This window comes from Chryseobacterium indologenes (assembly GCF_001295265.1).
GTDB lineage: Bacteria > Bacteroidota > Bacteroidia > Flavobacteriales > Weeksellaceae > Chryseobacterium > Chryseobacterium indologenes_A.
The window spans coordinates 230687-288357 of the sequence record NZ_LJOD01000003.1 but is presented as its reverse complement, the minus strand read 5'-3'; the positions used below and the strand labels follow the sequence as shown (position 1 = coordinate 288357).

At 37.9% G+C, this 57671-nt stretch carries 56 protein-coding genes and 1 tRNA gene (1 of these 57 cut by a window edge); 38 read left to right on the top strand and 19 right to left on the bottom strand.

Going from position 1 to position 57671, the window contains the following annotated elements; translation table 11 throughout:
- Positions 1-41 precede the first annotated feature (41 nt).
- Positions 42-1760, bottom strand: coding sequence for a T9SS type A sorting domain-containing protein (locus AOB46_RS07390; RefSeq protein WP_062697833.1), 1719 nt, complete (start codon positions 1758-1760; stop codon positions 42-44).
- 240 nt (positions 1761-2000) lie between these two features.
- Between AOB46_RS07390 and rpmB the strand changes: the two genes are divergently transcribed.
- The 6 genes from rpmB (at position 2001) to AOB46_RS07365 (ending at position 4454) form a co-directional block, all read left to right on the top strand.
- On the top strand, positions 2001-2240 hold the full coding sequence (gene rpmB / locus AOB46_RS07385; RefSeq protein WP_007841810.1) for a 50S ribosomal protein L28: 240 nt from the start codon (positions 2001-2003) through the stop codon (positions 2238-2240).
- Positions 2241-2247: 7 nt separating this feature from the next.
- The gene (gene rpmG, locus AOB46_RS07380) at positions 2248-2430 is read left to right on the top strand and encodes a 50S ribosomal protein L33 (protein WP_062697831.1); all 183 of its coding nucleotides are present in this window, start codon (positions 2248-2250) and stop codon (positions 2428-2430) included.
- Positions 2431-2450: 20 nt separating this feature from the next.
- Positions 2451-2603 (top strand): DUF4295 domain-containing protein, encoded by a 153-nt coding sequence (locus tag AOB46_RS22880; RefSeq protein ID WP_002976755.1) that lies wholly within the window; start codon positions 2451-2453, stop codon positions 2601-2603.
- Positions 2604-2844: 241 nt separating this feature from the next.
- Positions 2845-3048 (top strand): RidA family protein, encoded by a 204-nt coding sequence (locus tag AOB46_RS23815; protein WP_062697828.1) that lies wholly within the window; start codon positions 2845-2847, stop codon positions 3046-3048.
- 120 nt (positions 3049-3168) lie between these two features.
- On the top strand, positions 3169-4122 hold the full coding sequence (ftsY, locus tag AOB46_RS07370) for a signal recognition particle-docking protein FtsY (RefSeq protein WP_062697826.1): 954 nt from the start codon (positions 3169-3171) through the stop codon (positions 4120-4122).
- A 71-nt stretch (positions 4123-4193) separates the two neighbouring features.
- Positions 4194-4454, top strand: a complete 261-nt coding sequence (locus AOB46_RS07365; RefSeq protein WP_062697824.1) for a GlsB/YeaQ/YmgE family stress response membrane protein — start codon at positions 4194-4196, stop codon at positions 4452-4454.
- A 70-nt stretch (positions 4455-4524) separates the two neighbouring features.
- Here AOB46_RS07365 and sppA read toward each other — a convergent pair whose 3' ends face one another.
- Positions 4525-6279 (bottom strand): signal peptide peptidase SppA, encoded by a 1755-nt coding sequence (gene sppA / locus AOB46_RS07360; RefSeq protein WP_062697822.1) that lies wholly within the window; start codon positions 6277-6279, stop codon positions 4525-4527.
- Between the two features lie 20 nt (positions 6280-6299).
- Here sppA and folK point away from each other — a divergent pair, with 20 nt between their 5' ends.
- The 5 genes from folK to fmt all read left to right on the top strand — a co-directional run bounded on the left by folK (position 6300) and on the right by fmt (position 12461).
- On the top strand, positions 6300-6716 hold the full coding sequence (gene folK, locus AOB46_RS07355) for a 2-amino-4-hydroxy-6-hydroxymethyldihydropteridine diphosphokinase (RefSeq protein WP_062697820.1): 417 nt from the start codon (positions 6300-6302) through the stop codon (positions 6714-6716).
- A gap of 22 nt (positions 6717-6738) precedes the next feature.
- Positions 6739-7851 (top strand): outer membrane beta-barrel protein, encoded by a 1113-nt coding sequence (locus AOB46_RS07350; protein WP_062697818.1) that lies wholly within the window; start codon positions 6739-6741, stop codon positions 7849-7851.
- Between the two features lie 54 nt (positions 7852-7905).
- Positions 7906-9351: an OmpA family protein gene (locus tag AOB46_RS07345; protein WP_062697816.1), complete on the top strand. Its 1446-nt coding sequence runs from the start codon at positions 7906-7908 to the stop codon at positions 9349-9351.
- Positions 9352-9427: 76 nt separating this feature from the next.
- Positions 9428-11335, top strand: coding sequence for an ATP-dependent DNA helicase RecQ (locus AOB46_RS07340; RefSeq protein WP_062697814.1), 1908 nt, complete (start codon positions 9428-9430; stop codon positions 11333-11335).
- Positions 11336-11516: 181 nt separating this feature from the next.
- Positions 11517-12461 carry a methionyl-tRNA formyltransferase gene (gene fmt / locus AOB46_RS07335; protein WP_062697812.1) on the top strand — a complete coding sequence of 315 codons (945 nt, stop codon included), beginning with the start codon at positions 11517-11519 and terminating at the stop codon, positions 12459-12461.
- Between the two features lie 185 nt (positions 12462-12646).
- Here the strand turns inward: fmt and AOB46_RS07330 are convergent, their stop codons facing one another.
- The 3 genes from AOB46_RS07330 to AOB46_RS07320 form a co-directional block, all read right to left on the bottom strand.
- Positions 12647-13228, bottom strand: coding sequence for a Crp/Fnr family transcriptional regulator (locus tag AOB46_RS07330; RefSeq protein WP_062697810.1), 582 nt, complete (start codon positions 13226-13228; stop codon positions 12647-12649).
- Positions 13229-13334: 106 nt separating this feature from the next.
- Complete coding sequence (gene ribB, locus AOB46_RS07325; RefSeq protein WP_062697808.1) at positions 13335-14456, bottom strand: 3,4-dihydroxy-2-butanone-4-phosphate synthase; 1122 nt, start codon at positions 14454-14456, stop codon at positions 13335-13337.
- Positions 14457-14523: 67 nt separating this feature from the next.
- A complete protein-coding gene (locus AOB46_RS07320; RefSeq protein ID WP_062697806.1) occupies positions 14524-15528 on the bottom strand; it encodes an LLM class flavin-dependent oxidoreductase in 1005 nt (334 codons plus the stop codon).
- A 345-nt stretch (positions 15529-15873) separates the two neighbouring features.
- Between AOB46_RS07320 and AOB46_RS07315 the strand changes: the two genes are divergently transcribed.
- Positions 15874-16713, top strand: coding sequence for a M12 family metallopeptidase (locus AOB46_RS07315; protein ID WP_062697804.1), 840 nt, complete (start codon positions 15874-15876; stop codon positions 16711-16713).
- 41 nt (positions 16714-16754) lie between these two features.
- Here the strand turns inward: AOB46_RS07315 and AOB46_RS07310 are convergent, their stop codons facing one another.
- Entirely contained in the window at positions 16755-18881 is a 2127-nt protein-coding gene (locus AOB46_RS07310; protein ID WP_062697802.1) for a helix-turn-helix domain-containing protein, read from the bottom strand.
- 82 nt (positions 18882-18963) lie between these two features.
- On the opposite strand from AOB46_RS07310, the gene AOB46_RS07305 reads away from it, so the two are divergent.
- Positions 18964-19410, top strand: a complete 447-nt coding sequence (locus AOB46_RS07305; RefSeq protein ID WP_062697800.1) for a hypothetical protein — start codon at positions 18964-18966, stop codon at positions 19408-19410.
- 154 nt (positions 19411-19564) lie between these two features.
- Here the strand turns inward: AOB46_RS07305 and AOB46_RS07300 are convergent, their stop codons facing one another.
- Positions 19565-20101, bottom strand: coding sequence for a gamma carbonic anhydrase family protein (locus tag AOB46_RS07300; RefSeq protein ID WP_062697798.1), 537 nt, complete (start codon positions 20099-20101; stop codon positions 19565-19567).
- Positions 20102-20311: 210 nt separating this feature from the next.
- Here AOB46_RS07300 and AOB46_RS07295 point away from each other — a divergent pair, with 210 nt between their 5' ends.
- Both AOB46_RS07295 and hemH read left to right on the top strand, forming a co-directional pair.
- Positions 20312-21190, top strand: coding sequence for a NifU family protein (locus AOB46_RS07295; RefSeq protein ID WP_062697796.1), 879 nt, complete (start codon positions 20312-20314; stop codon positions 21188-21190).
- A gap of 72 nt (positions 21191-21262) precedes the next feature.
- On the top strand, positions 21263-22315 hold the full coding sequence (gene hemH, locus AOB46_RS07290) for a ferrochelatase (RefSeq protein WP_062697795.1): 1053 nt from the start codon (positions 21263-21265) through the stop codon (positions 22313-22315).
- Between the two features lie 120 nt (positions 22316-22435).
- Here the strand turns inward: hemH and AOB46_RS07285 are convergent, their stop codons facing one another.
- Complete coding sequence (locus AOB46_RS07285; protein ID WP_062697793.1) at positions 22436-23653, bottom strand: type IX secretion system plug protein domain-containing protein; 1218 nt, start codon at positions 23651-23653, stop codon at positions 22436-22438.
- Positions 23654-23722: 69 nt separating this feature from the next.
- Between AOB46_RS07285 and AOB46_RS07280 the strand changes: the two genes are divergently transcribed.
- Together AOB46_RS07280 and AOB46_RS07275 are read left to right on the top strand one after the other, a co-directional pair.
- Complete coding sequence (locus AOB46_RS07280; protein WP_062697791.1) at positions 23723-24361, top strand: MBL fold metallo-hydrolase; 639 nt, start codon at positions 23723-23725, stop codon at positions 24359-24361.
- 114 nt (positions 24362-24475) lie between these two features.
- On the top strand, positions 24476-25057 hold the full coding sequence (locus AOB46_RS07275; protein WP_062697788.1) for a hypothetical protein: 582 nt from the start codon (positions 24476-24478) through the stop codon (positions 25055-25057).
- Between the two features lie 71 nt (positions 25058-25128).
- Here the strand turns inward: AOB46_RS07275 and AOB46_RS07270 are convergent, their stop codons facing one another.
- Genes AOB46_RS07270 through AOB46_RS07260 form a run of 3 tightly spaced genes read right to left on the bottom strand, consistent with a single transcriptional unit; the run spans position 25129 to position 30300 of the window.
- Complete coding sequence (locus tag AOB46_RS07270) at positions 25129-27567, bottom strand: TonB-dependent receptor (protein ID WP_062697785.1); 2439 nt, start codon at positions 27565-27567, stop codon at positions 25129-25131.
- Positions 27568-27587: 20 nt separating this feature from the next.
- Positions 27588-29069 (bottom strand): trehalase family glycosidase, encoded by a 1482-nt coding sequence (locus tag AOB46_RS07265; protein ID WP_062697783.1) that lies wholly within the window; start codon positions 29067-29069, stop codon positions 27588-27590.
- Position 29070: 1 nt separating this feature from the next.
- Entirely contained in the window at positions 29071-30300 is a 1230-nt protein-coding gene (locus tag AOB46_RS07260; RefSeq protein ID WP_062697780.1) for an MFS transporter, read from the bottom strand.
- Between the two features lie 123 nt (positions 30301-30423).
- Here AOB46_RS07260 and AOB46_RS07255 point away from each other — a divergent pair, with 123 nt between their 5' ends.
- Both AOB46_RS07255 and AOB46_RS07250 read left to right on the top strand, forming a co-directional pair.
- Positions 30424-31287 carry an AraC family transcriptional regulator gene (locus tag AOB46_RS07255; RefSeq protein ID WP_062697778.1) on the top strand — a complete coding sequence of 288 codons (864 nt, stop codon included), beginning with the start codon at positions 30424-30426 and terminating at the stop codon, positions 31285-31287.
- A 53-nt stretch (positions 31288-31340) separates the two neighbouring features.
- A complete protein-coding gene (locus AOB46_RS07250; RefSeq protein ID WP_062697776.1) occupies positions 31341-31865 on the top strand; it encodes a hypothetical protein in 525 nt (174 codons plus the stop codon).
- A gap of 231 nt (positions 31866-32096) precedes the next feature.
- Here AOB46_RS07250 and AOB46_RS07245 read toward each other — a convergent pair whose 3' ends face one another.
- Positions 32097-32651, bottom strand: a complete 555-nt coding sequence (locus AOB46_RS07245; protein WP_062697774.1) for a thioredoxin family protein — start codon at positions 32649-32651, stop codon at positions 32097-32099.
- Between the two features lie 155 nt (positions 32652-32806).
- On the opposite strand from AOB46_RS07245, the gene AOB46_RS07240 reads away from it, so the two are divergent.
- The 4 genes from AOB46_RS07240 to AOB46_RS07225 all read left to right on the top strand — a co-directional run bounded on the left by AOB46_RS07240 (position 32807) and on the right by AOB46_RS07225 (position 39767).
- Positions 32807-33403, top strand: coding sequence for a TetR/AcrR family transcriptional regulator (locus tag AOB46_RS07240; RefSeq protein ID WP_062697772.1), 597 nt, complete (start codon positions 32807-32809; stop codon positions 33401-33403).
- A 351-nt stretch (positions 33404-33754) separates the two neighbouring features.
- Complete coding sequence (locus tag AOB46_RS07235) at positions 33755-34915, top strand: efflux RND transporter periplasmic adaptor subunit (protein WP_062697770.1); 1161 nt, start codon at positions 33755-33757, stop codon at positions 34913-34915.
- A 32-nt stretch (positions 34916-34947) separates the two neighbouring features.
- A complete protein-coding gene (locus AOB46_RS07230) occupies positions 34948-38130 on the top strand; it encodes an efflux RND transporter permease subunit (protein ID WP_062697768.1) in 3183 nt (1060 codons plus the stop codon).
- A gap of 224 nt (positions 38131-38354) precedes the next feature.
- The gene (locus AOB46_RS07225) at positions 38355-39767 is read left to right on the top strand and encodes an efflux transporter outer membrane subunit (protein ID WP_062697766.1); all 1413 of its coding nucleotides are present in this window, start codon (positions 38355-38357) and stop codon (positions 39765-39767) included.
- A 47-nt stretch (positions 39768-39814) separates the two neighbouring features.
- Here AOB46_RS07225 and AOB46_RS07220 read toward each other — a convergent pair whose 3' ends face one another.
- On the bottom strand, positions 39815-40546 hold the full coding sequence (locus tag AOB46_RS07220) for a LytR/AlgR family response regulator transcription factor (RefSeq protein WP_062697764.1): 732 nt from the start codon (positions 40544-40546) through the stop codon (positions 39815-39817).
- A gap of 2 nt (positions 40547-40548) precedes the next feature.
- The gene (locus AOB46_RS07215) at positions 40549-41595 is read right to left on the bottom strand and encodes a sensor histidine kinase (RefSeq protein WP_082377036.1); all 1047 of its coding nucleotides are present in this window, start codon (positions 41593-41595) and stop codon (positions 40549-40551) included.
- Positions 41596-41792: 197 nt separating this feature from the next.
- Here AOB46_RS07215 and AOB46_RS07210 point away from each other — a divergent pair, with 197 nt between their 5' ends.
- Positions 41793-43136: a serine hydrolase domain-containing protein gene (locus AOB46_RS07210; protein WP_062697760.1), complete on the top strand. Its 1344-nt coding sequence runs from the start codon at positions 41793-41795 to the stop codon at positions 43134-43136.
- A gap of 225 nt (positions 43137-43361) precedes the next feature.
- Here AOB46_RS07210 and miaA read toward each other — a convergent pair whose 3' ends face one another.
- Complete coding sequence (gene miaA / locus AOB46_RS07205; protein ID WP_062697758.1) at positions 43362-44273, bottom strand: tRNA (adenosine(37)-N6)-dimethylallyltransferase MiaA; 912 nt, start codon at positions 44271-44273, stop codon at positions 43362-43364.
- A gap of 94 nt (positions 44274-44367) precedes the next feature.
- Between miaA and AOB46_RS07200 the strand changes: the two genes are divergently transcribed.
- The 4 genes from AOB46_RS07200 (at position 44368) to AOB46_RS07185 (ending at position 47475) form a co-directional block, all read left to right on the top strand.
- Complete coding sequence (locus AOB46_RS07200; RefSeq protein ID WP_062697756.1) at positions 44368-45225, top strand: YicC/YloC family endoribonuclease; 858 nt, start codon at positions 44368-44370, stop codon at positions 45223-45225.
- Between the two features lie 64 nt (positions 45226-45289).
- Entirely contained in the window at positions 45290-45853 is a 564-nt protein-coding gene (gene gmk, locus AOB46_RS07195) for a guanylate kinase (protein ID WP_062697754.1), read from the top strand.
- A gap of 102 nt (positions 45854-45955) precedes the next feature.
- The gene (nadA, locus tag AOB46_RS07190) at positions 45956-46975 is read left to right on the top strand and encodes a quinolinate synthase NadA (RefSeq protein ID WP_062697752.1); all 1020 of its coding nucleotides are present in this window, start codon (positions 45956-45958) and stop codon (positions 46973-46975) included.
- The gene (locus AOB46_RS07185; protein WP_062697750.1) at positions 46975-47475 is read left to right on the top strand and encodes a hypothetical protein; all 501 of its coding nucleotides are present in this window, start codon (positions 46975-46977) and stop codon (positions 47473-47475) included. The genes nadA and AOB46_RS07185 overlap by 1 nt, the downstream gene beginning before the upstream one ends.
- Positions 47476-47634: 159 nt before the next feature.
- On the opposite strand, the gene AOB46_RS23335 is transcribed toward AOB46_RS07185, so the two are convergent.
- The 3 genes from AOB46_RS23335 to AOB46_RS23190 form a co-directional block, all read right to left on the bottom strand.
- Positions 47635-47805: a bacteriocin-like protein gene (locus AOB46_RS23335; protein WP_157845045.1), complete on the bottom strand. Its 171-nt coding sequence runs from the start codon at positions 47803-47805 to the stop codon at positions 47635-47637.
- A 184-nt stretch (positions 47806-47989) separates the two neighbouring features.
- On the bottom strand, positions 47990-48175 hold the full coding sequence (locus AOB46_RS07180) for a bacteriocin-like protein (RefSeq protein ID WP_062697748.1): 186 nt from the start codon (positions 48173-48175) through the stop codon (positions 47990-47992).
- A gap of 123 nt (positions 48176-48298) precedes the next feature.
- Positions 48299-48484, bottom strand: a complete 186-nt coding sequence (locus AOB46_RS23190) for a hypothetical protein (protein ID WP_131724333.1) — start codon at positions 48482-48484, stop codon at positions 48299-48301.
- A 93-nt stretch (positions 48485-48577) separates the two neighbouring features.
- On the opposite strand from AOB46_RS23190, the gene folB reads away from it, so the two are divergent.
- The 7 genes from folB (at position 48578) to AOB46_RS07145 (ending at position 54114) form a co-directional block, all read left to right on the top strand.
- Positions 48578-48949: a dihydroneopterin aldolase gene (gene folB / locus AOB46_RS07175; protein ID WP_062697747.1), complete on the top strand. Its 372-nt coding sequence runs from the start codon at positions 48578-48580 to the stop codon at positions 48947-48949.
- Between the two features lie 36 nt (positions 48950-48985).
- Positions 48986-50350, top strand: coding sequence for a DUF4403 family protein (locus AOB46_RS07170; protein WP_062697745.1), 1365 nt, complete (start codon positions 48986-48988; stop codon positions 50348-50350).
- Positions 50351-50379: 29 nt separating this feature from the next.
- The gene (locus AOB46_RS07165) at positions 50380-50889 is read left to right on the top strand and encodes an RDD family protein (protein WP_062697743.1); all 510 of its coding nucleotides are present in this window, start codon (positions 50380-50382) and stop codon (positions 50887-50889) included.
- A gap of 60 nt (positions 50890-50949) precedes the next feature.
- Positions 50950-51020 (top strand) — tRNA-Cys (locus AOB46_RS07160).
- 797 nt (positions 51021-51817) lie between these two features.
- Positions 51818-52165 (top strand): hypothetical protein, encoded by a 348-nt coding sequence (locus tag AOB46_RS07155; RefSeq protein WP_131724332.1) that lies wholly within the window; start codon positions 51818-51820, stop codon positions 52163-52165.
- A 336-nt stretch (positions 52166-52501) separates the two neighbouring features.
- Positions 52502-52726 carry a hypothetical protein gene (locus tag AOB46_RS07150; RefSeq protein ID WP_062697740.1) on the top strand — a complete coding sequence of 75 codons (225 nt, stop codon included), beginning with the start codon at positions 52502-52504 and terminating at the stop codon, positions 52724-52726.
- 557 nt (positions 52727-53283) lie between these two features.
- On the top strand, positions 53284-54114 hold the full coding sequence (locus AOB46_RS07145) for a glycosyltransferase family 2 protein (RefSeq protein WP_062697738.1): 831 nt from the start codon (positions 53284-53286) through the stop codon (positions 54112-54114).
- Between the two features lie 297 nt (positions 54115-54411).
- On the opposite strand, the gene AOB46_RS07140 is transcribed toward AOB46_RS07145, so the two are convergent.
- A complete protein-coding gene (locus AOB46_RS07140; RefSeq protein WP_062697736.1) occupies positions 54412-54867 on the bottom strand; it encodes a hypothetical protein in 456 nt (151 codons plus the stop codon).
- 290 nt (positions 54868-55157) lie between these two features.
- On the opposite strand from AOB46_RS07140, the gene AOB46_RS07135 reads away from it, so the two are divergent.
- The 3 genes in view from AOB46_RS07135 to aroC are tightly spaced (at most 52 nt apart) and all read left to right on the top strand, a layout consistent with a single transcriptional unit that may run on beyond the window.
- Complete coding sequence (locus AOB46_RS07135; RefSeq protein ID WP_062697734.1) at positions 55158-55709, top strand: YMGG-like glycine zipper-containing protein; 552 nt, start codon at positions 55158-55160, stop codon at positions 55707-55709.
- Between the two features lie 52 nt (positions 55710-55761).
- Positions 55762-57402: an LIC_10190 family membrane protein gene (locus AOB46_RS07130; protein WP_082377035.1), complete on the top strand. Its 1641-nt coding sequence runs from the start codon at positions 55762-55764 to the stop codon at positions 57400-57402.
- 44 nt (positions 57403-57446) lie between these two features.
- Positions 57447-57671, top strand: partial view of a chorismate synthase gene (gene aroC / locus AOB46_RS07125; protein WP_062697730.1) — the 5' end (the start) only. It continues 846 nt past the right edge of the window; only the first 225 of its 1071 coding nucleotides appear in the window; its start codon is at positions 57447-57449; its stop codon lies off the right edge, out of view.

Genomic DNA, 57671 nt, shown 5'->3' with positions numbered 1-57671 from the left:
CAGCTGGACGTCTGGCTTTTCTCATGATAGAATGATTTAGGTTACTTAATAATAAGTTTCTGAGTGGTTATCTCGTTTTTAATTTTCAACTGTAAAAGATAAGTACCTTTCGGAAGATGTGAAATATTAATGGTCTGGTCCTGTTCCAGAGTAATATTCAGTTTTTTTCCATCTATTGAATACATTCCAATCTCTGAAACTTTTTCTCCCCTGATGAATACCTTATCTGATGCCGGATTAGGATAAACAGAAATCTGATTTCCGGTTTTCACTTCCCGGGTCGCCAGCGTTAGTGTTCCCTGAACCGAAGGATCTGAATATGCTTTTGAAGCATCAATAGACCGTACACTCCAGTAGACATCCTGAACAGAAGGGTCAAGATCCAGAAACCAGGAAGGTGTTGTTACAGTATATTTAGCAACATCTGAGGTTCCCGGTGCAGAGCCTACTTTAATTTCATACCGCAATGCATTTACAGGAGTTTTATCATCTGTTGCTCCGTTCCATGAAAAATGAAAACGGTTGCCGTTTTTTGTAAGATTAAGGTTTGCAGGAGGTGTAGGTTTCTGGTTCACTTCCGGAGAAGTGCTTCTGAAGATTTTAGTAAGTGAAGGATAGCCCGAATCTGCCCAATCAAATCCGGCCAATAAAACATCCAGACGGTTGTCATTGTCAAAGTCAAGTAGATTAATAAAACCTGTACCTCCTAAATAGTGCAAACCTGTAGGTATATTTTCAATAAATCCCTGGTTGGAAGGATTGAATAAAAAAGTTTTAACAACAGCATTGGTATCTTCATCATTTCCTGAAATGATAAAATCATAATAACCGTCATTGTTGAGATCACCAACGCTTATGGATGCATCTGCAATTTCCGGCGTATTGATCAATTGTTCAGTAAGATATCCTGTTCCGTCATTCATCAGAACGGCAAAATAAGGAGCATCATTCTGATCAGTTCCGGAAACTATTATGTCCTGATAACCGTCTGCATTGAAATCGGCAAAATCAAGCTTCCCACTGGACAGCGCATTGAAATCCTGGGAAAGTTCCAGGATTCCGCCTTCATTTAAATAGACTTTAAATAATGGAGCACTACCCGTATTCGTTCCTAAAATGACAAGATCCAGAAGATTGTCGTTATTCAGGTCAACCATTTTAAAGCTGCCGTTTTGTGTTCCTTCCATCCAGCCTTTTGTCAGTTCAAAACCGGTTCCCGTATTCCGGTAGTAATCCAGCTCGTTGATAAATCCGGTTCCTTCCACATATTGCGTTCCGTTGATCAAATAATCCTGTTTACCGTCATGATCAAAATCAATGACTTCCATAGAACCGTAGATTTTCCCGGGAAGTACGGTTTCTTTCACCAGTCCGTTTCCTGTATTTTTAAACCGGTAATGTTTGTAGTTCACGACATCCGTATAGCTTAAGCCCGTAGAAATAATATCCAGCAGTCCGTCATTATCAAAATCAATGAATTGAATATCTCCTAAATGGTTGGCATCATTTCCAACGTTTGCGTAAGGCACCAATGATATCCCGTTATTTTTATACATTTCATTATAAGAAACATCAGCCTGCCCATCACCATCTGTATCTACAGCTCCGTTGATTACTACATCCGGCTTACCATCATTATCCATATCTGCCACATCCGCAGATCCATAATAAAAGTTCTTCATACTCGTCTGAATTTCAGCATAATTCTGAGCTACAGCCCCTACCGGAAGCATCAATAAAAGAATACAAATCCTCGTCATATTATTTTTATTTAGATTAATTAAAAACAAAGATAAAACATTTGTTTCTCCGTCCCAGAGCAGGGTTACATGAAATATATCACCCTTATTGGGCTGAATATCTCAGAATTTCGGGTATTTTAAAATTCAATATTATTAATCAGCCAGTTATTTGCAAATATTTTCCAAAAGATTTGTCTATCTAAAAAATTCTTCGTTATTTTGCACTCTCAAATATTATACAAATAAGAACATCGAGATATGTCAAGAATTTGCCAAATAACAGGAAAGCGTGCAATGGTTGGTAACAACGTTTCTCACGCTAATAACAAAACGAAGCGTCGTTTTGAAATTAACTTATTAGAGAAGAAGTTTTACCTTCCGGAGCAGGATAAGCACGTTACACTGAAAGTATCAGCTCATGGATTGAGAGTGATTAACAAGATTGGAATCGAAGAGGCTTTAGAAAGAGCTGTAAGAAACGGATTGATTAAAAAGTAATTGAATCATGGCAAAAAAAGGAAACAGAGTTCAAGTAATCCTTGAATGTACAGAGCACAAAGAAAGCGGTATGGCAGGAATGTCCAGATACATTTCTACTAAAAACAAAAAGAACACAACAGAAAGATTGGAGCTTAAAAAGTACAATCCGGTTCTTAAGAAATATACTGTTCACAAAGAAATCAAGTAATTTATAAATAATAATTTACCATGGCAAAGAAAGTAGTAGCAACCCTACAAAGTGGTCAGTCTAAGAAAATGACCAAAGTGGTGAAGATGGTTAAGTCTTCTAAGTCAGGAGCTTACGTTTTCGAAGAAAAAGTAATGAATGCAGACGAAGTGGATGGTTATTTGAAAAAATAATCCACACTTTATTTACAATATAAAAAACTACTCATATTTTGGGTAGTTTTTTTGTTATCTTTGTTCACCGGATTATTAATCAGTAAACTATGAAAAGGATTCTTGTTCTGGTGTTCACAGCGGTTTCTCTATTTTCATTCAGTAGAAAACAACGACTCAGACAAAATCTAAAAGTTCGTCAAAAGTTTTCAGCATAAAAGGAGTATCACAGGCAGTAAGCATAGACTGCTGAAATTCCAGAATGATTCTTTTATCCGGGCAGGTTCCACTGGATGCAGAAGGCAATCTGGCGGGAGACAATGTAGAAAAGCACACAGAACAGGTTTTCAAAAATACAGAGAACATTCTGAAAGAGTACGGAGGGATACGAAAAGATATTATAAAGCCGGGGATCTTCATTAAAGATATATCCAAAGCACCAGACTTCAGAAAAGTCAGAGATTGATATATCAATCCTAAGAATCCTCCGGTAATCAGCCTTGTGAAAGTAAGCCGGCTATTCAGAGATGAAATCCTGACAGAAACAGAAGTCACAGCTGTTGTTAAAAACAAATAAGAATAAACTATGAGTTGGTTTAAAAATATATTCAAGAAAGAAGAAAAAGAAACACTTGACAAAGGATTGGAAAAATCCAGCCAGGGCTTCTTTGAAAAAATGACGAAGGCCGTAGTCGGTAAAAGCAAAGTAGATGATGAAGTACTGGATGACCTGGAGGAGGTACTGATTGCATCCGATGTAGGCGCCTCCACTACCATTAAAATCATAGAACGAATTGAAGAACGTGTAGCCCGCGATAAATACGTTGGGGTAAACGAACTTGATAAGATCCTTCGTGAAGAGATCTCAGGGCTTCTTCTTGAAAACCCTCATGCCGGAACCGGAAATATAGACACCTCCAAAAAACCTTATGTCATTATGGTGGTAGGGGTAAACGGAGTAGGAAAAACAACAACCATTGGTAAACTTGCCCATCAGTTCAAATCTGAAGGCAAAAAAGTGGTTCTTGGAGCGGCAGATACCTTCAGAGCTGCTGCTGTTGACCAGCTCACAATCTGGAGCGAAAGGGTCGGAGTTCCGATTGTAAAACAGAATATGGGATCTGATCCGGCTTCTGTAGCTTTCGATACAGTACAGAGTGCTGTTGCCCAGGATGCAGATGTTGTGATTATTGATACAGCAGGAAGGCTTCATAATAAGATCAACCTTATGAATGAACTTTCCAAGATAAAAAGAGTGATGCAGAAAGTCATTCCTGATGCTCCTCATGAAATCCTGCTTGTTCTTGACGGTTCTACCGGACAGAATGCTTTTGAGCAAGCTAAACAGTTTACAGCAGCCACTGAAGTGAATGCCTTAGCCGTTACAAAATTGGATGGCACAGCAAAAGGCGGTGTTGTTATCGGAATATCAGATCAGTTCCAGATCCCTGTAAAGTATATTGGTGTAGGCGAAAAAATGCAGGACCTGCAGCTTTTCAATGGTACGGAATTTGTTGATTCATTTTTCAAGAAAAGATGATTTTTATCATGTTTTCCCTTAACTTAGCAAAACAGATCAATTAAATATTAACAATTAAAAAATTTGCAACTATGGGAATTTTAACATGGATCTTATTCGGTCTTATTGCAGGAGCAATCGCTAAAATGATTATGCCCGGAACACAGGGAGGCGGATGGCTTATCACTATTATTTTAGGAATTCTGGGAGCATTCGTTGGTGGTGCTATAGGAGTTTATGTTCTACACTGGGGAGACGTTACTTCTTTCTGGAATCCACGCAGCTGGATCCTTTCCATCGGAGGTGCTTTGATCATTCTCTGGATATACGGAATGGCCACTAAGAAAAGCTAGCTCATTCTATAAAAAATAAAATCCCGGATCTGAAATTCAGGTCCGGGATTTTTTGTACAATATAATTTAGTTAGTTGATTTTGATCTGATAAGGCATTTCCATCTTCACCTCAGACTGCAGTTTTTTATCCGTGATCTGCTGAAGAATTTCATAATTGGCTTTTCCAATCTTATTTTTAATGATTCTTGCTGAAACTTCATCTTCATTCAGATCCTTGAAGATCTGCTCAAACGGAGACATCTTTTTAGGATAGGAAGCAATGTGGTAAGACTTCAGACCTGCTTTCTGTGCTGCAAATTTTACGGCATCATTTAATGTTCCAAGATCATCCACCAGACCAATCTGCTTGGCACGGGTTCCGCTCCATACTCTTCCACCTCCCACACTGTCGATCTGCTCGAAAGTCTGCTTTCTGTTTTGAGTCACAAAGTGAACAAATCTTTTATACGTTCCTTCCACACTTCTGGTAATCAGGCTTACTCCGTATGGAGAAACTCCGTTCAATGCCGAATAATACTGTGAATTGGCATTAGTCGCGACAATATCTGAACGAATTCCGTTTTTATTGGCAATATCCTTATAATAAGGAATCACTCCGAAAACTCCAATAGACCCAGTAAGCGTGTTAGGCTCAGAATAAATCTTATCAGCAGCCATTGCAATATAATACCCCCCTGACGCAGCATAGTCGCCGAAAGAAACTACCAAAGGCTTTTTCTTTTTTAGCTGCTGAAGCTCAAACAGGATCTCATCTGAAGCATTAGCGCTTCCGCCTGGTGAATTAATTCTGAAAACAACTGCTTTCACTTTATCATCATTCTGAAGATCTTTGATATATTTAACATATTTCTCAGAGAAGATCTCGTTATATCCGTCACCATTATTGATAGATCCTGAAGCATACAGTACAGCAACTTTTTCCCCGGATTTATTTTCATCGGCATAAGAACTGATATAATTAGCTACAGAAATCTTGTTCAGCTTTTCTTTCTCTTTTAGACTCAGCTTAGTTTTAATCATTTCATCATATTCTGTTTTCTGAATCAGTTTATCAGCAAGCTTATATTTCAATCCTAATTCAGGAATCATTCCATATAAGCTGTCAACCACCATTCTGAACTGGGCGGTATCAATTTTTCTTGAAACGGCAATTTTAGCTGATGTATTCTTCCAGATATCATTCAACAATGTACTCAGCTGTTCTTTATTCTCAGGAGAAATATCATTTCTCAGGAAAGGCTCTACCGCAGATTTGAATTTACCATGACGGATCACTTCAATGCCAATCCCGTACTTTTCTGCAAAATCCTTGAAGAATGTAACCTCAGTGGCCAGACCCTTCAATTCTATCATTCCGGATGGATTAAGGTAATACTGATCAGCAACGGATCCCAGATAATAAGAAGATTGTGAAACAGCATTTCCGTAAGCATAAACAAATTTTCCGCTCTTTTTAAAATCTTCAATGGCATTCCGGATATCATCAAGCTGGGTAATTCCTGCGTTGAGATGATCTGCCTCAATACTTATACCTTTAATATTATCATCAGTTTTTGCCTTATTTATCGCTTCCAGTACATCATACAGCAGAATACTTTTGTTTTTATCACTGATATTGAATAGACTCATATCTTCCTCAGTAGGGCTATCAATAATATCGGTCTTCAGGTTAATCGTAAGTACAGAATTCTTCTTTACCACAACCGATTTTTCACTACCCATAGAGCCGAATACAAGCATCATGATGAAAAAAACGAAAAACACAGCAAATAATAGGACAATTGCCACTATATTTGCTAAGACATTTTTAAAGAAACTTCTCATAAATCAATCAATTTTCCAATATGTCGCAGCATAAGGTCATTTTGTTACTCGGGAGTAACCTTGGAGATCCAAAAAAAAATATAGAGTTTGCTCTGGAAAAAATAAGGGAGGGAGGAAACGAGATTTCACAGTTGAGCGAATTTCTGACATCCGAACCTGTAGAATTTGTCAGTTCCAATATTTTTTGTAATATTGCATCAATAATATTCACACGTCTTTCGCCTATTCAACTGCTTGATTTTGTTAAGAATATTGAAGCTGGAATGGGTAGAATTAATGATTCAAAATCATCAGGAGGCTATAGTGATAGAATTATAGATATTGACATCATTAAGTATAATGAATTGAATTTCAGATCAGAAAGATTAGAAATTCCCCATAAAAAACATCTTTTTGAAAGGGATTTTTCTAAAATATTATTGAAGGATTTTATCTAAAATAAAACATAAAACATATAGTATGAAATTAGGTTTATTATTATTGGCCACACTTCCTATCGCAGCTTTTGCTCAGGAAGGTACTACAGTAAGCTCGTCTACCGAGTATCCTAATACTTTTTCCTCAGGTTCCGCTAATGTAAAACCATTTGATAATAAGTCCAGACGTTTCAACGACTGGTCTGTTTCTGTTGGTGGAGGTGCTGCATTTATGGTTCATTCCGATCTCAGATCTTTTTACGATAAAAAGACAAACTGGGGTTATAATGCCTATGTAAGTGTGGATAAGCAAATTACCCATGTGTTTGGAGTAAGCCTTATTTACCAAAGAGGTGAAACCAAGCAGAAAGCCATGTTGGATGGTGCAGCAGGTGTTGCAGCAGGCGTAGCGACTGCAACAACAAAGTATGATCAGGTAGCCTTAATGGGAGATGTCAACTTATCCAATTTATTGAGAAGAGTAGACAATCATTCTCCTTACAGATGGGCTTTCCATGGATACGCAGGACTTGGATTCCAGGGATACAAAACATCCCTTCATGACAATGACGAGTTCAGATGGAGCAATACCCCAAAAAGATTTCCTTTATTCATTAAACAGGATTTCGACATCAACTCGCTATTCTACCAGTTCGGGTTAGGACTGAAGTATAAAGTTTCCAAGCTTATCGATATTGAAGCCAGAACCATGTACATCATCAGTGGAGATGATGAATTTGATGGCGGCGGATGGGCTGACCCGGCTAATTATGACACATCTAAACCAGGAGCGAAGTATAATATGATCAGTGATTCAAGATCAGATAATGCATGGACTGTGAATTTAGGAGTTTCTTTCAAAATCGGAAAACACACTTCTCATTTAGCATGGCATGATCCGCTTCAGGAAGCCTATTACAGAGTTAACGTTCTGGAAAATGCAACGACCGATTTTGTAGTATGCGAAAAAGGAGATGCTGATAATGATGGTGTTTGCGACGATTGGGACAGACAGCTGGATACTCCTGCAGGAGCAAGAGTAGACGGTGCCGGTGTAGCTCTCGATATGGATCTGGACGGTGTAATTGACCTTTACGACAAGTGCGTAACAGTTCCGGGACCTGTTGAAAACAATGGATGCCCAACCAATAAGTAAGCCCGCTTACTTTGTATAATGAAATCATTTAATTAACTAAATAAAAAATACACTATGAAATTAAGTTTAGCAGTTGTTGCATTAGCACTGGCAGTTCCTACCGCCAGTTATGCACAAGACTCAACAGCAGTTTCAACCGGACAGTATCCAAATACTTTTTCTTCCGGCTCTGCTAACGTTTCCCCATTTACCAATCAGTCTAAAAGATTCAATGACTGGTCTATTTCGGCTGGTGCTGGGGTGCCATTAATTCAATCAGCAGATTTAACGTCTATCAAAAACGGTAACGGTAAAAATCTTTTTGGATACTCAGCATATGTAAGTATTGACAAAGCTATTACTCATGCTTTCGGTTTAAAATTACAATATGACAGAGGAGAAACAAGACAGGGATGGTTCAACACCAAAGATGCTGCCCCGGATGCTACAGCAGTAGGAGCAAGAACTCAATATGATGCAATTTCCTTATTAGGAGATATTAACTTCTCTAATCTTTTAAGAAGAGTAGATAATCATTCTCCATTCAGATGGGCATTACACGGATATGCAGGTATCGGTACTATTGCGTACAGAGCCTATCAGAAAGATATAAAAGGACAAAGACTTGCTACAGAAGTTAAGCCTTTCAAACTGGGATCTATGTTTATGCAGGCTGGTGCCGGTTTAAAATTCAAAGTGAACAGAAGAATTGATATTGAAGGTAGACTAATGTATGTAGTAACCGGAGATGATGAATTCGATGGTGGAGGTGACAAATACAGCACCATCAATAAACGTGAGGAGCAGGTATCTGATAACTTCTTCAACGCAACTTTAGGGCTTTCATTGAAATTAGGGAAACACGAATCTCACGTAATGTGGCATGATCCGCTTCAGGAAATCTATTACAAGCTTGATGTTCTGGCTAACAAAGATCAGGATATTGAAGTATGTAAAAAAGGTGATGCTGATAACGACGGTGTTTGCGACGATTGGGACAGACAGCTTGACACTCCTGCAGGAGCAAGAGTGGACGGTGCCGGTGTAGCTCTTGATACTGATCTTGACGGTGTAATTGACCTTTACGATAAGTGTGTAACAGTTCCGGGACCTGTTGAAAACAACGGATGCCCTACAACTCCAGCTCCGACAACAGGACCTGTAGTAGAAACAGAAACTAAACTGGAAGGAATTGAATTTGATCTGAATTCTGACCGAATTCTGCCGTCAAATACTCCAATCCTGAATAATGCGGTTAACTACATCAACTCTTCAACCGGTTCTTACAATGTAGTAGGAGCTACCGATACAAGAGGTACAGATGCTTATAACCAGAAACTTTCTGAAAGAAGAGCTAACAACGTTAAGAATTATCTGATCAAAAACGGTGTTCAGTCTGGTAAGATCAACGCAGTTGGTAAAGGTGAAAAAGACCTTAAATACCCGGAATGTGAACCTGCTACGAAGTGCCCTGAATGGAAAAACAGAGCCAACAGAAGAGTTTACTTTGAAGCTAAATAATAAACTTTTAGTAAATATATCAAAGCCGTGCCATGCACGGCTTTTTTTGTTGTAATACTTTCCTTAATTTTACCCTATGATTTCTCAGCAGGATTTTCAAAAATTAAAGTATGATACCCTAAAATATTTTTGGGGTTATGACGATTTCAGAGATTCACAGGAAGACATCATCGATTCGGTCATCAGTGAGAAAGACAATCTTGTATTACTGCCTACAGGTGCCGGAAAATCACTTTGTTATCAGCTTCCCGCTTTATTAAAAGAAGGGACATGCCTGGTCATTTCACCTTTGCTTGCCCTGATGAAAGATCAGGTTCATCAGCTTAAATCCCGGGGAATTGAAGCAGAATATCTTTCTTCCGAACTTGATGAATATGATGCTGAAACAATCTATGACCGCTGTAGGGAAGGTCTTACAAAGCTTCTTTACATATCCCCTGAGAGAATTACTAACAGTCAGTTTCTTCAGAATATTGAAGATATCCAGCTTTCCTTTATTGCAGTGGATGAAGCCCACTGTATTTCAGAATGGGGGCAGGATTTCAGACCCAGCTATCAGAATATAAAAGAGTTCAGAAAAAATCATCCGGAAATTCCATGTCTGGCTTTAACGGCTACCGCTACTCCCAAAGTTCTTGAAGAGATTAAAATTAAACTTGAGCTTAGAAAACTGGCAATTTTTCAGAAAAGTTTTAAGAGAGATAATATCAGAATCCTTACAGAAGAGGTTGCCGATAAATTCCAGCGGGTATTTGATATTTTAAAATATACTCAGGATTCAGGGATTGTTTATGTAAGAACCAGAAAAGAAGCAGAACTGCTCACAGAGTTCCTGAAGAAAAATCAGCTGAAAAATGTAGATTTTTTCCATGCAGGCTTAACCACAAAAGAAAAAAACACCCGTCAGGCCACCTGGAATAAAAGCGACAACTATGTTCTGATTTCTACCAATGCTTTCGGGATGGGAATAGATAAAGACAATGTCCGCTTTGTCATTCACTACTCCCCAGCCCCTTCTCTTGAAAATTATTATCAGGAGATCGGAAGAGCAGGAAGAGATGGTAAGGAAAGCTTTGCCTTTATGCTTTGGAATCAGCAGGAACTTATGAATTTTGATGAAATTTTAAAAAATCAGATTCCTAATAAAGCCGAGTTCCTGAAAATCATCAGCTACCTCTACTCTATTTTCCAGGTTGCAGAATATGAGCTTCCGGAAAAAGTTTTCCAGCTTAATATTCAGGGAATACAAAATTTCACCCGACTTTCCAGAGCAAAGATCAGTAATGTACTCAACTTTCTGCATAATCAGGAAATCATTTATCATAACGACAATAAAAGCCTTTCTTCTCTGGAACTTCTCATCAAACCCGATGAGATTGATCAGCTGGTACAAAAAGATGCTTATTTCATTGAACTGATGCTGCGTACAATTTCAGGGATCACCACCCATAAAGTAATGTTCAGCGAACAGCAGGTAAGCAATAAAATAGGGACAGCTGTTCCGCTTATCAAGGAACGTCTGAAAGAACTTCAGCAGAAAAATTACCTGGAATATGTGGATGGAGCCCTGTCAAGCATAAAATTCCTTAAACCCCGTGATGAAAGAGCTGTAAATGGGACCTACTGGAAACTTTTTGAGCATATTCAAAAAAACAAGATCCAGAAATGGGAAGAAATGAAATTCTATATTCAAAACAGCAGCCACTGTAAAATGAAGCTTATCCTTACTTATTTTGGGGAAAAGAATACAAAAAACTGTGGCCAGTGCTCTGTTTGTGAGAAAAATAAACAGTCGATCTTCGGAAAAAATATTTCCCAGCAGATCATCAGCATTCTGGCTAAAAATCCGGCAACCATTGAAGAGCTTTCCATCCAGCTGAGCTATCACTCTAAAAATAATATTCTGGAAAACCTCATCTTTCTTCTGGATTCCGGAAAGGTAAGAATGTTGAATTTCAGGACATACGCTCTGAATCATGAGTAATGAGTAATGAATGGCAAATAACGTTGTCATTGAAGATGGATAAGCATTCTTTAAACTATCAGCGTAACCCTAAGCTTTGAACATAACAGTCTCAACCTCGAATCCTGAAATTTCATTCATCATTCCCGATCTGTGCCATACAGGACCTGTAACTTTCGCCCCAAACTCTTATCTTTGCACTATGAAATCATTGAAAGTTGTTTTTTTAGGAACTCCTGAGTTTGCTAAAGCATCGCTGGAAGCTATCCATTTATCGAATCATAAAGTGGTAGGTGTTGTAACGGTGGCAGACAAAGCAAGTGGCCGTGGACAGAAAATAAACCAGTCCCCGGTAAAAGTATATGCTGTAGAAAATAATATTCCCGTTTTCCAGCCTGAAAAGCTGAGAAATCCTGAATTTCTGGAAGAACTGAGAAAGCTGGATGCTGATGTTTTTGTAGTCGTGGCTTTCAGAATGATGCCAAAAGTTCTTTTTGAAATGCCTAAAATGGGAACATTCAATCTTCACGCTTCCCTTCTTCCTGATTACAGAGGCGCAGCACCGATTAATTATGCCGTGATTAATGGTGAAGAGAAAACCGGGGCAACCACCTTCTTCATCAATGAAAAAATAGACGAAGGAAATATCCTTCTTCAGGAGGAGCTTGAAATTCTGCCGGATGAAAATGCAGGAAGCCTCCATGATCGTTTAATGGTAATGGGTTCGGCACTTGTTGTAAAAACATTGGACGGTCTTGCTGAAAATGCGATAACAGAAAAGCCACAACCCAATACAGAACAGCCCAAAAATGCATATAAAATCTTTAAAGAAGATACCCGCATCAACTGGAATGCCCCGTCCGGAGCAGTTCATCAGTTTATTCTTGGAATGTCTCCTTATCCTGCGGCATTTACCATTTTAAAAATTGGAGAAGAAGAAAAAGGATTAAAAATATTTGCCGGAAAATTTGAAATTACAGATCACGGAAGGCCGGCAGGAACTCTTGATATTTCAAAAAATGAATTTAAAATCTACACACAGGATGGTCTTTATTTTCCACAGGAATTACAGCTTGAAGGTAAAAAGAGAATGACTGTGAAAGATTTTCTTAATGGTTTCAGAAACTTTGAAGAGATAAGTTTGTAAATAAAAAGGAAGATGGAATTAACGTTCTGTCTTATATAAAACAAGGCCGGTTCTTTTTTAAGTTCCGGCTTTTTCGATGAATAGTAGAACTCCTTATAATGGGTCTTAACCCGGATTAACTTTTTCCTTCTAAAATAACTTCCGCCTTTTTATACTACACTCTTTTCTCAGGTTTTAAACAAACTTTACGTTTTATTGACAATTTTTCTACGGATTCTGCTGATGAATTCAGGGGTTACTCCCAGATAGGCAGCAATCTGAATGTTGGTCAGACGATGAGCAATCTGAGGATAATCTCTAAGAAAATCCTGATAGCGTTCATCCGAAGGCTTGTTCAGATTATCGATAATCCGGCGCTGGAGTGCAATAATAGACATCTGAAATTTAAGCCTCATCAATCTTTCAATTTCGGGAAGTTCAAGATAAAGCCTTTCCTTGTCTTCTTTGGAAATCAGAAGAATTTCGCTGTCTTCAATCGCCTGAATATTAAGCTGTGAAGGAATCTGATTGATAAAGCTGTCCATATCCGAAAGCCACCAGTCTTCTATACCGAAGTACAGGACCTGCTCATCTGCACTTTCGTTGGTACGGAATACTTTGAAACATCCTTTCAGAACGAACCCTTCATACATGCAGACCTCCCCTTCCTTTAAAAGAAATTCCTTTTTATTGATCTTCCTCAGAATAAAAGCGCTGCAATATTTTTCCAGTTTTTCGTCTGAAATCTCTATGTATTTTCTGATATGTTCTTTTAAAGGCCCGGTCATGGTTTAAAAATAAAAAAAGGTTTAGAAAAATCCTAAACCTTTTTACAATTTATAGTCTCAATAGCTTTACAGCAGGCAGGTTCACTATTGTCCTTTCGTTTATTTATTACAGCTGAACCAGCTCAGTCACTTCTACATCATATCCTCCAACCTGAGGCTTGATATTCGGATTCTGAGTGATTACTTTGAATTTATTGATTCCCAGATTTTTCAGAATCTGTGTTCCGATTCCGTAATCTCTGTAGTTGTACGCTAAAGTAGGGTGCTGCTCCTGCCCGTCCTGATAGTTCAGGAACTGTTGAAGCTTTCTCAGCGTATTTTCAGAGTTGGAGACGTTGTTGATGAAGATAATAGCTCCTTTTCCGGCTTCATTCACCATGTTGGTCACTTTTTCCAATAAAGGTTTTTCTCCGTTATTCAGTCTGGTCAGAACGTCAAAATAAGAATCAGAAGACTGTACTCTCACCAGAACAGGCTCGTCAACCGTCCACGTTCCTTTTGTCAAAGCAAAATGAATCTGGTCGTTTGAAGTTTCCCTGAAAGCAAAGAAATCATAATCACCGTAAGCTGTTTTCACTTTTCTTTCCTCTATTCTTTCGATCAGGTTACCCTTTTTAAGCTGATAATGAATCAGGTCTTCAATGGAAACAATCTTCATATCATGTTTCTGTGCAAAAGCATAGAGATCCGGTAACCGTGACATGGTTCCGTCCTCATTCATAATTTCGCAAATCACTCCTCCTTCTTTCAGTCCGGCAAGATGGGTTAAATCAATCGCAGCTTCTGTGTGTCCTGCTCTTTTTAAAACCCCTCCTTTTCGGGCACGTAGCGGGAAGATATGCCCTGGTCTCATAAAGTCTGTAGGTTTAGACTTTTCGTCCATCAGAGCTAAAATGGTTTTGGCTCTGTCACCAGCAGAAATTCCGGTAGAAGTCCCGTTTCCAAGGAGATCAACCGATACGGTAAAAGCAGTTTCTTTAGGATCACTGCTTCTGCTTACCATTACTTCAAGGCCTAATTCATCACATCTTTTTTCAGGAAGCGGCATACAGATCAGCCCTCTTCCGTGAAATGCCATAAAATTGATAATTTCCGGCGTTGTCAGTTCCGCTGCGCAAAGAAAATCTCCTTCATTTTCTCTGTCTTCATCATCTACTACTATGATTATTTTACCATTTTTAAGGTCTTCAATAGCCTCTGGAATAGTATTTAATTTAATCTCAGACATGTTTACTTTTTATTTGTGCAAAGATACTCATAAAAATAAGCATCTGCCAATTAATATAAAGGGTTTGTTACGCTTTGGATAATGAGTTTGCCGCCTCTCTGAAAATCTCATAAGACCGCAGCCTTTTATGATGATCATAAATATGGGAATTGATGATCAGTTCATCCACATTGAATTTTTCCTGAAAATCCCTGAGTTTTTGTTCAATTTCAGATGGATCTCCGATAAAAGTATACCTCAGCTTCTGAAGCACCATTGATTTTTCCATTGGGGACCAGATCTCATCCATATCATCTACCGGCGGAGCAAAAGGTTTCCTGTCATTTCTTACAATGTTGATAAATGCCTGGAATAAGGTGGTTGATATTTTATGGGCTTCTTCGGAAGTTTCTGCAGCCACACCATTTACACATGCCATGATATAGGGCGCATCCAGTTGTTTTGAAGGCTGAAAATGTTCTCTGTAAATTTTAAATGCCATTTCCATCTGCTCCGGAGCAAAATGCCCCGCAAAGGCATAAGGCAGTCCTAATTCTGCGGCCAGCCATGCACTGTCTGTACTTGATCCAAGGATATAGAGCGGAATATCAAGCCCTTCCCCCGGAATGGCACGAACCATCGCATCTGAATTTCCTTCAGAAAAATACCGTTGTAACTCCAGGATCTGTCTTGGAAACTGTTCGTTAATGATGGCAGGATTTCTGCCTAATGCCTGAGCGGTAAGCCCGTCAGTTCCCGGGGCTCTTCCCAGTCCCAGGTCTATTCTTCCCGGAAAAAGAGATTCCAAAGTTCCGAACTGTTCGGCAATGACCAGTGAGCTGTGATTGGGAAGCATAATTCCTCCTGATCCTACTCTTATTGTTTTTGTTCCGTTGGCAATAAATCCAATCAGGACGGAAGTAGCCGAACTGGCAATACTTTCCATATTATGATGTTCTGCGAGCCAGAACCTTTTATAATGTAAACTTTCAGTATGATTGGCTAAAGACAAGCTGTCCTGAAAGGTATCATGAATGCTTTTCCCCTGCTTTACCGGTGCAAGATCCAAAACAGAAATTTCAAAATTCTTCATATTTTAAATTTTAGGTTTAAAACCAAACAAATTTAAAGCTTAAAAACTGTATTAGTTACTTTTTGTAATTAATAAAACCGATTGGTCAGTTCATGGAAAAACTATTGGAAAAGTTTTAAACATTATCTATAGTTTTTATAAATGAATTTTAATAAAAATTTAAAACAATGAAAAATATTCTAGATTACTTTTTAACACACACATTTTATACATTTTACAAAATATCAATTAACAACAAAATATAAATATAAAATATCATTATTTCATTAAAAATCAAAAATAAATATTAAATTCACACAATAATACACATTTAAATAAATTATCAAAACCATTAAAAATATTATTATGAACAAAAGCTATCAAAAGTTTTCAGCAAAAAAAACAATCTTTACAGGTTTTATGATTGCTGCAATTTTAACATCCTGCAGTGGAAACAACGAAGAACCTGTAACGGAGGTACAGACAAACACCTCTAATATTGAAAATATTAAAAAAGGAAAATTGAATGGCCAGACCATTACTTATGAAAGAAAAAACGGAATGAACTTTTTCCAGGGAGACATTGTACTATCTGACAAGCAGCTATCAGAGGGCAATTCAGAAAAAAAAGGAGGAGCCACCTTGTCAAGATGGCCGGGAGGTGTGGTTTATTATACTGTTGTCAACAATATGGGTACTATTAACGCAGATAAAATTGATATTGCAGTGAATGAATATAATAACCTAACCAATGTTCAATGGGTCCCACGTACCAATCAGCCCGATTATGTTGAATTCATCTTTGGAAGCCCTTTTGGATCGGATGGATGGGCCGCTATTGGGTATCAAGGAGGAAGACAATATATTTCACTGGATCAGCATATTTCTATAGAATCCATCATACATGAAATGGGACACGCTATAGGACTTTATCACGAACATGCCCGCCAGGACAGAGATGATCATATTACTATTCTATGGGAAAATATTAGGGAAAGTGAATACCATAATTTTGAGATTTATGATTCAGGCATAGATATAGGCCCATTCAATATTAATTCAATGATGATGTATTGGCCACATTCCTATTCAAAAAATGGGCTCCCTACTATCATAAGAGCTGACAATACTACTTTTACCTACAACAGAGTTGGTTTTACAGAGGGAGACATCCTTACGATCAATGCAATGTATCCTAATTTTTAAATCCGGACAGAGAAAATATAATTCAGGCAGGAAAAGAATTTTTATGAATTCTTTTCCTTTTTATAATTATAATGATTGATCAGAATCCTGATCTCATTGAATTCAAAATGGCTTGGCAGTGCATTTTTCCACTCGGACAGTGTTTCATGGGGATTTCTATAGAATTCTGTTTCAAAAGTTTTAATTTTATCTGAGGTAATTACCCTCGCAATATCCAGCAGGCCCTGCTCGGCAAACTTCGCCAGATGGCCCATAACGGTTTCTTTCACCAGTCCTCTTTCCAAAGCAATTTCACCGATAGTCTTTCCCTGCTCAAATAACTGGAAAGTAAGAACCTGGGAAGGAACCTTGGCAATTTTCATGCTTACCTCCTTATCATTTTTTTCATCTAAAAGTTTAGTTTCCAGCAGATAGGCTTCTTTCAGGCTATTCAGGTACTCTTCAATATCTTCCAGCCAGTTCCTGAACTCCTCATTATACTGCTTCAGTCCTTTTGCTCCTTTAATCTCGGCATAAAATTCTTTCAGCGGATTAAAGACCTTATCACGGATCTCAACGAAAAAGAAGTTAACGGCTCCTTTGGTTTTATTTTCAATCTCAGACCATTCTTCTTTCTGTTCAATAAAATTGCTGACCTTCTGGGAGATGACTCTTTCCAGCTTTTCAAAAATTTTTCCGAGATTCACAATTTCATGTTTCAACTGAACATACAGCTGATTGGTTTTAACATGATCTATATTTTTTGTGACCACAGACAGCTGGTTCCAGTCTTCCACTTCTTTCAGAAACCATAAGCAGTTTACCGTACGAAGCACTTTTCGGATGCTGTAATCATATTTTTCTTTATTCAGGATGGCTTCTACATTATCATTGGCAAGCGTATTACCCTGAAACTGAAGAATCCTGTTATCCTTAAAAATAACATCCGGAGTAATCCTGGATTTTAAAACAATGCCTTCCAGTGTACGGCATCTCGATAAAGCAACATATACCTGCCCTGCCGTAAAACTTTTTCCGGCATCAATAATCACTTTATCAAAAGTAAGTCCCTGACTTTTATGAATGGTAACCGCCCAGGCCAGCTTGATCGGGAACTGCTCAAAGCTTCCCAGTACTTCTTCCTGGATGTTTTTTTCAGTATCGAGGAAGTATTTTTTTTGTTCCCAGACTTCTCTTTTTACCGTAATTTCTCTTTCGCTGCCGTCCAGAATTACTTTAATTTCGTTTTCATCCAGTGCTGAAATTTCACCCAGTTTTCCGTTAAAATATTTTTTTTCTCCGGAAATATCATTCCTGATGAACATCACCTGAGCACCGATCTTTAATTCTAAAAACTGCTCATTCGGAAACTGGTTTTCTTTAAAATCACCAAAGAGTTTAGCTTCATAAGTGCTTGGCGTTACTTTAATTTCAGCAAGCTTTTCATGGTTAATCTCATCCGCCATTTTATTGTGAGAACACAGGTAAACGTAAGACTCGTTTCCCATTTCAAAATCGGGATCATACCTTTCATTGAGAAGATCAAAGTCTATGTTCGCAGTATCTCCGTCACGGATGGCATTCAGAATTTCAAGGAATTCCTCGTCAGATTGTCTGTACACTTTTGTTAATTCAATCGTCAGAAGAGGAATATCTTTTACTGCCAGGCTATCGAAAAAGAAAGGAGAATCATAGCACATCTTTAAAATATGCTCATCCCTTACCACTGGCGGAAGCTGGTAAAGGTCCCCGATGAACAGCATCTGAACCCCGCCAAAGCGCTGGTTATTTCTTCTTATAAACCGCAGTGAGAAATCCATCATATCCAGAACATCGGCTCTGAGCATGGAAACCTCATCAATAATAAGAACCTCAATTTCTCTTAAAAGCTTAAGCTTATCTTTTCTGTACTTGAAATGAGGCATCAGATCGGCAATATTATTCGCCAGGCTTCCGTCAATACGGTCTGTAGTGGGTAAAAAAGTTCTCAAAGGCAGCCCAAACATGGAATGAATGGTTACTCCTCCTGCATTAATAGCGGCAATTCCCGTAGGAGCCACTACGATATACTTCTTCTTCGTCCTTTTTACAAAATCATTGAGAAAGGTCGTTTTGCCGGTTCCTGCTTTCCCCGTAAGAAAAACACTTCTGTTGGTATGCTCTATTAAATCAAAAAAATGATTGTTCATCGCTTCAAAAATACGGAAAATGAATTTGATTTTCTTACCTTGGCATAAGTTTTGGAAATTCTCAGACAGAACGTATTTTTTTATGAAAAAAGTTATCAGCCATATCCCGATATTATTATTTTGTGCTACAATTACACTAGTTTCCTGTAATACATCTAAAAATGCGGGGACCGATCTTCCTAAAGATATCGCACAAAGACCTGCTGATGAAGACAGTCAGAGATATGATCAGGCCCAGCTGGATAAATTAAAAGCATCCATAGAATCTGAAGCATCCGCAAAATGCTCCAATGCCTCTGAATGGACTTTTGCCCCGATGGGAGCAAAAGCCTGCGGCGGACCAATGCTGTATATTGCCTATCCTAAAAAAACAGAGACTTCCATTCTTCCGAGAATCAATGCCTATACAGAAAAGGTAAAAGCATTTAATGAAAAATACAACATCACTTCCGATTGTATGATGGTAATGCCTCCCACTGCTGTTAAATGTTCCGGCGGAAAGGCAATTCTCGTCACCGAACAGCAATAAAAAAGAAAAAATCAAAGCAAAGGTTATATATCCCGTTGAATCATTCAACAACAAACTCGCTCAGGAGTTTATACTAAGGATTAAAACGAAAGCTCCGTCAATTGACAGAGCTTTTACTTTTTTATATAGGTGCTGTAAGGTTTATACTTCAGTACTATCCTTCCACTTCTTTTACATTCTCCTTATACCATGAAGAATATTTTACATAATTATCTGCAATCCTGTTCACTTCTCCTTCAAGCAGCTGCGCAGAGATATCTTTAATTTTTTTTGCAGGTACTCCTCCCCAGACTTCTCCGGATTTAATATGGGTTCCCTGGGTAACTACAGAACCGGCTCCTACAATAGAATTTTCTTCTACCAGACAGTCATCCATCACAATAGCTCCCATTCCAATCAGAACGTTGTCTTTTACTGTGCAGCCATGAACAATGGCATTGTGGCCAATGGAAACATTATTCCCGATATTCAATGGATGCTTCTGATAAGTACAGTGCAGCATAGCATTATCCTGTACATTCACCTTATTCCCCATTTTAATGTAGTGAACATCCCCTCTGATCACGGCATTATACCAGATACTGCAGTTTTCACCCATTGTCACATCTCCGATAATGGTTGCTGTTTCCGCCAAAAAAGTTCCCTCACCAATCTGAGGCGTTTTTCCTAAAAGTTCTTTTATGATTGCCATAATTTTAATTTGATCATTTAAATATCTATCAATTTGAAAATACAATTCTTCTGATCCCGGATTATTATTTGAAATGCGATGAATTAAAAAATGGCATCCTTTCCATTCCTGCTTCTTATTTTAAATAACTGTGATAGCAAAAATCTAAATTCAAATCTCTAAGTTCTAAATTCTAATTGCGTATTTTTGTATCTCAAATTTAACGAAAAAATGCGTACAATACTTATAGAACCAACCGAAAACCCGAAAGTGATGAAATTTGTTGCAGATTACAATCTGATTCCGGGATCTTTAGAGTTGGACAGAAGTTCAGATATCTCAGAAATTCCATTGGCACAGGAACTTTTCAATTATCCTTTTGTGGAAAGAGTTTTCATTACCGCTAATTTTGTAGCGGTAGCCAAACAGGATACTGTTGAATGGGAACATGTGGCAGAAAGTCTGAAAAATGTTATTGAGGATGAATTACTGGCCAATCCTAGAATTTATCTTCAGAAGAAAAAAGAAATGTACCAGATTTATGCTGAAATGACTCCTAATCCGAATGTGATGAAATTCGTTTCCAGCAAACTACTGATGGATGGTTTCGTAGAGGTTAAGTCCAGAGATGCAGCGGCAGATGTTCCTTTGGCTCAGGCTGTATTTAATGAGTTTAATTTTGCTAAAGAAGTTTTTATCTCCGATAATTTTGTAGCTGTAACCAGAGATAATTCTGTGGAATGGCATGAAGTGATGATGGCAGTCCGTGCTTTGATTGCTGAATATCTTCAGAACGGCGGGAAAATCTCAAATCTTGAGCCGCAGAAACATGAAAATCCTGTTGAAAAAATCATCAACAGAGACTATACTGAAGATGAGCAGAAAATTTCCGATATTTTAAATGAATATGTAGCCCCTGCTGTAGAAAACGACGGTGGAAAAATTTCACTGATGGAATATGATCAGGAAAATAAAACAGCCAAGATGCTTCTACAGGGAGCGTGCTCCGGATGTCCGAGCTCAACGGCTACTCTGAAGAACGGAATTGAAAATATTCTGAAACAGTTTGTTCCTGATCTGGTAGAAAGAGTGGAAGCCGTGAATGGATAAGCATTCTGCGCTTAAGCTAAAAAACCGTCAATTCAATATTAACTGAAATATACACCATTAAAAATAGAAGTTTTGCAGAAAGAATCCCGAAATTCAAAAAAAGGAATTTTATTGGTCAATTTAGGATCGCCAAGATCTACGGCAGTAAACGATGTAAAGGAGTATCTTGATGAATTTTTAATGGATGAAAGGGTGATTGATTACCGCTGGATTTTCCGTGCACTTCTTGTTCAGGGGATCATCCTGAAAACAAGACCTGCCAAATCTGCCGAAGCCTACAAAACCGTCTGGACGGATGAAGGCTCACCGTTGATCTTTATTACGGAAAAAATCCGGAAAAAGCTTCAAAAGCTGGTAGATGTTCCTGTGGAAATCGGTATGCGATATGCACAGCCAAGCATTGAAGCAGGAATTCAGAAGTTGGCGGATCAGGGAGTTTCTGAAATTGTTCTTTTTCCTCTGTACCCACAATATGCGATGAGTACAACGGAAACGGTTATTGAAAAAGCAGAAGAAGTACGGAAAAAGAAGTTTCCTGCCGTAAAAATCAATTATATACAGCCTTTCTATAACAGGGATATTTATATTAACTGCCTGGCAGAAAGTATTAAGGAAAAACTCCCTGAACATTTTGACGCCCTTCAGTTTTCTTATCACGGAGTTCCTGAAAGGCATATTTATAAAACAGATCCGTCAAAGACGTGTAAAATTGATGATGCCAACTGTATCAACAGCCAGGTAGATACTCATAATGCTTATTGCTACAGGCATCAGTGTTATAAAACTACTGAAGCTGTAATTGCTAAAATGGGACTTCCAAAAGAAAAAACCATCGTTTCATTTCAGTCAAGGCTTGGTAAAGACAAGTGGATTGAGCCCTATACCGATGAAACTTTAGAAACGATTCCTAAGAAAGGGATTAAGAATCTTGCGGTTGTCTGCCCGGCTTTCGTTTCAGACTGTCTGGAAACGCTGGAAGAAATCTCAGTGGAAGGAAAAGAACAGTTTCAGCATGCAGGCGGCGAAAACTTCCATTACATTCCATGTCTGAATGATGAGGACCGCTGGATAGAAGTCGTAAAAACCCTTTGTGAAGAGAAATTAAATGATTTTTATCTGGTTTAAAATACAAGGAACTGTCAAATAGTACAGTTCCTTTTTTTATTTCCAGGCTATATTTTCTGAAGTTATTGGTGAAAATATTTTTGATTATTCAGCTGTTTTCAGGACTAGTCAATCAAAGTTCTATTTAATCCCGACAGGCGTTCTGAATTCCCCGTACCCCATCAGCCCGTCATAGCTTCTTCCGAAAGGTGCATAATATAAAAATGCCTGATAGAGGTTTTCTGTCTGCCAGAAGTTTCCGTTAATCTCACCAAAATTAAGGCTTCCGTTACTTTCTTTAGTGGCCAGAATGTAATTATAGAACCCTTGTTTCAGGAATATTTTAGCCACATATTTTTTGCTGGCGGCATCGTACTGCATCTGGTTTTCTTTGGAGGGAGTGAAATTATTGAAACCACCCAAAACATAGATCTCTTTATCTACAGGATCAGAATCCAGAGAGAAATAAACCCACGAGTAATCTGCTTCCCGGTCAGCATTTCTTTCCAGTCCAAGATCATTTCGTCTGTAGTACCAGGCACCGTTTACATCCGGCTGGTACTGGTAATTAAGAGGAAAAGCCCAGACGGAATGCAGATAGGTCTGGTTGACTCCGTCTTTTAATTCCGTGGCACGAACCATGTCCGCTGCCATATTCATATTTTTATTATCGAAATAATAGAATTCATTGTTACCAGGGAAAGTAAGGCTCATCTGCTGGAAAAGCAGCTGGTTTCCTAATGTAGTACTTGGCTTCAGATTATTGACCGTTACATTCGGATTGTTATTCTGCATCACATTGAGAGACATAGAATTTACATTGGAGGAAAGATCTCCTCCTTTTGAAACAACTTTTGCTTCTACCCGCTGGTTGATATTCGGATTTTTCGCATCAGCAATTCTTGAAATATTCAGTGCTATGGTAGCCGCATCTTCCACCACATAAAATCTTCTTTTAAAAAGAGGTCTTTCAGCAGAATCTTTATAAACAATCAGCTCAAAATTTCCGGAGATTTTCGGCTGCATCTTATCATTCGGAAATGTCAACTTATAATGGGTATAAGGCTGAATGGTATTGAAGGAATACTGGAACTGATCCAGCAGCCCGTTCAGGCTTCCGGTTGCAAATTCCGTAAAGAAAAGATTATCGTCATTCCAGTTCCGGTCATAATGCTTGATGGTATACCGGTAAATTTCGCTTGCATTGGTAAGGTCGTCAAATCTGAGAACCAGCTGTTCGCCGAATTTTATAACCGGAGTTTCATCATTAGTCTGAGGGTTAAACAGCTGGATGCTCTGGATGTTCTGCCCAAAAGCCAGCCCGCTCAAAGAAAGTAAAAGTATGCGCAAAGTTTTCATTATGACGAAGATAACGAAAAATCGGGATTTTCTTAATAATATCGTACTTTTGAATAAAAAATATCCAATATGCTTCAGATTCAAGGTTTCGTATTCAATTTTGCAAGCGAAAACACTTATATCCTATACAACGAAAACAAAAATGCATGGTTAATTGATCCCGGAAATATGAGTCCACAGGAAACCCAGGCCATTGATCATTTCATCACAGAAAACGGGCTGCATATCCAGAAAATTCTTCTGACCCATGCTCATATCGACCACGTTTTGGGACTTCAGTGGGCTTTTGATAAATTTAAAGTTCCGGTTTATCTGCATCAGGAAGATCAGGAAGTACTGGATATGCTTCAGGCAAGCGGAATGAGATTCGGGATGAATATTGATCCTGTAAAAGTAGAAACCCAATATATTACTGAAGGTGAGGAACTTGATCTGGACGGAGAAAAATTTAAAATCTATCATGTTCCGGGGCATTCTCCGGGAAGTGTGGTCTATCACAACGAAAACCAGAAATTCATCATCTCCGGTGACGTCCTTTTTGAAGGCAGCATAGGAAGAACAGATCTTTATAAAGGCAATTACGAACAGCTGATTGACGGCATCAAAACAAAACTTTTCATACTGGATCCTGAAACACAGGTTTTCTCAGGCCATGGAAATCCTACGTCAATTGGTTTTGAAAAGCAGTATAATCCATTTTTTAAGTAAAAAACTGAGTCCGGGTTAAGGAATTTAGAAATAAAAAGGCTTAAGGAGCGGATCAGATTACAGAGAAATTAAAAAACTTAAGAAAACCCGCTAAGGGGAAAAGTATTTAAAGAAATGGAAAATTCAATAAAAATAGGGAGTCATTATTACGATCTGAACATCAAACATTTCTGTTTTGAACGGGAACAGTCACTCAGTTATATCAATGATCTGCCTCTTCTGAACCAGTTTCCTAATCTGACATCTGCCAGTTTTTCCTGTTCAAATCTCAATGACGAAGGGTTAGCTCATATATCCGATTGCTATAAAATTGAATATTTGGATGTACAGGACACTGAAATTACCAACGAAGGGATAAAGCATCTCAAAAACCTGAACAATTTACAATACCTCAGGTTAAAAGAAAATTCACAGCTTACCAATGACTGTATTCCGGATCTGGCAGCATTAGATTTTTTACACGACTTGCAAATTCATGAAACATCAATTAATGAAGAAGGGCTTAAAAAATTTGTTGCCCTGAAAAATTTAGAATTTTACTGCTTCCTGGAAAATATCTGCATTGACGTATGGAATAACAATTATACATTTGAAGGACTTTTAGATATATCAAAAAAAATTCCTGACTGCGCTATTTTAGCAAAGGGTAACGGAGAATTCCTTAACGGTACATTTGATGGAGAGTGGCGTCGTTAGAAGATGGAGTAAAAAGATAAAACCGTCAGCACCTGGGTGCTGACGGTTCCTGTTATAAAGAAATAGAAGTATTAAAAATCTAAAGTAATAGAAGCTCTCGCAGCAGCCCCCAGAATAGGTCTGGCCATTCTGATATTGGTTCCTGTTATGGTCTGGGATCTCGGATCTCCTTCTGTAATTCCAATGGTATTAAAGATATTGGTTCCGTCTACCGCAAAGCGTATATTTCCAAGCTGGTAAGACATTCCGGCCCCGAATTCTGTGAAAGAGGGCAGAATATTATCAGCTGTATTGCCTTCATTCTGGAAACGTTTTCCATAATAGTTCATGCTTACATAGGTCCTCCACTGCTTGGTAATATTCACCGCCGGAGAGATGTTGAAATAGAATTTAGGCATTCTTCTTACGGTGTTTCCGTCATAGTCAAATGTAGTTCCGTCTGCATTTCTTCCTGTAAAATCCTTGTATTTCGGGTTCTGAATAGTTCCGTTGAAGGTCACCTCAAGAATATTATTGAAGAGTCTTGTATATCCTTCAATCTCTACTCCAAGGTTGGTGGTATTGGCAAATTTATTTTCAGAAGTTCCGTCTGAGAATACATCGGTGAATGAAAGATCTTTAAGGGTAGAGTAGAAAGGAATAACTCCGATGTCAAAATTTCTGGAATAATATTTATATCCTATTTCAAGCTGATTGGTACGAACGGGCTTGATCTGATCCAGATTTGCCATATTGTTATAGTACGCTTCTTCATTCGGAGATCTGAAACCATGGGAGAAACGGGCATATACCGCATTTTCTCTGTTGATCTTATAATTCGCGGCCATAGTATAGGATACCTTGCTGATGTCATAATACCAGTATGTATATTTATTCCCCAGAACGGCCATATTATCATCGGCAGTTGTAGTTGCAAAGCTGTGGGTTCCGTCTGTGGTCAGGCCTGAATTATTCAGATTGGCTGTTGTGGTATTTACACCGTATCCTTTATAGAAATCACGGCTGTAACGGATTCCTCCGTTGAAGCTTAATGCGTCCGTAAAATTGTAATCCAGGTTTAAATAAAGGTCATTCAGACTTCCCTGAATCTGTGAATCCCTGATCAGGAATGACATATCTTTAACCCCGTTATAGGTTTGGGAATATCCGACATCTGAAGGATTGAGTGAAGGATTAACAAGGTTAAGCAGCTGAGGCCTGTCCGTAACCGTCGTTAAAATATTACTCCAGTTCCAGTACTGATGAGATTTCCAGTTTGATTTATAGAACCCCGCAGTCACATTACCTTTATCGAATTTATAATTAAACTGAAGATCATTCACAAAATTATTCATCTGTTTGTCAATCGCCCAGAATCCCAGCTTCTGAATATATTCCGGATTAACGATAGCACCGGTGCTTACGAATGAATACTGATAGCTGCTCATACCCAGTCCGCCTGCATATCCGGATGCCAGCTGAGGTGCTCCTGCCGGAAACATCCCCGTATATTCCATATTGATGTTGGTGTATCTGGTTTTATTCAGAACGCTGAAATTATTTCCAAGATCATATTTAAACTCGGCTCCTACGACGTCAACTTTCGGATGGATTCCGTTTTCAAGATCTCTTTTAAAGAATCCGCCTCCCGCCTGAGGAATGCTCAGCTGACCGATTGCTCTGTAGCTGTAAGTACCGTAATTGGCATCAAATCCGGGATATTCTTTCAGTTTATCACCATCCTGGGTTAAAGGAATCGGAAGATAGAACGTATTTCTGTCATCCAGCTTTTTATAATATATTTTTGCATATCCTTTATCAAATACGTATTTCAGGTTCATTCTGATCTGTCCCCCGTTATTGGCCTTAAATCCTGTTTTCCTGATTCCGTCATCTGTTCTGTAGAAGCCTCCTACATTAAAGAACAGCTTATCCTGGATCAGGGCTCCTCCTACATTCAGGTCGGTACGCATCAGGCCATAAGTTCCTGTTTCCAGCTTAGCAGTTCCTTTAAAATTATTGGTTCCTTCTTTGGTAATAAAATTGATCAGACCACCCGGGGAGTTGTTGGCATAAATAGATCCGGAAACTCCTCTCAGTGCTTCCAGGCGGTTCACCGTATTATCTACACGGAAGAAATTATCTGCATTGGCAAACTGAAGGGCCCCATCTTCAAACACCGGAAGCCCGTCTTCCTGTACCTGAACAAATTCATAGGCTCCCGCAGAAGGAATTCCTCTTGCAAAAAGGTTGTTTCCCACTTCACCACCCGATGTTTCCACAGCAAACCCCGGAACTCTCTGCAGTAAAGCTGCGGCACTGATCGGGTTCTGCTTCTGGATCTCTTTGGCTGTAAAAGTTGAAATAGCCGTACTGGATTCTATTTTCTTTTTTGGGCCGGAGTTCCCGGTAATAACGATCTGGTCTATCGAAGAGGTTTTGATGGAATCCTGCTGGGTTTCCTGAGCATACACATTATTAAAATAAAGTGAAGCGGTGGCCACCATTAAAAATATCGATCTTTTTTTCATAGCACATGATTTTTATAGAGTTAGTTTTGTTTTAATGTAAGATAGACTCCATTGGTCCATCCGAATCCGTCCTGATTTGGGTATTCTCCTCCTCCTGCAATCGTTTCCGTGTCTAATGCATTGTATTTCTCCATCAGTTTTCCGGTGTTTTTGTAAACCCTTTCTACATTGGAACACCAATTGTGTTTAATTTTTTCTGCCAGCTCATCAAAACCATAATTTTTCATGGCTTTAAAACCAAGCCATTGATAAGGGGCCCAGGCATTGGGGAAATCCCATTGCTGACCTGAATTTTTGGTAGTTGTCACCAGACCGCCCTGGTAAAGAAATTTCTCAGCAACCGCATTGGCAACACCTTCAGCCTGTTCCTGATCTGCAATTCCTAGGAACAAAGGGTAAAGAGCAGCAATATGTTCAGACGGTGTTTTTGTGTTTTTTTTAATGTGATAATCTTTGTAAATCCTAGTGTTCTCATCCCAGAAATATTTGTTGATCATCTGTCTGCGCTTTGCTGCTCTTTCAGTAAAATAATTTTCTTTTTCTCTCATGTCCTGAAGTGCTGATGATTTTGCCAGGGTATTTTCCAAATGCCATAAAAGACAGTTCAGATCCACTTCTGCAATGTTCAGGATTTCTATGGACTGTATATGTTCTCCGTCTGCAAACCATCTGCTGGAAAAATCCCAGCCGGATTCGCAGGCGCTTCTTATATTTCTGTAAAACTCTTCATTCCCTGCACTCTCACGGTCTTCAATATCAATCAGATAACTTTCCGGACGCGGTGCGTTTTCTGCATCATAATAACGGTTCAGCAGATCTCCGTCCGTTGTTTTAGTGATTCTTTTTACACTGGAACCATGATCCAGCCATTCTTCACCATTCATCCAGAAAGCATATTCTTTTTCAAGCGTATCATGATATCTGGTATATATTGTTTCATCGCCAGCTGTGTCAAAAAGCAGTTCCAGCATCAGCGAAAAATAAGGAGGCTGTGAACGGCTCAGGAAGTGGGTACGGCTTGCATTCGGCACAAAACCTACATTCTGAATCAGATAAGAACAGTTTTCCACAATATTTTCCATCATTTCTGTTCTTCCAGAAACCTGCAACCCAAGCATAATGAAATAACTGTCCCAATAAAAAAACTCATTGAAACGGCCGCCCGGAACAATATAAGGTTTCGGGAGCTTCAGCAGGGTTCCTTTTTCTTCGTAAGCATCCCGCGTCAGTTCATCCCAGAGTTTCTCAATATGTTCCCCGATCGGGAGGCGGTCTTCTCTTTGAACAGAAACTTTCGCCCCTAAAAAATCGAAATGAGTCATCACAAAATCTCTAAGATCAAACCCTTCAGTTCCTTTTCTTTTTTCATACTCATCATTGATTTCAGCAACAGGGAATACCGGAACTGCATCAGTCATCATTTTCTGATCTTCAAAAATCCTCGATCTCTGTACATCATCAAAAAGGGCTTGAATTTCTTTTATATAAAGCTGTTTGTTCATTTTATTTCTTGGGATTTATTTTTAACTTATTCATGAAAATAGCCGAAATAATCAGCAGAGAAAGCGGGATCAGTGAAAGATAGAACGCCTGCTGCCCGCTGAATTCCTGGAAGACAAAACCGGTGATCACAGAACCGATTGTTCCCCCGACAGCCGAAAAAACAACAATCAGCCCGGACATTGCACTGTGCAGATATTTCGGAATGGATGCCAGAATAACAGAATTGATACTCGGATAGATAGGTGCCAGCAAGCCACCCATCAAAGGGAATAAATACACAACCAGCGGAGCATTCAGCCAGTTGGTTCCGGCACTAATGTGAATAGTATGAGTCAGCGGTAAAACCAGCAGAATGCTTATCCCGAAACCAATCACACAGAAAGAAACTACATAGATCCAGCTGAACTTTTTGGAAAAGAAACCTGACAGAAATCTTCCCAACGCAAATGCTCCTGCTAAGACGGCTCCTGCCTGAATACTCATAGAGGTAGGAACTTTTAAAATATCTTTATAAAAAGTGGGAGTCCAGGTCTGGAAACTTTGCTCTACCAGCACAAAAAGAAAAGCACACAACAGGAAAAAAAGGACTTTTTTATAACTGAAAAGACTCATACTGTTCTTCAGATCTCCCCACAGATCGGTTTTCTCATCTTTTGCTTCCTTTTCATCCAGCTTTGAGAAGAACAGAAATAAAAAGGATAAAGAAGAAACTGCGCCCAGCACCCAATATACATTCAGCCAGTGGGTAGATTTAGGATTATGGTCATCAATAAATAAACTGAAAAGAACATTTCCCATCAAAACACCAATCATGAAAAATCCTTCCAGATAGCCCATAAAGCTTGAATGCTCTTTATCCGTATCCGTCACAAGGCCGATTGAGGTAAACACTGAGATCTTAATCAGAGCAAAGGAAACTCCTACTACTGCAAATAGCAGTTTAAAAAACCAGAAGTCATTGGAAAACGGCATTATAAAACACATACAGCTCACCATAAAAAGGGCTGCCAGCATAGAGTTCTTAATTCCTATTTTCGGAAGAAACGATGCCAGGATAAATGAGCATATGGCAATCGGCAGGTCTTTGAAACCTTCCAGAATGCTTGCAGAAGATTTGGAAATTCCAAAGTTCTGCTGCACCTGCAAAATTACTGTTCCCACAGAATTCAGGAGAATTGCGAAAACGAAGTAATTCAGAAAAAGTACGGCTTTAATGTTGAAATTTTTCATGGAGATCATTTCTTGCCGGCTAAGATAGAAGCATTTGGGTTAACATTAATTTAACACAATAAACCACTATTTGAACTATATTAATATAATTAGTATTTTTATTGAATAATTACCATTAATCAAATGAAAGTCAGTTTTGAGAGAATCGTTCCGAATGAAAAAAGCTCTTTCCGTACGCTTCATAACAATTCCCCGATCTGCGAGTTCAAATGGGAGTATCATTATCATCCGGAAATAGAGCTTGTCTGCGTAATTTCAGGTACCGGAACCCGGCATGTAGGATATCATAAAAGCAACTATACTAACGGCGATCTGGTCCTGATTGGCTCCAATATTCCTCATTCGGGATTTGGACTGAATTCTACAGATCCGCATGAAGAGATTGTCTTACAATTCAAGGAAGAGATCCTGCAGTTCCCGCCACAGGAAGTTGATGCCGTATCGATTAAAAATCTGCTTGAACTATCCAAATATGGTATTCATTTTCATCATAAAATCAAAAAAGCAATGCTTCCGAAGCTTAAAACACTGCTGGAATCGGAAGGTTATAAGAGGTATCTGCTGCTGCTTGAAATTCTTTTTGAACTTTCAAAATGTAAAGATTACGATCTTCTGAATAAAGAGATTATGCCCTATACCATCATTTCAAAAAATAAAGCAAGGCTGGAAAACATTTTTACTTTTGTTGAAAACAATTATGATAAAGAGATAAGAATAGAAGATGCAGCCCAACTTGCCAGCCTGACGCTTCCGGCTTTCTGCAATTTCTTTAAAAAAGCAACCCAGATCACTTTTACAGAATTTGTGAACCGATATAGAATCCATAAAGCCTGCCTGCTGATGACCCAGGATATGAGTATTTCGGAATGCAGCTACAGCTGCGGTTTTAATAATGTAACCTATTTCAACCGGATGTTTAAAAAATATACTGAAAAGACACCTTCAGAATTTATAAAGAGTTATTCATCCAATAAGGTCAATGTATAGTTTTTTTTCTAATTTAAACACCATAAAAATATCAGATAAACCACATTGTTCTCATGAGAAAAATTGAAATTTTACCCCTTGACGGAATTGTTATTGAAAATATCGGAAAACTTTCACTGGGAGAATCCGGACCAGCGATTGAAAAACTGCTTGGTTCTCCATCAAAAGGGTCAGACAGCCACCGCTTATATTATGATGACTATGAATTCAGGGTTGATCTTGACAACAACGGGAATGCTGAATTCATTGAATTTATCAGCGGACCTTATCCTGAAAAAGCAGAGATTTCTGTGTATGGAATTAATCCGTTTCAAATCGGGGCCAGCCAACTTCTTGAAATTCTTTCAGAAAAAAACAATGGAAAGATTGATGACAGTGAAGCTGAATACTGCTATACTTTTTTAAATATTTCGGTGGGAGTATGGAGACAGATTACGGTACGTGATGTGGAAGAGGATATCGCCGATTTGAAAGCTAATAATGAGTATGAAGAAAACAAGGAATGGCTTGAAGAAGACCTGGAAAAAGCAAGAAATTTCTGGACTATCGGAATCGGTGTAGAAAATTATTATAAATAAAGCTTTTTAACCTAATCCATAAATTTCAGCACTGAAACTCAAAGATTTTTTAGGAAACAATCTATTGTTCTGCTTTTAAAAAAGCAAGATTTTCAGTAAACATTACTTTATTTTTTTGTCGCAGATGTACCAATCCCTTTATTTGTGTGCCCGTAGTAATTATAAAAAGCTGTCCTCAAAAAGAACAGCTTTATAGATTATTTAAGAGCAGGTTGAATAATTACATTTCCATTATTTCCATTTGATATTGCATCCCATGCTTGGTTTCTGAATTTCTTCCTGAGGCTCACCAGCCAGAAGATTTTCAAATGCAATAATCAGATCTTCTCCTGTTACATCCTTACTGTTGCCCGGTCTGGAATCATCCATCTGCCCTCTGTACACAAGATCCAGTTTCTCGTCAAAGAAATAAAAATCCGGAGTACAGGCAGCATCGTAGGCTTTAGCGATAGCCTGGCTTTCGTCATACAGATAAGGGAAATCAAATTTTCTTTCGATCTGGAATTCGATCATTTTTTCGGGAGCATCAGCCGGATATTTTTCAATATCATTAGCATTGATCGCGATGAATTCTATTCCTTTATCATTATAATCTTCATACAGTTCGTTGATTTTATCGATTACATGAAGAACAAACGGACAATGGTTGCACATAAAGATCACCAGTGTTCCTTTTTCTCCTTTCAGTTCATCCAGAGATTGAATTTCATTGGTTTTTGACGGGTTCGGAAGCTCAAAAAACGGTGCTTTTGTTCCTAGAGCCAGCATATTGGAGGGCGTATTCATATCCTTTATTTTCTTTATTCACAAAGATAAAATTTCTTTTGATACAAAGCGAATCTGCTGATTTATAAACTTTCGTTAAATGTTAAAAGTAAAATATCATTTGGAAGTTATATTCAAAAGTTTGTAGTTTTGCTAACACTGTTAGTAATAATATCATGGGATTGCATGAACGTCGTCAGCGAGAGAAAGAATCTATCCGTGCAAATATTTTGCAGGCTGCTTTCGGTTTGGCCAAAACTGAAGGCTGGGCTTCCCTTTCCATGCGGAAAATTGCAGATGCCATTGAATACAGTGCTCCGGTAGTGTATGATTATTTTGAAAATAAAGAGGCTATTCTGTATGAAATTTCCCTGAATGGTTTTCATTCTCTTCATATAGAACTCCTTAAAGCTCAGAGAAAACATGACACTCCTGAAGAACAGCTTACAGCCATTGTAGATGCGTATTGGAACTTTGCATTCAAAAACCCGGAATACTATCAGCTGATGTTTGGACTGGGAATGCAGTGCTGTGGTAAAGGACAGATGAAGGAAGAATTTTCTTCATTCCAGGATCTCATTTATGAATGTACCTATAATATCATTAAGAAGAACGGATCTAACCCTGAAAATGCATGCCATATGTCGCATGCCTTGTTTTCTGCAGTACACGGACTGATTTCTATTATGATGATGCGTAATGCTGATATCCCGTCTACCATGAATAAAACAACTCTGGACGAAACCGTTTCGGCTTTTATTAAGTCTTTATAAATTTTTTTTGAATTAAAAATTAACACCGTTAGGAAAAATAACATTCAGTAGAATCTGTAATAGCAATAAAAAAACTTACCGTTATGAAACTTTTACCCCAAATGACAGATTGGTTTTTTGTCAATACACTTAACACTGTTAGGAAAATTAACATATAATTCATATACCCTGCTTTATCTCTATCAACATTAAAAACCACTATTAATACTTATGAAAATAACTATTTGACTCCTTTATCAGAAATTCTGTTTTTTTACCTCAATATTAACACTGTTAGGTAAAATAACAGGATTTACAAAAAGAACACCATTACTTAAATCTAACACTTTATTAAAAAAATTAAACCAACAAATGAAAATACCTGGAAAAATAAGGTTCATCGTACTTATATCAAGTATTATCCTTTTACAGAACTGCACTAAAGCAGCAGAAGGTTCCAACACAGCACCACCAGCTCCGGAACTGCCGGTTTATACCGTAATCTCCTCCCCTGCGACCACCTATCAGGAATTTCCTACCGCATTGGAAGGTAAAAATAATGTAGAAATCAGATCTCAGGTAGACGGATATCTGGACAGAATTTATGTGGAGGAAGGTTCTTACGTAAGAGCCGGACAGCCACTTTTCAAAATAGACTCCAGAAGCTACGGCGAGCAGATGAATATGGCACAGGCCAACCTTCAGGCAGCGAACGCCAATATTGAAAAAGCACGAGTGGAAGTAGACAGACTTCAGCCGTTAGTAGCCGCTAAAGTTGTTTCTGATGTTCAGCTTAAAACAGCAAAAGCCAATTATGCTGCTGCCGTTGCTGCTGCTTCACAGGCCAAAGCCTCTGTAGGAAGCGCCAGAATTAATGTAGGATTCACAACTATTACCGCACCGGTAAGCGGATATATCGGAAGAATCCCTTATAAAAAAGGAAGTCTGATCTCCAGAACAGATCCTAATCCTTTGACACTGCTTTCTGACATCAGCGAAATTTATGCTTACTTCTCACTAAGTGAACTGGATTTTATCGCTTTTCAGAACAAATATCCGGGAGCATCTCTTGAAGAAAAGCTGAAAAATATGCCGATGGTTGAACTGGTCATTGCAGATAACAGCATCTACCCGGAAAAAGGAAAAATGAGCATCGTAGACGGCCAATTTGATAAAACAACCGGAGCCATCAGTGTACGCGCAGTTTTTCCTAACGCCGGAGGAACTTTAAGAACCGGAAATACAGGAAGAGTGCGCATGCCTCAGCTGATTTCCAATGCAGTGGTTATCCCTCAGGAATCTACTTTTGAAATTCAGGATAAAACGTATGTATATGTTTTAGGAAAAGATAAAAAAGTAACCAGCAAACCGGTAAAAATCTCAGGAAAAACCGAAAGCTATTATTTTATCTCTGAAGGACTTACTCCGGGAGAGAAGATTGTATACACAGGAATCGGGAATCTAAAAGACGGAGCTTCAATCCATCCGAAACCTATTTCGTCTGACAGTTTACTGAAAGCCAAACCTTTGTAATCTGCTACAGAGACTAAAAAAATAAACTTCTTATGTTAAAACAATTTATAGAAAGACCGGTCCTTTCAACGGTCATCTCCATTATACTCTTATTATTGGGGGCGCTGTCTCTCTTTAATTTACCCATTGCACTCTTCCCGGATATTGCTCCGCCGAGTGTTCAGGTAACGGCTTTTTACCCGGGAGCGAATGCTGAAGTTGTTGCCCGCTCGGTAGCAACACCTATTGAAGAAGCTGTAAACGGGGTGGAAAATATGACTTATATGACTTCCAACTCCAGTAATGACGGAACCATGACCCTGAGTGTTTTCTTCAAACAGGGCGCTGATCCAGACAATGCTGCCGTAAACGTACAGAACCGTGTATCCAAAGCGATGAGCCAGCTTCCTCAGGAAGTGGTACAGGCCGGAATCTCTACCCAAAAGGTTCAGAACAGTATGATTATGTTCATGGGACTGACCAGCGAAGATGCCAAACAGTATGATGAACTTTTCCTGCAAAATTACCTGAAGATTAATGTTATTCCTCAGATACAGCGTATTCCGGGGGTAGCACAGGCACAGGTATTCGGTACAAGAGATTATTCCATGAGAATCTGGCTGAAACCGGACAGACTGGCCGCCAACAGCCTTTCTCCACAGGAAGTTCTTGCCGCCATCAAAGATCATAACCTTGAAGCTGCTCCGGGACGTCTGGGTCAGGGAAGCAAGGAAACCTACGAGTATATCCTTAAATATAAAGGTAAACTCAATAAGAATGAAGATTACGAAAATATAGCCATCAAGGCCAATAATGACGGATCATTCTTAAGATTAAAAGATGTGGCCAGAGTAGAGTTTGGTTCCTATACTTATACCGCGACCAACAGGGTGGACGGAAAACCGGTAGCCGGTTTCGCTATCCTGCAGACTGCCGGCTCCAATGCCAACGAAATCCTGACGGAAATAGAAAAACAGGTAAAAGTAATGGAAACCACCCTTCCTAAAGGAGTGAAGCCTATCATTATGTACAATTCCAAAGACTTTCTGGATGCTTCTATTCATCAGGTGGTGGAAACTCTTGTTATTGCTTTTGTACTTGTATTTATTGTAGTATTTATCTTCCTTCAGGATTTCAGATCTACATTGATTCCGGCTATTGCAGTACCGGTTGCCATTATCGGTACCTTCTTCTTCCTGCAGCTGTTCGGATTCAGCATCAATATGCTTACCCTGTTTGCATTGGTTCTGGCCATCGGTATTGTAGTGGATGACGCCATTGTTGTAGTAGAAGCAGTACATTCTAAAATGGAACAGACAGGTATGCCTGTAGAAAATGCTACCATGAATTCCATGAGTGAAATTTCCGGAGCCATCATCTCAATTACCCTGGTTATGTGTGCCGTGTTTATTCCGGTAGGCTTTATGCAGGGCCCGGCAGGCGTTTTCTACAGACAATTCGCTTTCACTTTGGCTATTGCGATTCTGATCTCCGCAGTAAATGCATTAACATTAAGTCCGGCCTTATGTGCTATTTTCTTAAATGATCCTCAGGGAGAACATGGTGAACACGGTCATAAAAAAGGTTTTGGAGCCAGATTTTTCAACGCTTTCAATGCAAGCTTCAACAGCATGACCAAAAAGTACATTTACAGCGTTAAATTTTTAATCAAAAATAAATGGATGGCTGTTGGCGGGCTGGTTCTTATTACAGCAATAAGTGTCTTTCTGATTAAAAAAGCGCCATCCGGATTTATTCCTACAGAAGATCAGGGATTCGTTCTGTATGCAGTAAATACTCCTCCGGGAAGCTCACTGGAAAGGACCAGCAGAGCTACTGAGCAGATCGATAAGATCATTAATGGGGAAAAAGCAACCAATCACCTCTGGGTGGCAGACGGAATGAACTTCATCAGCAACGCCAACGCTTCTCCTTATTCCGCGGGCTTTATCAAGCTTAAAGATTATGACAAACGTGGTGACATGAAAGACCCTGACCAGATTGCCGCAACATTGACAGGAAAGGTAAGCCAGGTGAAAGATGCCAATGCTTTCTTCTTCAATTTCCCTACTGTACAGGGGTTTGGTAACGTATCCGGTTTTGAGTTTATGCTTCAGGATAAAACCAACGGTTCTTTTGAACAGCTGGGAACAACCACCCAGGCATTTATCGGAGAGCTGATGAAACGTCCGGAAATTGCCTTTGCCTTTACCACTTATGCAGCAGGAAATCCTCAGTATACTATTGAAGTAGATTCTGATAAGGCCAACCAGTTGGGCGTTTCTGTAACTGAACTGATGCAGACTATGCAGATTTACTACGGAAGCAGCTTTGTTTCGGACTTCAACAGATTCGGAAAATATTACAGGGTAATGGCCCAGGCGGATATTCCGTACCGAACTGATATTAATTCCCTGGAAGGAATTTATGTAAAGAATAAATCAGGAGAAATGGTTCCTGCCAAAACGCTGGTTACTTTAAAAAGATCTTTCGGGCCTGAAACGGTAACAAGAAACAATCTTTTCAACGCGGTAACCATCAACGGAACGCCTAAGCCTGGTTACAGTACCGGAGATGCCATCAAAGCTGTGGAGGAAGTAGCCCAACAGTCCCTTCCGAGAGGTTACGGATACGAATGGACAGGAATTACCCGTGAAGAGATCAAAACAGGCGGACAGACTGTATTTATTTTCCTTTTAAGTATCCTGTTTGTCTACTTCCTGCTGGCAGCACAATACGAAAGCTACATCCTGCCGTTTGCCATTATCCTTACTATTCCGACAGGGATTTTCGGGGTATTTGCCTTCACAGGACTGGCTGGTATTGATAATAATATTTATGTACAGGTAGGATTGATTATGTTGGTTGGATTACTGGCGAAAAATGCCATTCTGATCGTGGAATTTGCCGTACAGAGGAGAAAAGCAGGTAAAACCCTGATAGAATCTGCGCTTCAGGCTTCAAGATTACGTCTGAGACCTATCCTGATGACCTCTTTTGCCTTTATCGTAGGGATGCTTCCTTTAGTCTGGACCCAGGGTGCTTCTGCGAAAGGAAATCATTCCATCGGTTACAGTACTGTGGGGGGAATGCTTACCGGAGTGCTGTTCGGGATTTTCATTATTCCGGTAATGTATGTGATCTTCCAGTACCTGCATGAAAAAATGCCGAGCAGAAAGAAGAAAAGACTTCAGAAAAAGCTACAGCAGGAACAGGCTTTAACAGCTGCTCATTAAGACTATTGATAAACTTTGGGGAAATATTAAACCACAAAAGTCACAAAAGACTTTAACCATATTAAGTATTTTAAGTCGAAAGCTTTATTATAAAAAGTGCACATAAGTTTTTGAAAATCTCTGATTTTCTTTACCCACAATCATTTGTGAAATCTGTGCAGCCTATGGGAAATAACACTAAACCTCAAAGTTTGTATTCAATTAACGTTTATTAAACAACAACTATGAAACGAATAAAGAATATTTTTCTGACTTTTATATTGGCTGTGGCCTCGGTTTCGTGTGTGTCTAAGCTGGCATACGCGGAGCCGGACCTTCAGCTTCCGGAAAAATTCCAGTACACGGCTACTGCCGATACAGCCAGTATTGCCAATCTGGAATGGAAACAGTTTTTCAGTGATCCTATGCTTCAGGAACTCATTGAAAAAGGAATAAAAAATAATTATGATCTTCAGATCGCTTTAAAGCAGGTTGCCGCATCTCAGGAGAAACTGAAGCAGGCAAAGTATCTGCAGTATCCTGATGTTGGCTTCGGAGTTTCGGGACAGATATCAAAACCCTCAAAGAACAGTATGAACGGGCAGAGTCTTAATCTGTTTTTAGGACAAAGCCATGTGGAAGATTACAATGCAGCGTTCAATCTTTCCTGGGAGGCTGACATCTGGGGAAAAATCAAAAATCGGCAGGAGGTTTCAAGAATGCAGTATCTGCATACTTATGAAGGCTCAAAAGCAGTACAGACCCAGGTGGTAGCAGCTATTGCCCAGGGATATTACAATTTACTGATGCTTGACCGGCAGCTGCAGATTGCAAAATCCAATTTAGAATTAAGTACAAGCACCCTGAGTATCACTCAGAAAATGTGGGAAAGTGGTGATACGACTTCTTTAGGTGTTCAGCAGGCAACCGCCCAGAAACAGTCTACAGAGCTTCTGATCACTCAGCTGGAACAGAATATTGCCATTCAGGAAAATGCACTGAGCATTCTTGTTGGTGAGCTTCCCAACAGGATAAGCAGGACGATTGAAATGTCAGACACTTCACTTCCGCAGAATATTTCAGCCGGATTACCGGCAGCAATGGTAAGCCGCAGACCTGATGTGCGCCAGCAGGAACTGGTTTTACTGGAATCCAATGCTATCGTGGGAATTGCGCAGGCTAATATGTATCCTTCTTTAAAGATTACGGCTAACGGTGGAGTGAATTCTTTCAAGTTTGACAATTGGTTTCAGATCCCGGCTTCCTTATTCGGTTCTGTACTGGGAGGAATCACCCAGCCTATTTTCCAGAAAAGACAGCTGAAGACAGATCTGGAAGTCGCCAAAATACAAAGAGAAAAAAATGTACTGGCTTTCCGTCAGTCGGTTTTAAACGCGATGGGAGAAGTATCTGATGCACTGGTTTCCAATGAAAGTTTAAAAATTCAGGAACAAAAAGCAACAGAACAGTCCGCAACCCTGAAAGAAGGAATCAAAAGTGCCCAGATGCTATACAAAGGGGGAATGGCCAATTATCTCGAAGTGATAACAGCACAGGGAAATTCTCTTCAGGCCGAACTGAATCTGGCTTCTGTAAAAAGACAGCGTCTAAGCAGTATTGTAGACCTCTATAGAGCGTTAGGCGGCGGCTGGAAGTAGTAAATTTTAATTATATTGTTTGGAGTGCGGTCTTTAGGGGCCGCATTTTATTTATTAGTCTGCCATATCTTTAATTTTTCATAAACCTGATCACGATAGCTTAATCCAATAGGAATATTTTTTTTATTGATCAATGAAATGACATGCTGCTCCAAATAACTGATTTTATTCAGGTTGACAAAAAATGATTTGTGTACTCTACAAATATAATTCAGATATTTTAAGCTTTCTTCAGTGGAGCTCAATGTTCCGTGAATCATCACTTTATCGTTTCCGGTATACAGACAGATATAATTTCCCATACCTTCAATATAAATAAGTTCTTTAGGATCAATCTTCACCAGCCGCTTATCACTTTTCACATAAAAACAATCGTTATCTTCTTCCATTGTTGCAGGAACAAATTTTTGTCCTGCCTCCAGAATCTGAGCTGCTTTTTGTACACTTTTAGAAAAGCGATCCAAGGAAATGGGTTTTAACAAATAATCTATCGCATTCTGATCGAAAGCTTCCAGAGCATATTGATTGTACGCTGTGGTATAAATAATAGCAGGAGGATGATTAAACATGGTAACAAAATCATTCCCGTTGATCTCGGGCATTTTAATATCCAGAAAAATCAAATCGATATTTCGGTCTCTGTTTAAAAAAGCGATCAGCTCAAAAACATTATTACAAACTCCTTCCAGCTGTAACACATCAAACCTTGAAATATGATGTATTAAAACCTCCTGGGCCAGTTTTTCATCGTCTACTATTAAACATCTTATTTTATTCATTTTTATAATTTTATTTCAAGGGTAACGTTAAAAATATCTTTGTGCTTTTTTATTTCTAACCGATGATTTGCAGGGTATAATAATTCTAAACGCTTACGAATGTTTTCAATACCAATTCCTCCGATTTCTTTCTTTTGTACTTCTTTAAAACTATTCTCACAAACAAATATAAGTTTATTATGACTGCAGGTTAATGCTGCCTTGATATAAGAAGCTTCAACGGTAGAATCAATGCCGTGTTTGAAAGCATTTTCTATGAAAGGTAATAAAAGCATCGGTGCAATTTTAACGGGATCTTTTACCGAATGCCGGAAAGAAATACTTGCATTTTCCGGCATTCTTAACTTTTCTATATCCATATACATATTCAGGATATGTATTTCGTGGCTAATGGCAATTTCTTTTTCTTGTGTCTCATATAATGAATATCGTAAAATATCAGACATTTTTAAAATGACATCAGGTGTTTCTTCAGACTTTTTAAGAGATAAAGCGTACAGGCTGTTAAGTACATTAAAAAGGTAGTGAGGGCTTATCTGTGATTTTAACAAACTAAGCTCTGCTATGCTTTGCTGATTTTTTACCTGTTCTTCTTTTTTAATTTTCAATAAAAAGGTCTGTATAGAATAACCGGTCGCCATCATAAGCATCACAATAACAATTCCCGGAAAAACATCAAAATAATATTGATATTTCTCTGCTATTTCAGGAGCCGATGCGGTAGCTGCAATGGGTGTAAAATCAACAAGTCCGGAGGAATTAAAATGATCATACAGATACTTTAGATATTGTCCCAGTATAATGACGGAAACTCCAAAAAGTATAACAACAGCGGCTAAATATCTTCTTATATTTTTGTCGCGGTTCAGCTTAGGGAGAAACCAGAAATTATTGATCCATGCAGGTACAAAAAGGAGTATATTATACAGAAAAATATAGCTGAAAGGATAATTTTTATGATTATTGTTTGCCGGAATAAATACTATTAAAACAATAAATACTATGTTTAACAGCAACCTAAAAAATTGATCCCCTTTTAATATCTTCATTACGTATTTTTATAAAACCTTAAATTTAAATATTTTTAATAGCGTTCTATTTATTTTTTACACCATCGTTTATTTTTTATGGACAAACCATATTACTTTAAACATTAAAACCGTACGTCACAATTTTAGCCCCATTGGTCAAAAAACTGCTGAAATAAATAAGGAATGTTATTTTATTTGTTTCAAAATAATTAACAATGAAGAAAGTATATCTGATACTTATTTTGAATTTTTTTGGAATTCTGTCAGCACAAAACCCCGATTACAAAAAACCAATTGATAGTTTATTGAGTTACCTGCAGGAAAAAGATGCTTTTTCAGGAAGTGTTTTACTTCAAAAAAACGGAGAAACGATCTACTCCGGAAATTTCAACAAATTTCCAAACAGCTCCAATGAATACCGAATTGGTTCAGTAACTAAAATTTTCACAGCAATTATCACATTTCAATTAATAGAAGAAGGGAAGTTTTCTTTAAATTCTAAGCTGAATCAATATTTTCCTGACATTAAAAATTCGGAAAAAATTACCATCGGCAATATGCTTAACCATACAAGCGGAATTTACGATTATCTGCAGTGGGAAGATTATTACAGCAAAAAAAACAATGTTTTTTCAAAGGATGAAATACTGAAGCTTATTAATCTCGGCAAACCCGATTTCAAACCGGGAGAGGATATTTCCTACAGCAATTCCAATTATATATTGTTAGGCTATATTATCGAAAACGTAACCGGAAAATCTTTCGAAGAAAATTTAAAGCAAAGAATTATTAACCAATTAAATTTGAAAAATACCTATTATGAAACTTCCGAAAGTGAATATAGCAAAAGGAACATTTCATATCTGTACAATGGAGAAAAATGGTTGAAAGAAACCGATACCCATCCCAGCTTCACTCTTTCAGCAGGTGCGGTTGTTTCCACAGCTGAAGATATTACCAACCTAATGGATGCCCTCTTCAATGGTAAGCTGGTTTCCAAAAATTCTCTTGCCCAAATGGAGACCGTCAATACAAAAGCATTCGGCTATGGGCTACAGATTGCTCCATTCTATAAAAAAACAGGCTATGGACATACAGGCAGAATAGATGAATTTCATTCAACCGTAAGTTATTTTCCTGATGATAAACTCTCACTGGTTATTTTGTCTAATGGAAATACGGTGAAGCTCAATACAATTGCCATCGGAATACTTTCTAAATATTATGGAAAGAAATATAATTATCCGGATTTCAGATATGAAAGTAAAACGTCATTATCTACCGACAGGTTTACAGGTGTTTATCATGCAAAATTGGCCGGAATCATCACCGTTGCTAAATTTCAGATTTCAAAAGCCGGAAAAAATCATTTATTCTTAAGCATGTATAATAATGGAAAAGAAGGAGAAAAAAGATTATTAATCCCTAAAAATGAAAATACTTTTTACTCTCCTGAAAATGATGCAGAATTTGATTTTACATTTAATAAAAAAGGAAACGTAACCGGAGCTAAATTAACACAGGGCAAACAATCCATCAACTGTAAAAAAACGATATAAAATTTGAGATTTTACTATTTAGTCTGAATCCGGGGTAAAGAGTTTAAGTACAAAAGCTGGAAGAAAGAGACTGGAAATTATTTTCAAATCTTTTATGTTTTAAATAAAATTTTAAGATCATAAAAGAGTAAAAGAGATTAACACTTATTGTATTGATAATCTTCACAGCTTCCCTCTTCCAGCTCTCAGCTTCAAACCTTATCTTTAAATCAAAATAAAAACTTTTTACAGTATTCTCTTAGTAATATACTCAATTAATCCATCAAAGTCCTTCTGCGAATATCCCAATTGTAAATAATGAATATCATCTGCTTTTCTGTACCAGGTAAGCTGCCGTTTGGCATATCTCCTGCTGTTCTTTTTGATCTCTGAAACGGCAAACTCCAGATCCCATTCTCCGTTAAAATATTTGAAAAGTTCCGAATATCCTACTGTATTTAAGGCGGTTAAATTTTTAAATTTCTCCAGACTTTCCGCTTCAGCCAGTAAGCCTTTCTCCATCATAATATCTACCCTCCTGTTGATTCTGTCATAGAGTTCTTCTCTGGGAGCTTCAATACCGATTCTGATCACATTAAAATCTCTTGAATCCTGGGAAACGGCAATCTGCTCCGAATATTTTTTATCCGTCTGCCAGATCACATCAATCGCTCTTAAAAGTCTTCGGTGATTGTGAATATCAACCACGGAAAAATATTCCGGGTCCAGCTCTTTCAGAAGGTCCTGAAGTTTTTCTATCCCTTCATTTTCCAGAATTTCCTGAAGCCTTTTCTGATTGTCTTCATCAGCTTCCGGCAGATCGTTCAGCCCTTCAATGACTGCCTTTTCATACATCATACTTCCACCGACAAGGATAACAGTATCATAGGCCTCAAAAAGTTCGTTGAGTTTTTTCAGTGCATCTTCCTCATACTGCCCGATAGAATAATATTCCTGAACCGAAAGGTTACCGATAAAATGATGAGGTGCCTCCGCAAGCTCGTCCTCCGAAGGAGCAGCAGTTCCTATTTTCATTTCTTTAAAAAACTGCCGTGAATCACAGGAAACGATTTCTGTATTGAAATGTTTTGCCAGATCAATGGCCAGTCTTGTTTTGCCGATTCCGGTGGGGCCTACAACAGAAATCAAATTTTTCATCAGTTCAAGCTCATTATTTTATAGGTCAGATAGAATCTTTACAGATTTCACAGTGCTAATTTAAATGTTTATCTTTGTAGAACAATAAAAAACTATGATTTTATCAATGACCGGATTCGGCAGAGCCGAAGATGTTTTTGAAGGAAAAAAGATTACAATAGATATTAAATCACTGAACAGCAAAAGCTTTGATTTGAATATTAAAGTTCCTTTACGCTATAAAGAAAAAGAATTCGATATCAGAAAAATCCTGAATGACAGAATTATCCGCGGAAAGGTAGACTGCTACATCAATCTGGAGAATCTTGAGGAATCGAATGATGTGAAAATCAACAAGAGTTTAATTGATTCTTACATCAGTGAACTTCGTAACATCGCATCAGACGGCCCTGATTTTGAATATCTGAAAATGGCAGTAAGGCTTCCTGATGCTATTACTTCCAGACCGGACGAACTTACAGAAGGTGAATGGGAAGCCCTGGCAAAGATTGTAAATGCTGCTGTTGACCGTTTCGAAGAGTTCAGAAGAACTGAAGGTAAAATCCTTCATGAAGAGCTGGAGAGAAATGTCCAGAATATTGATAAATATCTATCGCAGGTTATTCCTTATGAAGAAGAAAGGATTGTAAGCGTGAAGGAACGTTATCAGAAAACATTAAAAGAGTTTGAAAATGTTGATGAAACACGTTTCTATCAGGAAATGGCTTACTTTACTGAAAAGCTTGATATTTCAGAAGAAAAGGTAAGACTTGCCCAGCATCTGAAATATTACAAGGAAGTCATGGATAATGAAGACTTCAACGGAAAGAAACTTGGTTTTATTTCCCAGGAGATCGGAAGAGAAATCAACACTTTAGGATCAAAAGCAAACCATGCTGAGATCCAGAAACTGGTCGTTAAAATGAAGGATGACCTGGAAAAAATCAAAGAACAGACGTTAAACGTATTATAGACAACAGGCCTTGAACATGAGATTTCACGCTCTTGTTTCTGATCTGAAAATCTTAAAAATATAAATGGATAAAGTAATCATATTTTCAGCGCCTTCGGGAAGCGGAAAAACTACACTGGTAAAACATTCCCTGGAAACTTTTCCGGAACTGGAATTTTCAATTTCATGCACTACACGGCAGCCAAGAGGCAGCGAAGTACACGCCGTGGATTATCACTTTTTAAGCCCTGATGAATTCAGACAGAAAATTTCGGAAGATGCTTTTGTAGAATATGAAGAGGTATATACTGATAAATATTACGGTACTTTAAAATCTGAAGTGGAAAAGATCTGGAATCAGGGGAAAGTAGTTATCTTTGATGTAGATGTAAAAGGAGGAATCTCCCTGAAAAAGTATTTCGGAGACAAAGCCCTGTCGATCTTCATTGAACCACCTTCCATTGAAGAATTGGAACGAAGATTGATCTCCAGAAACACTGATGATGCAGAAACCATCAGAATTCGTGTAGCCAAAGCAGAGGAAGAGATGGCTTATGCTGCAGAATTTGACAGGATCGTGATTAATACCGATCTTGATGAAGCAAAAAAAGAAATAGAAAGTTTAATAAAAAATTTTATCAGAAATTAAAAGATGAAAGCCGGAAACCGGAAGATGGAAATATCCATCAGAAAAACCGGATGTCTGATTTCTTAACCTCCGATTTCTGTAATTAACAAAATTGAGGCTGATATGAGTACCGAAACATTAGAAAAAGCCAAAGCAGCTATCCCTGTAAGGGGATATCTGGATATTAAAGATATTATGATCCCTCAGGGTGAAGAATTGGTAAAAGCCATTCTTAAACTTAAGGAAGAAAAAAATGCAGTAATCCTCGCCCATTACTACCAGCCGGGAGAAATTCAGGATATTGCTGACTTTTTGGGAGATTCTTTACAACTCGCAAGACAGGCTAAAGACACCAACGCTGATATGATTGTATTCTGCGGAGTACATTTTATGGCGGAAGCCGCTAAAATCTTAAACCCGACTAAAAAAGTAGTTCTTCCGGACACTATGGCAGGATGCTCACTGGCAGACGGATGTTCTGGTGAAGGCTTAAGAAAAATGCGCGAACAGCATCCGAATGCTTTAGTAGCCACCTATATCAACTGTAATGCGGAAACTAAAGCAGAAAGTGATATTATCGTAACCAGTTCCAATGCTGAAACCATTATCCAGGCCCTTCCGAAAGATCGCCCTATCATTTTTGCTCCGGATAAAAACCTGGGAAGATATTTATCCCAGAAAACCGGCCGTGATATGATTCTTTGGGACGGAAGCTGTATCGTTCATGAAGCATTTTCCATGGAAAGAATTGCGAAGCAGCTGGCAGACAATCCTGATGCAAAATTAATAGCACACCCGGAAAGTGAAGAAGCCGTTTTAAAGCTGGCTCACTTCATCGGTTCTACTTCCGCACTGCTGAATTATGTGGAAAAAGACGACTGCCAGAAATTCATTATTGCTACAGAAGAAGGAATCCTGCATGAAATGAGAAAGCGTGCACCTCACAAAGAACTGATTCCTGCTTTGGTTTTTGATGAAAGCTGTAACTGTTCAGAGTGTTTCTATATGAAAAGGAATACCATGGAAAAGCTATATCTGTGTATGAAATATGAGCTTCCTGAAATTCTTATTGATGAAGAATTAAGATTAAAGGCATTGAAGCCAATCGAAGCGATGCTGGATCTTTCAAAATCAATCAAATAATGAAAAAGCTGTTTTTCATTGTATGTTTATCAATAATCAATATTTCTTTCTCACAGACCTCTCAGAAAGAGACTGTTTTAAAGCAGGCTTATGAAATGAGACAAGCCCTTATGAACAAAAACTATGATGTTTTCAGCAGCTATGTTCATGAAGGAGTTATAAAAATGCTGGGTGGTAAAAAGAAGATGATTGATATTTCTGCAGCCGCAATAGATAAGATGAGCAAAGAAGGCTATCATTTTAAAAAAGTAGATTTTTCTGATGCATCAGATATTATTACTGTAAAAAATGAGCAGCAGGCGGTGGTTCATCAAAAAATACAGATGAGCACCCCTAAAGGAAATATCAATGCAGATTATTACATGATTGCTGTATCCGGCAATAATGGCAAAAATTGGAAATTTATAGATACTTCAGGAAAAGACATTCAGACGATGAGAAAATATTTTCCCAACCTGAGTTCTAAACTTAATATCCCTAAAAAGAAAATTTCAAAATAAATAAAAGCACTGCCAAAACAGTGCTTTTTCAATTCCCCTGAAAACAGTCTGCCGTAAAATAGATATTGTACAGGCAGACAAAATTATAAATCAGTATATTATCAATACTGTGTTTTTGCAATCAGACAGTCCTGGCACTGCTTCCGGTTACAGAATATATTATACCATTGGAGGATAGCAGGTTCCGCCTGGTTTTCTCCAGCATCCCCATGCACCGCCTCCGCGGAAACATACATATGCCGCACCTCCGCATGTCTCAATCTGGAACTCGGTGAAACCACCGCTGATCTTACTTTTCTCTTCTCTTGAAAGCTTTTTGAAATTTTTCATAATAATTAGGGTTGGTTTATTTTGTTATTTGTCTCACAAAAATGAACGCTCTTTTATTCAAAACAAAGCATCAATCAGCAAGTGCAACAAGTTTTTAAATAAGTGCGTCATTTTACAGGTCTTTTGTAGAAATCCGATGAAATCTGAGATAAAAAAGCACCGTCTCTTACAGCGCCCGGATTAGTTATTGAGGGAAGCAGTCGGCATGTACCAATACCCTGGACTGGCAGCAGGCGGGCAATGCCTGAAAAGCATCACAGGATCTTGGCAGCCCCGGCCCGTAAGGTCCCGGCGGGCAGTTTTCATAACATACATCACCTCCCTGAATTGACTTTAAATTTTCTCTGTTCAGTTTCTTTAAATTTTTCATATAAATCTTGTTTTAAATTTGTATCTCTAATATACCATTTAATTCTCAAAATACAGTGAATAATTACAAAACACTGACTAAAAGACAGATACAACCTTACTTACTCATATAAATACTCTATTCTTATCTTATAAATTGTCCGTAAAATTTCCGGGTATTCCATAAGTGACCGCTACACCCTACAGACCATTTCTGATCTCTTTCTACAACATAATAATACCACACATCCTCATGCTGCTGCCCATCCTGTAAAACTTCCTGATGCCAAAGAAAAAACCATACATACTGCCGTAAAGATTCCGGCATCATTAGACCGCCAGATAAAAACGGAGAAAAAAACTACAGAAATAACTCCGGATTTTGAAGAATTAAAACGATTTTTGCTGAATAAAAACAAAAGCAATGAGCAAAATATATCTTGAAGATATTAAAATATATGCCTATCACGGCGTTCTTCCCGAAGAAAACATCATCGGGACCTACTATATTTTAAATGCTGAGCTTCACACTGATTTATGGAAAGCTGCAGAAACAGATGATCTGAATGACACCATAAGCTATGCAGACATCAACGCAATTATCCACCAGGAAATGTCTGTTCAATCTAAACTATTGGAACATGTTGCAGGAAGAATCATTTTAAAAATTCATGAAAGTTTTCCACAGGTTTCCTACATTAAGTTAAAAGTAACCAAAACCTCCCCACCCATGCAGGGAGAAATGAAAGGAGCCAGCATTGAACTGGAAAGAAGTTTCAAACCTGATAATCATTAAAAAATTATTATTTTCGTTTTACAAAAACATAAAACATTGAAGTCCATCAAAATATTATTTCTTCTGAGTTTTGGCATCATTTTCGGCCAGACCAATACAACCAGCCAACCCCCTTCTTATAACTTTCCGAAGATGAAATCCAGCATTACAATGCCGGTAACAATTCCTCTTTCAGAGATAAGCAATATGATTAATGCTACTGTAAAGGACCTGGTATATCAGGATGACTCTTATACAGATAACAATAATGATCAGTTTAAGGTAAAGGTCTGGAAAACCCGCCCGATTCGTCTGGTAGGCGGCACCAGTCAGAATATACTGATCGAGGTTCCGTTAAGAATCTGGGCAGAAAAAGGCATTGGAACGCTGGGAGTCTATTCCTATCAGAATACAACCTTTGAAACGGTAATGTCTTTTAACACCACCATTACATTCAATAATAACTGGACTATATCTACAGTTACCCGTCCTAATGGATTCCGATGGGTAACCAAACCTGTACTCGACTATGGAAAAATTCAGATCCCTATTACCTCTATTGTTGAAAAAAGCCTGAAAGAGCAGCAGGAAAAATTCAGCAAAACGATTGACCTGCAGATGAATACCCAGCTGAACTTCCAACAGTATGCTGTAATGGCATGGAATGTTTTTTCCCAACCGTTTAATATTTCAGAAGAATATAATACCTGGCTGAAAGTAAGCCCTATCAGCGTTAATATTACGCCGTTAAAGTTTTATGGAAACCAGATTGATACCAATATCGGGATTGATGTGTATTCTGAAACATTTACAGGAAGTAAGCCTGCTGCTTCCCAGCCGATAAAAACCGTGAGCAATTTCACTGTTTCTTCTGCGCTGGCTGATCAGTTTTTGCTTCAGACAACGGCTAACATTCCTTTTACCGAAGCTTCGAATATTGCAAGAAATATGTTTTTAAACAAAGAATATGATGTTCGCGGGTCTAAAGTGAAAATTAAAGACATCAGAGTGTACGGCATTGATGAAAGAGTGGTTATTGAAGCAGAAACCGAAGGATATGTAAACGGACGGGCTCTGATTTCCGGTATTCCGGTGTATGATGATACAAAAAAGAAAATTGTATTATCCAATACCAAATTCAACCTCAGGACGGCCAATATCCTGCAAAAAACTGCTACCCTCCTGTTTAAGGGAAAAATCGTAAAAATGATTGAGGAAGAATACGGAATTCCAACCCAGGAACTGGAGCTGGCCTCTAAAAAAAGCATTGAGGAAGCCTTCAACAAGGAATATTATAAAGGCTTAAAAATGAATGGAAAAGTATTCAGCCTGAAGCCAGGCAAAATTCTCATGAACCCTTCAGGGATCACGGCAGTTATTGATACCAATGCTTCATTAAAATTAACGGTAAGCGGTCTGTAAACTGATAAAAACTAATATCTACTATAACTATGAAAAAACTTTTTAAAATTATTGAGGACAACAAAGCTTCACAAGGCCTGAGGCTGGCGAATTTTATTATTGACAGGATTGTAATTTACATTCTTTTTTTCCTGTACGGAACCTTTTCTGTTCTTATGTACAAAGTATTAAACATTGATTTTTTTCTGAATATTGCAGACAAATTATCTACACTGAGCAGGTTTGAGGATATTTTGATAACCACAACAGTTTATTTTTTATATCTGTTTTGTATGGAATATTTTACAAAAGGGAGAACTATTGGTAAATATATTACCGGAACAAGGGTAATGAGTACCGATGGAACTACGCCTACTCTTCAGGAATTCTTTATAAGAAATATTTCCAGATTAGTACCTTTCGATGTACTGTCTTTCCTGGGAAGCAACGGATGGCATGACAACTGGAGCGATACCAGAGTAGTGAATATAAAAAAATATACCCTTGATAAACAGAGCAAAGAGGAAATAAACAGCATGGGCACAAAAGAAATTGCTTAAAAAATTTTTGTCGAATCATATATTTTGCTATATTTGCACACCTAAAAATGGTAAAGACATGGTACTTTGGCCGAGCGGCTAGGCAGTGGTCTGCAACACCATCTACAGCGGTTCGAATCCGCTAGGTACCTCAGTAACAAACCCTAATTTGCCCATATTATGCAAGTTAGGGTTTTTTAGTACCATCAAATTCACTATTTTTCCGTTAATTAATTATTGAAACTAATCCAACAAATAAAATAACCATGTACGAATTCAGTTTATACAATATTTTAGGAAGCATAATGGCATTGATTGTAAAATATAACCTGCCGAAGAAGAATAAATGAAAGCATTAAAGACAAGATAAAAATCTGGTCATCAATCTAAATAAGAATCAGCAGAAGAGTAATAATTATGCTCCGTATAAACAGCATTGTTTAGCTTGTCAATAATAAAGAACATCCCTCAGGATTTTGATCCTGTACACTAATTCCTTGTAAGCTTTCAGTCCGGTCCGATATTTTTTTTATCCGCCTGCTGATTTTTCAAATGATACTCCTAAATTTTATAATGAAAATGCCTTCCAAAAGCGAAAGGCATTAAAAAAGTACTAGTTTTTCATAGGACTGTAATATGAACTGCCGCGAATATACAATAAATTATTCATTACATAATATGGTTACAATCATAAGAGCCTGGTGATCCCTAATAAATAATTTTTAATGTTTTAGTGTTTTACACACTTTAATCAGAAAAAAAATAATGATTTCATAAAGGTTTCCCCTTTTAAATACAAAACAAAAAATCCCCGAATTGCTTCGGGGATAAAAACTAATAACCATGAAAACTCAAATTAAACATGAGTTGCTACTTTACATTGAAAAATCGTGCCAAACATGAAAAATAACGAAAAATACTTTCGTATCTTGTCCAAAAACATTTACTCATGAAATTATTTTCGATGCTTGCGCTATTACCACTTTCAGGCGCTACATATGCGCAGATAGGTATTAATACTGATTCACCTAAAGCAACTTTAGATATCACTGCCAAAAAGAAAACATTACCCATTGAAGGGCTTATTCCTCCAAGGCTTACCCTTGAAGAACTGACGACCAAAGGAAACAATCTTTATGGTCCTGATCAGGAAGGCGCCATTATTTACATTCTTAACATAAATGGAGGGAACAGCCAGGGCCAGAGAGAAAACATCAACAGTAAAGGATTATACATATTTGATGCTGAAGCAGCCAACCATGAAGGCCGGTGGATGTGTCTCTTCTGCTATGCATAATCTTTCTCTTATATATCCAATAAAAAGCCTCCTTATTTTATAAAGGAAGCTGGAAGCAAGTATAAATATAAAGTGATGAAAATATGTAAAGTATAAGGGATTTCAATTCAAATGTAAGACAATACTCCCTATTTAATTTATGACCGCGGTCATATTACAACAGGAGTTTTTCTTAGTATATTTGGATAACATCATCCCATTTCCATCATTATTATCTTTTTTAAACTCTCTTATTCAGGAGAGTTTTTTCATTCAGGCCCATTTAACTTAATCAGCAGAATAATCCAGGTTGGCATAATTTATTCACTCACAAAAACAAACATTAATCCTTATATTATGGCACACAAAAATTTCAAAAAAGAAGACTTTGCGGAAGATCAGGATGAATATAAGCTGGAATTCAGAATTGATGAGATTGGTGAAGGTATGAATCTGATTGTTGAGAGAAAAAACAGAAAAGGCGGGTATGAAGTAATTCAGGCAGAAATTAAAAGACTGAATGATCGTATTTTCATCTGCTGGAGTGAACCGTTCGACGGAAGGGTAATCTATGATGAATAAATTATCTTGTATAAAAAGCCTCCGCTACCGGAGGCCTCAAAAACACAAATGATGAAAAAAATTTTTTATATCAGGAATAAAAATTATTTATACATTAATTCTCTATTCAAAATTAGCTGATCGCTCTGATTTATTTTATGCGCAGAATCATAATCTGAATTTTAATAACGTTAAAGTTTATCGGCTTATTTTTCCAGAATGAAAAATAGAGAACTAACCCTACACCCTGCTGTAAAATAATATTCTATTAAAGAACCATTAACCCTTTTATTTTTATAAAATTAAAAATTATTAAAAATTATTTTTCTAAAAAATATTAATACTAGTTTATATTTTTCTAAAGCACGTATATTATATTAAATCAAAACTCATTAAAACAACATTAAATTAAAACCTATTCTTTTACCATATTTTTACAAATAATTCATTACAGAAATTCAGTTTTCAAACATAATCCCTAAAAAATAATAAAAATTTACAAAATACACCATGATCCAGGTTATATTTTTCCGGTATTTTATTTCTTAGTTTTACAAAAAATATTAATTCAATATAACGTGATAAGGTTTTCTATACTTATAGCTAACTATAATAATGGGAAGTATTTTAAAGACTGCTATGCATCTCTGATCAGCCAAACTTATGGAAACTGGGAAGTTATAATTGTAGATGATGCCTCTACGGACGACTCTGTAGAAATAATTGAATCGATTATTAAAAATGATCCTCGTTTCAGAATCTATCACAATTCATCCAATCAGGGTTGCGGCTATACCAAAAGAGAATGTATGAAATATGCAACAGGGGAAGTCTGCGCCTATCTGGATCCCGATGATGCCTTATATGCAGATGCTCTAGAAAAAACTGTACAGGAATTCATCAACAACAGTGATGTTACAGCCACCTATTCCCAAATGATGCTGTGCGATGAAAACCTTACACCAGACAAGGTATATGCAGGAACCAAACAAATCTATAACAGCCGTTATTTTTTCAACTGCCCTACGCAGTTTGCTCATTTCTTTACCTTTAAGAGAGCAACCTATTTAAAAACTTCAGGAATCAATCCTGCTCTGAAAAGTGCAGTAGATCAGGATCTGTATTTAAAGATACTTGAACATGGAAATGTAAAATACATCAAAGAGCCTCTATATCTGTACAGGCTTCATTCTAACGGTATTTCTCAGCAAAGTTTCAAGCAGGGAGCCAAAGAATCTTTTGCAAAAGTCATCCATGAAACCATGAAGAGAAGAGGAATCCGCAAAATTAATAACCGGAAAGTTCCTGAGACATATACCAATCAGCAGGAGATCTATCAGCTTCTGAACTATCAGACTCAAAAGCTGCACAGGCTGATTAATAAAGTGAAAGTAACATTCAATATATAACAAAGAAGGCTTCCCAGAAATGGGGAGTTTTTTTTATTTTGTTTGATATAATTTTTGATTCATCAGTTTTTCTAATGTGCACTTCCAGAAACGGCCCCCTTTTCAGGAGGCCTAAAAACACAAATGATGAAAAAAATCTATTCAGAAAAATCCAAACAGAATTTCATAAACAATTTTTCACTTTATTTCTTTTATACTTTCTCCAATAAGGAAAGTCATTACAGCTAATAAACTGCAAGACTAAAATTCACAGCCAGAGAACACTCAAAGTTATTTAAATATTATTTACCGGCAAAGTTATTCGGACCAGGTAACCGGAATGTAAACCGTAACATACCCATCATTATCTACCTGAGCATCAGATACAGTCATGGTAACAGAACCGTAGCCGGTCCACCCTCCCTGTCCCTGCATAGCAGAGAAAATATAGTTTCCTGCCGGAACACCTTCATAATACTGAGGCAGAGCCTGAAAGCCTCCGCTGTAGTATGTATCATATACTTCACCGGTGTCGGTATTTTCAGCAAGGAAGCTGCCTACATCATGATTTCCTGAAAGGATTTTTGTTCCATCCTGGGATAAAAGCCCGAACCTTATCTTGTACGATTTTGTTTTTGAAGCTTCTTTTGTCTGTTCTGATTTCTTATTCTGAGACTGAAGCTGTACATCCGTCATATCATCATTTGATGAACATGAAACTGCAAAAGCAGAAACCCCTGCCAAAGCAAGCGTCATAAGAATTGATTTTTTCATAATAAAGTAATTTTGGTTAAAACAAAAATACATCATTCATATGAATTGAATAAAAACCATCTATGAACTAATAATTATATCCATATAAAGTACTGGGTTAAGATTAGAGAAATTAAGGTATATCCGCAAGGTTAAATAAACTAAAGCTTCCCCTGAATATAGTCTTCGAATAGAAAAATTCACACTTTTTCTATTTTTTAACATTCTTTAACTAAAATTTGGCTTCATAATTGAAAATACCAACAAAGCAGAAACCGTTTTGGTGGAAACTACTTATTAAAATTTGAATTATGAAAAAGATAGTATTAGCAGGTTTTTTATCCGTTTTTTTACTAACGGCCTGTAAGAAAGACGAAAGGACAGCAGAAAAATCTCTGGAACAGCAGAAACTTGAATTTCAGGCCAGACAGCTTGAAATAGAAAAACAGAAACTGGCGATTGAAAAAGAAAAGCTGGTATATGAAGCCCAGAAAAAGGCAGACAGCATTGCAGAAGATAAAAAATCAAAAGCTGCGGCAGCCAGTAATTCAAAACCTCAGATCATAAGAGAAACAAAAACCATATACAGAGACAGAGGCTCCAACTCTAATTCAGGAGGCGGAAGTTATGCTGACAACGGTACCAGTGCTTCACAAGGAACTACCCAACAGAAAAAAGGGATGAGTAAGGCAGCCAAAGGAACCATCATTGGTGCTGTAGGTGGAGCCGCTGCCGGAGCTATTATTGCTAAGAAAAACAGAGGTCTTGGCGCCGTAATTGGCGGTGTAGTTGGTGGTGCAACCGGATATACTATCGGTAGATCACAGGACAGAAAAGACGGAAGAGTACAGCCGCGTAATTAATATTTTTCACGATAACATGTAAAGATTGCTTATTTTTAAGCAATCTTTTTTTATGGTTCTACTTTTCTTTTCTTGCATTCTTCTTATCCCGGTTCTTGCAGGCTGGGGAAAGATAGCAGAATCTTTTTTCGGATCGTTATATGCGGGAATTTCAGCAAATGCATTATCCGGAATATTAGTATTAAGCCTTATTTGGACCATTTTAGCTTTTTTTATTCCTATTAATATATATACAGAAGTTCCCGTTGTACTGGCAGGTCTTTTCTTTTTTTTCAGGGATAAATTATACCGGCATTTTTCCCATTTTTCAAAGAAAGATATTGCTTTAACAGCAGGAATATCGCTGATCATCCTGTACTGTAGTTCTTTCTATCCTTATATACTGGATCATTTCGGGTATTATGTTCCAACAATACAATGGCTCACAGAATATGGCCTGGTAAAAGGTATTTCCAATCTGGACCTCACCCTGGGACAAATGTCGGTATGGCACATTTTCCAGGCTGGATTTTCAGGTTTCTCAGATCCGTTTTTAAGAATTAATGCCGTTCTTCTTATACTCTATATAGTATATATTTTTGAGAGAAAAAGCTGGATACAGCTATGCTTTTTACCAATACTGCTTCTTTTTTCACAGTCGCCGTCCCCTGACCTTCCTGTGATCACAATCTCCTTAATTATGCTGAATGAACTACTGACCGGTAATAAGAACCCCAATCTTCTTTTTGCTTTTTCAGTTTTTGTTTTCACGATAAAACCTACCATGATATGGCTACCGATGCTGACTTTCCTTTTTACCGTTTTTACTCTTAAAACTAAATTCAGCAGTCTGATTTTCGGGCTTTCAATACTCCTGTTGTTCTTTATTAAAAATATATGGACATTTGGCTACCCGGTTTTTCCTGTTGCTTTGGCAGATCCTGGTGCCGGATGGAAACCCAACCCTGATATTCTGAATATTTCTTCACAGTATGCCATTCAAAAAACATTTGATATGCAGTTCTCTTATGAAGAAATTCAGAAATTTACTTTTGGAGATCATGTTAAAAACTGGCTTACTTTAAAAGGGATCAAGTCAAAGATCAATCTTCTTTTTATCATAAGCCTTATTCTGTTTAGTGCTTTTGCTTTCTTTAAAAAGAAAAGGATGATAAGCTTGATCTGCATATCACTTCTGATAAAAAGCGTATTGGTTTTAATTTTTTCTGCCCAGTACCGTTTTTTCATTGATGTTTTTTTTGTGATATTTTTCGTGGTCTTTTTTGAGTATCTTAACCGGAAGAGATCAGTCTTTATTTTTACAGCCGGCAGTCTGGTTTTAATACTCATTCTTACCTTTCCTGCTTTTATCCGACAGTACATTCCGAGTTTCAGACCAGGAAGCTTTATGGCAGGATTTCAAAAAGAGCAGCTGTATAAGCCTTCCGTTTACAGGTATCAAAAATACACTACATTTAAAGCAGGAAACTTAAAGTTCAATGTCTCAAAAAATTATCCTTTTAATTTTGACACTCCTCTTCCGGCTATTTCAGAAAGTTACCTTTCAGATGACGTACATTCAGGAATTTTCCCGCAATGTATTGATGAAAAAGATATAAAAAAGGGATTCATCTGGAAAAAGCTGTCTCCGGCAGAAAAGAAGGAAGCAGAAAAGGTTATTCATACTATCAAAAACACTGATAAACAGAACTAATGCAGAAACTTTATTATCTGAAGAAAAATAGGTAATTTTGTATCATGTTCAATACATTAGGTAATCTTCTCAGTCTTACAACATTTGGAGAAAGTCACGGCGCTGCCTATGGTGGCATTATCAATAATTTTCCGGCAGGTTTAACGGTAGATCTCGATCAGGTTCAGTATGAGCTTGACCGCAGAAAACCCGGACAGTCTGCTATTGTTACCCAAAGAAAGGAAAGTGATACGGTGAAATTCCTGTCCGGTATTTTTGAAGGAAAAACA

Bases quoted from the DNA above. Each gene is read 5' to 3' on its own strand.
- AOB46_RS07390 (WP_062697833.1), bottom strand. From the start codon at position 1,760: ATGACGAGGATTTGTATTCTTTTATTGATGCTTCCGGTAGGGGCTGTA.
- rpmB (WP_007841810.1), top strand. From the start codon at position 2,001: ATGTCAAGAATTTGCCAAATAACAGGAAAGCGTGCAATGGTTGGTAAC.
- rpmG (WP_062697831.1), top strand. From the start codon at position 2,248: ATGGCAAAAAAAGGAAACAGAGTTCAAGTAATCCTTGAATGTACAGAG.
- AOB46_RS22880 (WP_002976755.1), top strand. From the start codon at position 2,451: ATGGCAAAGAAAGTAGTAGCAACCCTACAAAGTGGTCAGTCTAAGAAA.
- AOB46_RS23815 (WP_062697828.1), top strand. From the start codon at position 2,845: ATGATTCTTTTATCCGGGCAGGTTCCACTGGATGCAGAAGGCAATCTG.
- ftsY (WP_062697826.1), top strand. From the start codon at position 3,169: ATGAGTTGGTTTAAAAATATATTCAAGAAAGAAGAAAAAGAAACACTT.
- AOB46_RS07365 (WP_062697824.1), top strand. From the start codon at position 4,194: ATGGGAATTTTAACATGGATCTTATTCGGTCTTATTGCAGGAGCAATC.
- sppA (WP_062697822.1), bottom strand. From the start codon at position 6,279: ATGAGAAGTTTCTTTAAAAATGTCTTAGCAAATATAGTGGCAATTGTC.
- folK (WP_062697820.1), top strand. From the start codon at position 6,300: ATGTCGCAGCATAAGGTCATTTTGTTACTCGGGAGTAACCTTGGAGAT.
- AOB46_RS07350 (WP_062697818.1), top strand. From the start codon at position 6,739: ATGAAATTAGGTTTATTATTATTGGCCACACTTCCTATCGCAGCTTTT.
- AOB46_RS07345 (WP_062697816.1), top strand. From the start codon at position 7,906: ATGAAATTAAGTTTAGCAGTTGTTGCATTAGCACTGGCAGTTCCTACC.
- AOB46_RS07340 (WP_062697814.1), top strand. From the start codon at position 9,428: ATGATTTCTCAGCAGGATTTTCAAAAATTAAAGTATGATACCCTAAAA.
- fmt (WP_062697812.1), top strand. From the start codon at position 11,517: ATGAAATCATTGAAAGTTGTTTTTTTAGGAACTCCTGAGTTTGCTAAA.
- AOB46_RS07330 (WP_062697810.1), bottom strand. From the start codon at position 13,228: ATGACCGGGCCTTTAAAAGAACATATCAGAAAATACATAGAGATTTCA.
- ribB (WP_062697808.1), bottom strand. From the start codon at position 14,456: ATGTCTGAGATTAAATTAAATACTATTCCAGAGGCTATTGAAGACCTT.
- AOB46_RS07320 (WP_062697806.1), bottom strand. From the start codon at position 15,528: ATGAAGAATTTTGAAATTTCTGTTTTGGATCTTGCACCGGTAAAGCAG.
- AOB46_RS07315 (WP_062697804.1), top strand. From the start codon at position 15,874: ATGAACAAAAGCTATCAAAAGTTTTCAGCAAAAAAAACAATCTTTACA.
- AOB46_RS07310 (WP_062697802.1), bottom strand. From the start codon at position 18,881: ATGAACAATCATTTTTTTGATTTAATAGAGCATACCAACAGAAGTGTT.
- AOB46_RS07305 (WP_062697800.1), top strand. From the start codon at position 18,964: ATGAAAAAAGTTATCAGCCATATCCCGATATTATTATTTTGTGCTACA.
- AOB46_RS07300 (WP_062697798.1), bottom strand. From the start codon at position 20,101: ATGGCAATCATAAAAGAACTTTTAGGAAAAACGCCTCAGATTGGTGAG.
- AOB46_RS07295 (WP_062697796.1), top strand. From the start codon at position 20,312: ATGCGTACAATACTTATAGAACCAACCGAAAACCCGAAAGTGATGAAA.
- AOB46_RS07285 (WP_062697793.1), bottom strand. From the start codon at position 23,653: ATGAAAACTTTGCGCATACTTTTACTTTCTTTGAGCGGGCTGGCTTTT.
- AOB46_RS07280 (WP_062697791.1), top strand. From the start codon at position 23,723: ATGCTTCAGATTCAAGGTTTCGTATTCAATTTTGCAAGCGAAAACACT.
- AOB46_RS07275 (WP_062697788.1), top strand. From the start codon at position 24,476: ATGGAAAATTCAATAAAAATAGGGAGTCATTATTACGATCTGAACATC.
- AOB46_RS07270 (WP_062697785.1), bottom strand. From the start codon at position 27,567: ATGAAAAAAAGATCGATATTTTTAATGGTGGCCACCGCTTCACTTTAT.
- AOB46_RS07265 (WP_062697783.1), bottom strand. From the start codon at position 29,069: ATGAACAAACAGCTTTATATAAAAGAAATTCAAGCCCTTTTTGATGAT.
- AOB46_RS07260 (WP_062697780.1), bottom strand. From the start codon at position 30,300: ATGAAAAATTTCAACATTAAAGCCGTACTTTTTCTGAATTACTTCGTT.
- AOB46_RS07255 (WP_062697778.1), top strand. From the start codon at position 30,424: ATGAAAGTCAGTTTTGAGAGAATCGTTCCGAATGAAAAAAGCTCTTTC.
- AOB46_RS07250 (WP_062697776.1), top strand. From the start codon at position 31,341: ATGAGAAAAATTGAAATTTTACCCCTTGACGGAATTGTTATTGAAAAT.
- AOB46_RS07245 (WP_062697774.1), bottom strand. From the start codon at position 32,651: ATGAATACGCCCTCCAATATGCTGGCTCTAGGAACAAAAGCACCGTTT.
- AOB46_RS07240 (WP_062697772.1), top strand. From the start codon at position 32,807: ATGGGATTGCATGAACGTCGTCAGCGAGAGAAAGAATCTATCCGTGCA.
- AOB46_RS07235 (WP_062697770.1), top strand. From the start codon at position 33,755: ATGAAAATACCTGGAAAAATAAGGTTCATCGTACTTATATCAAGTATT.
- AOB46_RS07230 (WP_062697768.1), top strand. From the start codon at position 34,948: ATGTTAAAACAATTTATAGAAAGACCGGTCCTTTCAACGGTCATCTCC.
- AOB46_RS07225 (WP_062697766.1), top strand. From the start codon at position 38,355: ATGAAACGAATAAAGAATATTTTTCTGACTTTTATATTGGCTGTGGCC.
- AOB46_RS07220 (WP_062697764.1), bottom strand. From the start codon at position 40,546: ATGAATAAAATAAGATGTTTAATAGTAGACGATGAAAAACTGGCCCAG.
- AOB46_RS07215 (WP_082377036.1), bottom strand. From the start codon at position 41,595: ATGAAGATATTAAAAGGGGATCAATTTTTTAGGTTGCTGTTAAACATA.
- AOB46_RS07210 (WP_062697760.1), top strand. From the start codon at position 41,793: ATGAAGAAAGTATATCTGATACTTATTTTGAATTTTTTTGGAATTCTG.
- miaA (WP_062697758.1), bottom strand. From the start codon at position 44,273: ATGAAAAATTTGATTTCTGTTGTAGGCCCCACCGGAATCGGCAAAACA.
- AOB46_RS07200 (WP_062697756.1), top strand. From the start codon at position 44,368: ATGATTTTATCAATGACCGGATTCGGCAGAGCCGAAGATGTTTTTGAA.
- gmk (WP_062697754.1), top strand. From the start codon at position 45,290: ATGGATAAAGTAATCATATTTTCAGCGCCTTCGGGAAGCGGAAAAACT.
- nadA (WP_062697752.1), top strand. From the start codon at position 45,956: ATGAGTACCGAAACATTAGAAAAAGCCAAAGCAGCTATCCCTGTAAGG.
- AOB46_RS07185 (WP_062697750.1), top strand. From the start codon at position 46,975: ATGAAAAAGCTGTTTTTCATTGTATGTTTATCAATAATCAATATTTCT.
- AOB46_RS23335 (WP_157845045.1), bottom strand. From the start codon at position 47,805: ATGAAAAATTTCAAAAAGCTTTCAAGAGAAGAGAAAAGTAAGATCAGC.
- AOB46_RS07180 (WP_062697748.1), bottom strand. From the start codon at position 48,175: ATGAAAAATTTAAAGAAACTGAACAGAGAAAATTTAAAGTCAATTCAG.
- AOB46_RS23190 (WP_131724333.1), bottom strand. From the start codon at position 48,484: ATGATGCCGGAATCTTTACGGCAGTATGTATGGTTTTTTCTTTGGCAT.
- folB (WP_062697747.1), top strand. From the start codon at position 48,578: ATGAGCAAAATATATCTTGAAGATATTAAAATATATGCCTATCACGGC.
- AOB46_RS07165 (WP_062697743.1), top strand. From the start codon at position 50,380: ATGAAAAAACTTTTTAAAATTATTGAGGACAACAAAGCTTCACAAGGC.
- AOB46_RS07155 (WP_131724332.1), top strand. From the start codon at position 51,818: ATGAAATTATTTTCGATGCTTGCGCTATTACCACTTTCAGGCGCTACA.
- AOB46_RS07150 (WP_062697740.1), top strand. From the start codon at position 52,502: ATGGCACACAAAAATTTCAAAAAAGAAGACTTTGCGGAAGATCAGGAT.
- AOB46_RS07140 (WP_062697736.1), bottom strand. From the start codon at position 54,867: ATGAAAAAATCAATTCTTATGACGCTTGCTTTGGCAGGGGTTTCTGCT.
- AOB46_RS07135 (WP_062697734.1), top strand. From the start codon at position 55,158: ATGAAAAAGATAGTATTAGCAGGTTTTTTATCCGTTTTTTTACTAACG.
- AOB46_RS07130 (WP_082377035.1), top strand. From the start codon at position 55,762: ATGGTTCTACTTTTCTTTTCTTGCATTCTTCTTATCCCGGTTCTTGCA.